The sequence below is a fragment of the Ruminococcus sp. N15.MGS-57 genome (assembly GCF_000980385.1).
GTDB lineage: Bacteria > Bacillota > Clostridia > Oscillospirales > Ruminococcaceae > Hominimerdicola > Hominimerdicola aceti.
Genome location: NZ_LARF01000018.1, coordinates 57672 through 115342, shown reverse-complemented (window position 1 = coordinate 115342; position 57671 = coordinate 57672). Strand labels below are relative to the sequence as shown.

Below are 57671 nucleotides of genomic sequence, written 5' to 3'. Positions count from 1 at the left end.
GTGCTTTTGATACAAGGGAAAACATAGAATGCGCCTTGTGGTGCAAAGCATTTAAGACCAAGCTTATTGAAAGAATCCACCACAAAGCGACGGCGGATATTATACTCGTTACGCATGGCATCTATATCCTTCTGACAACTGTGCATGGCAACGATAGCGGCATACTGGCTGACAGTAGGGGAGGACATGATAGCATACTGATGAAGCTTGAGCATTTGGGACACTATCTCTTTTGGTCCGCCAAGGAAGCCAAGCCGCCAGCCTGTCATTGCAAAGCTTTTGGAAAAGCCGTTTATGACGATAGTACGCTCACGCATACCCTCTATTTCTGCGATAGAGCAATGCTTTCCTGAATATGTAAGCTCGGAATATATCTCGTCTGAGGCTATCATGATATTGGTATCTTTAAGCACCTTTGCGATAGCTTCAAGATCTTCACGGCGCATTATCGCACCTGTTGGGTTATTAGGATAGGGCAGGACAAGGAGCTTGGTTTTGTCGGTTATTTTTTCACGAAGCTCGTCTGCTGTAAGTCGGAACTCGTTTTCTTCCTTTGTTTCTATGACCACTGGAACGCCGCCGCATAGGGAGACGATAGGACGATAACAGACAAAGGACGGTTCGACTATAAGGACTTCATCACCGGGTTGGATAAGGCATCTTATGGTAAGGTCGATAGCTTCAGAGCCGCCAACAGTGACGATTATTTCCTTATTAGGATCATAGCTTGTGTGGATAGTACGCTGAAAATACTTGGCTATCTCTTCACGGAGTGCTATAAGTCCGGCGTTTGCAGTATAGCAGGTCTTGCCTTTTTCCAAAGTTGAGATAGCTTCCTGACGTATGAGCCACGGAGTTTTGAAGTCAGGCTCGCCAACGCCAAGGGAGATAACGCCCTCTAGCTGCTGTGCGATATCGAAAAATTTTCTGATACCTGAGGGCTTCATTTCCTTTATGGCAGGGCAAAGCACTTTATTATAATCTATCATGGGGAGATCAAACCTCTTTCGTCTTTATCATCTGTGCTTATCATGATGCCGTTGTCTTTATAGACCTTTAACACGAAGTGTGTGGCGGTGGACTGGACAGCGTCGATAGTTGCAAGTCTTTGGGAAACAAACTGTGAGATATCCCTGATGTTTGCACCGTTCACGGCAACGATTATATCATAAGCACCTGACATAAGGCGGACGGACTCCACCTGCTCATAGCTTGCGATCTGGTTTGCTATCTCGTCAAAGCCTGACTGTGACTGCGGGGTGACTTTAAGTTCTATAAGAGCGAAAACTGAATTAGGGTCATAGGCACTTTCGTCAACGATCGCGGAATAGCCCTTTATTACACCGTCTGCTTCAAGCTTGGCGATATCCGCTGCAACCTGCTCTTCTGTTTTATCAAGAAGAACGGCAAGCTCGCTGTTTGTGATACGGGCGTTGTTTTTCAGTAATTTTATAAGCTGATCCATAAATAAGCCTCCTTTAGGTTTATAAATATACATTATATATTATAACATATTATCTGTATGAACGCAAGTATTGTGATGTAAGAAATGAGTAATTTATCTGTCAGAATAGACAAAGGGGAGGACGAGAAAGCTTGTGGCGTGGGGTCGTGGTATAGCTGAGATGTTGTGGGGGTGGACGGGCGAACGTTGCTCGCCACCACAGATAAATTGCGGTCATGAGAAATTGTAGGGGCTGGAGTCCTGGACAGCCCATTTATCTTGGGTATTTATTTTATGAGCTGTACAGTTATTTGGACTGTGCAGCTTTTTATGTGTGAGGGGTGTGAAAATTGGGGCGGCGGTATTGAAATTATTATTTTGTTGTGATATAATTGTACTAACTAGAACTGTGTAAATTCAGGAAGGATCTTTATGAGTATAAACAGCAATGAGGGCAATGATTTTTGCAACAGATATAATGAGGTGCTGAAAAGCGATAAGAAAAAAATGATCGCTGTGGCTGCAGCTTGCACTATCGTTATGGGAGCAGGCTTTGGCGGATATTTATACTACGGCGCTTATTATGCTTCGGGCTGGCACACCCATGACGGCTCGACTTATTATATTGTCAAGGAGACGGGCGAAAAGGCGCTTGGCTATCAGATAATAGACAACACCTGCTATCTTTTTGACGACAAAGGAAACGCTATGGCTGACGGCTGGCATAAGTATCGTGGGGACACTTACTATGTCAAGGATGGCGTTGTTCAGCGTGGAAAAATGAAAATAAAGGGAGAGGAATACTATTTCTCTGAGGAGTCTGGCATTTTCAGGACGGGCCTTTGCGAGATAAACGGCGGTGAATACTATTTTGACGATCACGGCTTCCCTGACACGGGTTTTGACAGCGACGGCGGTTATTACTATGACGAGAGTGGCAAGCGTGTGACAGGCTGGGCAAAGATAAACAATGTTCAGTATTATTTTCTCAAGAGCGGTGAGATGGCTAAGGGCTTTGTTGAGATAGAGGGCAAGATATACTATTTTGATGATGACGACGGTCACATGGCCACAGGCTGGCAGGACATTGACGGAAAAAAGTATTATTTTTCTGAGAGCGGTGCTGTTCACAAGGGTTGGATGGAGCTTGAAAAGAAGTATTATTATTCTGATGAAGCTACAGGGGCTTGTGCTCAGGGCTTTGCGGAGATAGACGGTGAGAGCTATTATTTCAATGATAGCTGTGAAATGGTCAAGGGCTGGATAACAATTGACAAGAACAGATATCATTTTGCTGATGACGGTAAAATGACTAAGGGCTGGTATGAAGAACCGCCTGAGAAGTATTATTTCAAGGGCGACGGCTCGGCAGGCAAGGGCTTTACCAAGATCAAGGACAAGTATTATTACTTTGATAAGAAAAATCGCCTCCTCTCCGGCTGGAACGAGATAGGCGGAAATGTTTATTACTTCGGCAGAGGCGGTGTTGTGGCTGACGGCTGGGAGGATATTGACGAAGATACTTACTATTTTGACAAAACGACCCATGTGGCGGCAACAGGTTGGACAAATACGGATCAGTACACTGATGATGAGAAAAAGAAAATAAAAGAGTTCAAATCCAATGTTTCAAAGCTTGTGAAGTTTGAGAAGGGCGATTACAAAAAGGACGAGAAGCCTGACGAAAAAGAGACCCAAAAGCTTGAGGAGCTTGCGGACAAATTCGGCGAAAAGACATTCAATGCTTATGACAGAAAGGTTTATGAAAAGTTCGGCGGGGCGGTGTTCTATCAGTATTATTTCTACTCTGATCACACTCTTTGCACTGGATTTCATAAAATAAACGGCTATTACTTCTACTTTGATGAGGAAACCGGCAAGAAGGCTACGGGCTGGAAGACCATTGACGGAAAGAGATATTATTTTGGTCTGACAGGTGCGGCGGCTGTTGGCGAATTTGAGGAGGACGGGGACAAGAAATACACCTTCTCAAACGAGGGCGTGCTTGCAGACGGAATCGTTAAGATAGACGCTGAATGGAAGTTCAAGAAAGAGGACGGCTCTTGGGCTAAGTCGGAGTTTGTTACTTCAAAGGGAAAAATTTACTACATTGGTGAGGACGAGGCTGCACTTACAGGCTGGCACACTATTGAAGACAAGCTGTATCATTTTGACAATGACGGCAAGCTTTCAAAGGGGCTGTTCAGTGATGATTCAGGGCTTTACTACATTGACAAAAACGGCGCTCAGAAAGACAAGTGGGTAACAGCCGGTGACAAGACCTATTATTTTGACGGCGATGGCAAGGCAGTTTCAGGCTGGAGAGAAATAGACGGAACGGAGTTTTATTTTGACAGCGATCATGTTTTGCAGAATGAATGGACGACTATTGCAGGAAAGAAATATTTCTTGCAGAATGGTGTTGCGTTGAGAGGTCCTGTGTACATTGACGACAAGTATTACAACTTCGGTGAGGACGGATATCTAAAGTCCGGCTGGGTAAGCTGGCGTGGGCAGAAGTTCTACAACAACAAGAACGGCACTGTTGTGACAGGTTGGAAAAAGATAGGCGGAAAGCGATATTATTTCAATGATTATGGAATGATGCTCATAAACACTACTGTTGACGGTTATAACATTGACAATGACGGAGTTGCGCATAAGGCAAAATAGCAATAAAAAGGACTGCTGTGGTTTAAGACAGCAGTCCTTTTGGTTTTGTATCAAATTTTTTCAAGCAGGCAGACCGCTGTGGCGGATATGCCTAGTTCCTCGCCTGTGAAGCCTAGTTTTTCTTCGGTGGTGGCTTTAACTGATATCTGTGAAATATCGCAGCCGCAGGCTTCTGCTATACGCTCCCGCATGGAGATGATATATGGGGCAAGCTTCGGCTTCTGTGCGCAGATGGTGGAGTCTATATTGCCTATTTTCCAGCCTTTTTCGGCCATAACGCTTATGACTTTTTCCATGAGCTTCATACTGTCTGCACCCTCATAGTCGGGGTCGTTATCGGGGAAAAGCTTGCCGATATCGCCCAGTGCCAATGCACCAAGTATGGAATCCATTATGGCATGGGCAAGGACGTCTGCATCGGAATGTCCTAAAAGTCCTTTTTCATATGGTATATCCACGCCGCCGAGAATGAGCTTTCTGCCCTCGGTCAGTCTGTGGACGTCATAGCCGTGTCCTATACGCATTTTTGTTCCTCCTGTCCTAAAAATCGTACTGTTATATTTCCTCGTAGTTACCTAAAAATTTGAAATATGAAAGCTCTGAATTAAGCTCGCTCATGAGCTTTGCCACGTCAGGAGAGGTTATTGCTCCCTCAAAATCAAGATAGAAAACAACGTCAAAATCGGTGTTTGCGATAGGGCGGCTCTCTATCATGGAAAGGTTAAGACCTGCCACGGAGAATTTGGTGAGAAGTCTGTAAAGTGCAGATGAGGTATGTGGCAGTGCCAAGGACACTGACACGATGTCAGCATTTTCCGAGCAGAGAGTCTCCTTTGAAATGAGAATAAATTTTGTGTAATTCTCGGCGGCGTTGGCTATATTATGCCTGAGTATCTCAAGATCGTTCTGCTGTGCGCAGGCTTCTGAGCAGATAGCCGCATACGGTTCATTGCTTTCTTTTATGTAGCACGCCGCAAGGGCAGTATTTGCGTATTTATGGCTTTTAAGTCCGTTCTGAGAAAGAAACTCAGAACACTGGCTGAGCGCCTGCTCGTGGGAATAGACTATTTTGATATCCTCAAAGCGTGTGCCTTTTTTTACGGCAAGGCAGTGGGAGATCTTTACCTTAGTTGCTGCGCATATCTTGAAGTCATGCTTTTTCATAAGCTCGTAGGTCTGACCAACTGAGCCTGCGGTGGAATTTGCTATGGGAAGTATGCCGAAATCCGCTGAGCCGTTTTCAACTGATGAAAAAACGTCCTCAAAATCTTCAAAGAACATTGGCTCAAAGTCGCTGAATATCTGCTTGCAGGCTATATGTGAATATGAGCCCACTGTACCTGGGACGGCGACGGTCTTATGACCTGTTAAGTCTAACTTTTTGTACCCTATCTTATCTGAGTCTGCAAAAAACTCCTGATACTGACGGCACTTTGAAATATCCATGATGTTTTGGAAGAACACTCTTGACGCACTTTCCAAGCCCTTTGGTGAGCTTTCTGTTACATGGTCAAGTATCTCGTTTTCACGCTTGCTCTGAAAAACAGGCATATTGTTTGCTATCTTATACTCAGCCACCTTGAAGCTTATCTGCATACGCTTATTGAAAAGCTCCTGAAGCTGGCTGTCTATATCGTTTATTTCATTTCTTAATTCCTGAAGATCCATTTTTACGCTCCTTAACAGACAGAATGATATTATTTTACCATATTTTCTGCCTTTATTCAAGAACTATTTTGTTAATTAAGGCTTTATCAAGCTGAGAAAACGGGATAACGGGCAGAGGGGTGATATCGGTCTGGGTGAGTATTTTTTCAAGCCAAACCATATGATAGCACTTGTTGAACTTAAAGGCACATCTATGGAACGTACCTATTATAGTATAGCCCATTTTTTCATGGAACTTTACGCTGTCAAAGGTGAGATACTCGTCTTCTTTTTCGGGATAGGCGACGCAGGCATAGAGGTTTGTTATATGCTGTGCCGCAAGGAGCTTTTCAAGGGCGGAGTAGAGTTTTGCACCTATGCCTTTGCGGTGAAGCCCTTTTTTTACATAAACTGTGACTTCGACCGACCAATCATAGGCGGCTCTGTTTTTGAAAACGCCTGCATAGGCATAGCCTGCTATTTTGCCGTTTTCTACTGCGGCTATGTAGGGATAATTTGCGGATATACTGCGGATCCGGTCGGAAAACTCCTCCACAGAGGGGACGTCATACTCGAATGTTATGGCGGTGTTTTCAACATAGGGACGGTATATTTCAAGAAGCTCGTGAGCGTCCTTCTCGGTAACTGTTCTTATTATCATGGCGTTCTCCTTATAGTACCATTAATACTGTGCCTGCAGTGATAAGCACCGCACCTATGGCTGATCTTACTGTGAAGTCCTCATGGAGAAATATCACTGCAAGGATAAGGGTGATGACAACGCTGAGCTTGTCTATGGGGGCGACCTTTGAAACGCTGCCCATTTGGATAGCCTTATAATAGCATAGCCACGAAGCACCTGTTGCAAGTCCTGAAAGGATAAGAAATACCCAGCTTTTTCTGCCTATAGAGCCTATGCCGCTTTGTGTGTGGGTGATGAACACCATGAGCCATGCCATAGCAAGCACAACGCAGGTACGCAGTGCGGTGGCAAGATTTGAGTTTACTCCTTCAATGCCGACCTTTGCAAGGACAGAGGTGAGCGCTGCGAAAACAGCGGAGAGAAGCGCAAACACGAACCACATAATACCACTTTCTTTCGTGAAAAATTGTTTGCTCATGCTTTATTATAGCACCTAAAGGTGCTTTTTGCAATAGAATGAGCGGCAGGACGTGATATTTTACATCAGACCTGCCACTAATGCTTAGTTATTTGCGACAAATATTTTTATTGTTCGTGATAGTGCTGTTACCTGCTGAGGGGTACTGAATGCAGAGGGTGAGAAACGCACTGTGCCTTGCTCTATTGTGCCGAGGGTGGTATGGGTGACGGCGGCACACTGAAGTCCTCCACGGAGGGCGAAGCCTTTTTCGCTGAGATAGGAGGCGATCTCAGCGGAAGGGATATCATCGATGTTAAATGAAAGTATGGGGACTTTCTTTTGGTCTGTTTCATAGAACTTTATTTTGTCTATGTCTGAAAGCTGTTCGTAGAGCTGTCTGCAGAGCTTTTCTTCGTGGGCTTTTATTACGGCAGGAGTCCTTTGGCGGACGAATTTAAGTCCTTCTCCAAGACCGATTATGCCCACTGTGTTAATGGTGCCGCTTTCAAGCTTTTCGGGGAGGAAAGGAGTCTGTTCAAGCAGGGCGGAGGTCGCACCTGTGCCACCCTCGATTATGGTAGACAGAGAATACTCGCCGTCTGAGATAAGAAGCCCTGTGCCCGTTGGTCCGTAGAGGGCTTTGTGACCTGCGGTGCAGAGAAAGTTGAAGCCGTCTGAGAGAGAAAGCTCCAAAAGCCCGCAGGCTTGTGCGCCGTCGGCTATAAAGCATATGCCGTGGGCTTTGCAGAGGGCGGCTAATTCACGGTATGGCATGAGCCTGCCTGTGACGTTTGAAGCCACTGTACAGCAGATACACTTAGTTTCGGGGGTTATAAGGCGGCGGAAGTTTTCTACTGTTTCGCTGTCTGTTTCCCCTATTCGGGCAATAGAATATTTCACGCCTCTTGTTTTTGAAAGGGCATAGACGGGTCTTGCTACTGCGTTATGCTCGTGGTCTGAGATTATCATATGGCCGCCGTACTGCATGACACCTTTTATCGCCATGTTAAGGGCATGGGTACAGTTGGCGGTGAAAGCCACGTTCTCGGTCTGTGCTCCAAACATTTCTGCCGCCTGCTGTCTGACGGTGAATATCTTTTCAGACACTCGCATGGAAAGCTTGTGACCGCTTCTGCCCGGGTTGCCACCATAGCGTTCTACTGCCTGAGCGACGGCTTTTGCTACGGCAGGGGGCTTGGGGTAGGTGGTGGCTGAGTTATCAAAGTTTATTATGCTTCGGGTGTTTATTTTTCTCACCTCTTTTGCTCGAATATCACGTTTCTGAATGGTATGCGCTCTTTTTCAAGTATGGCGGTTATTTCTTCCGGGGGTGCGGTGACGGCTATGGAGTAGCCGCAGCCTGTGCCAAGGTCCTTCGGGGTGCGCTGTATTTCGCAGTAGTATTTTAAACTGTTCAGCAAGTTTTTTGCTTTCATTGCATAGGTTATGGAAGTCATGGCTATAAGACTCTTTTTCATTTTTGTTGCTCCTTTATGCTGTACTTGTCCGTATACGCTTTTACGAATACACTTCAGTATATGCCGTTCACTGTTTGAGGGTGAACGTTGAAAGTTTTGTGAAAGGTAGGTGAAATTTGATAAAAGTTAATAGTCAGTTTAAATTTCGGGTGTACTATTTATAATATAAAAAAGAAAAGAGGTAAAAGCTTATGAACGGATTTATGTATAAGGTAGCGAGATTTTTTCAGGGCAGATATGGTATAGACAAGCTTTTTTACGGCATTTGCGGTGTGGCTGTGGTGCTTAGTGCGGCGAATTTGTTTGTAAGGTCGCTTATTTTACAGCTTATGGTATACGCTGTGCTGGTGCTGGCGGTGGTGAGGGCGATGTCGAGAAACTGCCAGAAGCGATACGAGGAGAACATGAAGTTTGAGAGGGCTTTCAGGGGAATTGGCAGGAAATTTTCATTCTGGAAGAGAAAGTTTGCTGACAGAAAGACCCATGTTTATATAAAGTGCGGTGTATGCAAAAAGACGTTAAGGCTTCCAAAGGTAAAGGGTGAACATACTGTGAAATGCCCTAACTGTGCAAATAAGTTCAAGGTGAAGATCTGACCTGTTGCGGAATTTGCGGAAATGTGCTATACTATATAATATAGTATGATACTGTAGGGGCGCGAGGACAATGAGAATGGGCTGTCGAGGACGCCAGCCCCTACGGAAGTGTGTCAGGTACGATTTTTTTGCGAAAAGGGAGCGGCAGGAATGCAAAAGGTAAATTATCAGAAAATGCTGGAGGGCATTATAAAAAAACACGAGGAAAAGGGCGAAGTGCCTACTTTGCTTTTGCATAGCTGTTGTGCGCCGTGTTCGTCTTATGTGCTTGAATATCTGTCGCAGTATTTTAAGATAACTGTGTTTTACTACAATCCGAACATTTATCCCCGTGAGGAGTACGATAAGCGTGTGGCGGAGCTTCAAAGGCTTATTGCACAAATGCCTATGAAAAATCCTGTTACGTTCGTGGAGCGTGGGTATGACGAGGGCGAGTTTTTTCAGGCTGTTAAGGGCTTTGAGGATATACCTGAGGGCGGAGAGCGGTGCTTTCGCTGTTACAGGCTGAGGCTTGAGAGGACGGCACGGCTTGCAAAGGAACTTGGTGCGGATTATTTCACCACAACGCTGTCTATTTCACCATACAAGAATGCTCAGAAGCTCAACGAGATATCGGAGGAGCTTGGGGAGATATATGATGTAAAGGCACTTCCTGCGGATTTCAAGAAGCGTGAGGGCTACAAGCGTTCCGTTCAGCTTTCAGCAGAATACGGGCTTTACAGGCAGGATTACTGCGGCTGTATCTTCTCAAAAAGAGAGCGTGAAAGGCTGGATACGATTACAACAAAATCTGAATAAATATAAAAATATTAACATTGCATAGAATGCTTGTACATATTATGATAACATATTTGGCTATATATAGCAAAAATAATATGCAAATTTGTGAAAAATGGCTAAAGATATGTGGTTAATTTGTGAAAAACGTTTATTGAAATACTTGTAAATGTGTGTTACAATATAGGCAAGATGTATGTTGAGGAGATATCGCTCAATATGTATCTAAAAATTATTAACAAAGATGGAGGAAAAACAAATGAAAATCTCTAAGATTCTCGCTGGTATGTCAGCTGCTGCTCTTGCTGCATCAATGATGTCACTCGCAGCATTTGCTGATGAAACAGCTACTGTTAAGGCAGACCTCACTGGAGGTACTGTTTCTCTCATTGATGAGAAGGACGATGACGGTGTTGTTACAAAGACAGGTGTTCTTACAGGAACAAACGTTAAGCTTTCAGATGTTTGCGGTATTGATGTTAATGTAACAGTTGGTGCAGACTCAGCTGCAAAGATCGAGGCTGGAGACTGGATAGGCGGTGGACTTGGTTACAACTCTGAGTCAACTGGTTGGGCTTCAAAAGAGTGGTCATTCCAGGAGGGTGCTAAGGACGTAACAGGCGTTAAGGCTGCTGACGGTTCTTATGATTTTGTTCTGAAGGGAACAGATCCTGTATTTGCTGATACAGATACATATGCTCAGGTATGGCTCCAGAACTGGTCTACAAAGGACTTCACATTCAATGCGTTCACACTTCTTGACAAGGACGGCAATCCTATCCTTGTTGTAGAGTCTGACAAGGCACAGGGCGGAAACACTGTTGACCTTAGCGAATACAAGAAGCAGACTGAGGTTACACTTAACGGTGAGGGTAAGTCTACATCTGACGGTAATAAGGTAAGAATCAACATTAAGCACCCATGGTGTGACGATGCACACAAGGCTGATTTCAACCTTGTTGATGATTGGAGCGTATTTGCAGGTGCTGACGCTATTGCTGTTACAGTTGATATCTCAAATGTAACTGACGCTTTCACAGCTTATCCATGCTTCACAAATGGTATTGAGAACGGTATTGGTTATTGGGAAGCTTCTGATAACAATCCTGCTGTTACAGTAAACGCTGACGGCACATACACATTTATCGTTAAGTTCCCTGCAGCTCTTGAAATGGACGCAAATAATATGTTCTTTGACATTGCTACAGACCTCGCTGGTACAGACGGCGAAGATCCTGCTGTTAAGATGGCTGTTAAGAACGTTGTAGTTCTCAACAAGAGTGACGCTGAGCCAACAGATCCTTCTGAGTCAACAGCTGATTCAACAGATTCTGACGAGTCAAAGGTTATTCTTACAGATTCTTCAGACTCTAAGACTAACTCTGCTGCTACATCTTCTAAGGCTGCTAACAACGCATCTAATACAAACCCAAGCACAGGTGCTGCTGCTCTTGCTGCTGTAGGTGTTGCACTTGCTGGTGCTGCTGTAGTTGCTACTAAGAAGAGAAAGTAATCTGTAATTCAGATAATTCTTACTTAGAATAATTAAAGACCTGTCTTTCGGGACGGGTCTTTTTTTGTTGCTTTTTTATCGAGGTAGTGGTATAATTGATCTATAAACTGCGGAGGTGTTTTTATGCGTATAGTTTTTGATGATATTAAAGAGAGCCTTGCACCGAATTTCAAGGGCGGCGAGAAAAGCTTTGCAAGCAGGGCTTTTTCTGACGGCAAGAACAAGATGATGAAAGGCAGGCTTGTGCCGGGGGCTTCTATCGGTCTGCACAGACATGAGGGCAACTGCGAGATGATATATGTTCTTGAGGGCAGCGGCAAAATGCTTTATGACGGCGGTGAGGAAAGACTGTCGGCAGGAGATTTCCATTACTGCCCCGACGGTCATGAGCATAGCTTTATCAATGACGGCGACAGCGACCTTGTGTTTATTGCAGTTGTGCCAGCTCAGTAGATTTTTGCAGCTTTGTATCTGTGAAATAGTGGGTCAAAATGGCTCTGTAGTCTGAGCCTTTTTCTGCCATGGCGTTTGCACCGTACTGGCTCATTCCTACGAGGTGTCCGAAGCCGTGAGAGGTGAAAGTGAATTTTGTATTGGCAAAGGTAAACTCGAAACATGGCGAGGAAATATCAAGGATATCGCAGAATGTGTTGGGCTGGATATCATAGCCACAGACGGTCAGGTTCGTTACATAGCCTATGCCGTCTGTTTTTGTTTTGAGCCAACTATCAGCATTGGCGAGGGGAGTAAAATTAATATCGGGGAAGCGGTCAAGAAGCTTGTCTTGAAATTCCTTGGCGGTGAGTGTCTGGGTGCATTCTGTGGCGGCAAGGTCTTTGTCAGCGGAGCTGTCTACTGACAGAAGATATGGGATATCCTCTCCCCATGCGTTTTTGGCGGATTGGGTATGACCATTTGAAGCAGCGTGAAAGGCGACGATTATCGGTTCGCCTTCATAGGTGAGGATATCGTTCTTGACGGAATTGACGGCAGATCTAACTTTTTTGTAGGCTTTTTCATAGTCGTTGCCGTAATATTCTTTGGCGGCTTTCAGGGTGAAAAAGCTTTGGTAGAGGGTGCTGTCATCGCTGATGAGTGCGCCTTTTAAGGCGGGAGTAGGCGACTGGGCTTCGGAGAGCTGTCGGCGGCATATGTAGGTATGGGCGAGGACGGCTTGCGCTTTCAGGGCTTCTTCGTCAAAGTCCGCAGGCATTTGTGCAAGCACTGAGCCTATCATATATTCTTCAAGGGTGAAGTCTTCGGTCTTGCCGCTTTCGGTGAAATATACGGCTATTTTTTCTTTTTCTGAAAATGCAGGTTTCGATTCGGACTCGTTTGGGCGAAGAAATACTATGGTCGGTATTATTGTAAGGATAACAGCAAATACTGCCATTATCTGTATCAGGTCTTTCATATGGTTTGTCCTTTCTTTTTTGGGGTACTATATTATATTCATGCAGTGGAGCAAATATTCATACAGGGTGAATTTTTGTACTGCAAATTTTTAAATGGCGGAGATATGCGGTTTTGATTTGACAGGTTATCTTAATACTTGACAAAAATCTGAAAAAGGTGTATAATATAACTTATATTTATAATATACTTGAAAGCGAGATGATCTATTCAATGATAAATAATGCAGCAAGGTCGCTTTTATGCGAACAGTTTATAGCAAACAATACTATTGACCCTAAGCTTTATGACAGATATGTGGTAAAAAGAGGACTTAGAAACTCTGACGGTACAGGTGTTATGGCTGGTCTTACTAATATCTGTAACGTACACGGATATGTGGTAAACGAGGGTGAGAAATCTCCTATTCAAGGTCAGCTTATCTTCCGTGGATACAACATCAATGATCTGGTGTCCAACGCTCAGAAGGAGAACCGTTTTGGTTATGAGGAGATAGTTTATCTTCTTCTTATGGGCGATCTGCCTAACAGGGAGGAGCTTACTGCGTTCAAGGGAATGATGGCTGAAAACAGACCTCTCCCTGACAACTTCTTTGAGGACATGATACTTAAAGCTCCGTCAAAGAACATCATGAATAAAATGGCGAGAGCAATTCTGGCTCTTTACTCTTATGACGATAACCCTGAGAATCGTTCTCCTGAGTATGAAATGGCTACGGCTATCTCTATAATCTCCAAATTGCCTAACATCATGGTTTCGGCTTATCAGGTAAAGAAACGCTGTTATGACGGTGAAAGCTTGTTCATGCACCCTCTGATACCTACACATTCTACTGCGGAGATGATACTGTCGGCACTGCGTCCGGACAGACAGTTCACTGAGGAAGAGGCTAAGATACTTGACCTTATGCTTATGCTCCACGCTGAGCATGGCGGAGGAAATAACTCGACTTTTGCCTGCCGTGTGCTTACATCTTCCGGAACGGATCCTTATTCTGCATACTCTGCGGCTATCGGTTCACTGAAAGGTCCACGTCATGGTGGCGCTAACCTTAAGGTGGCGGCAATGCACCAGTGCATAAAGGACAACGTTCAGAACTGGGAGGACGAGGGCGAGATCGCTGATTTCCTTACAAAGATACTCAACAAGGAAGCTTTTGACCACACAGGTCTTGTTTATGGCATGGGTCACGCTGTTTACACATTGTCTGACCCTAGAGCTGTCATACTCAGAGAGAATGCCAAGAAAATGGCCGAGAACACTGAGTTTGAGAGAGAATACAAGCTTCTTGAAGCGGTGGAAAGACTTACTCCTGAGCTGTTCAAGAAGATCAAGGGCAGTGACAAGGCGATGTGCGCTAACGTTGATATGTACTCGGGCTTTGTTTACAGCATGCTGGGTATTCCTGAGGATCTTTACACACCTATGTTCGCTGTTTCAAGAATGGCAGGCTGGTGCGCACACAGATTTGAAGAGCTTGTAACAGGAAAGAGGATAATCCGTCCTGCATACAAGGCTATCTCAGGTGAGAAGAAGTATATCCCATTGGACGAAAGATAAGCAAAATAATTTTTACCTGTTCCTAATGGACGGAAAAGGCTTGAAATATTTTTGCGTATATGATATAATAGAATCGGGTATATGCCCGGTTCTATTTTTTTGTTTGGTGTATCAGGAGGGATCGCTTGAAAAATCTTAAATTGGCTGCTGTTTGTCTTTCTTGTCTTACTATGACAGGCTGTTCGGCACTGAATTTTTCTGTTGAGGGACTTATAAACGCCCCGAAGCTTACCTCTGAGCAAAGCGAGATACATCAGGCGCTTATCGAGAGCGTGGGCAGCAATATAACTCTGAAATATCCTAAAAACGGTGAATATCGCTCGGCTTATGTTATCGCAAATATCGACGATGAGCCTACGGACGAGGCTATGGTCTTCTATGAGTACACTTCAAACGGATCTGAGGAGGACGGTTTGAGGGTGAACATTCTCGACAAGGACGAGAAGGGCAAGTGGTATTCTGTGAAAGAGCTTGCAGGCGCAGGCACGGACATAGATCAGGTCATTATCTCGCCTATGGGTAGCAATAACCAGACGGACGTTTTTGTGGGATATCAAAATCTTACTAATGATGAAAAGACTATGGAGATATACAGCTATACCGACGGAGATTTCAAGCGTGTGGCGCTTGATACTTATTCGGTGCTGGAGCCTTTGGATATAAACAATGATGGTTATATAGAGCTTATCACCATTCAGAGAAGCACCAATAATGATACAGGTGCGGTGACGGCAAAGGCTTCTATGCTCAACATGAAAAACAATGAGATAACCCGCGGCGAGAACGTTGATATGTGCGATAATGTGACTTCTTATGTGTCATCAAAGACGGGAATGCTTGACAGCGGCAGGCGTGCTATTTTTATTGACGGACTGACTGCTGACGGAAAATTGCAGACGGAGATAATATACTACAGATATTCGGGACTTCAAAATCCTATGCAGCTTAGAAGCGAAAAGCTCCTGCCTTTATGCACAAGACCAGCGGGATACTACAGTGAGGACATGGACGGCGACGGTGATGTGGAGATACCGTCAACTTCGCCTATGGTGGGTTATGAAAACGCTGTGGCAGACGAAATGCTCTATATGACTACATGGAGCGTTTACGAGGATTTTTATGATCTGAAAACAAAATACACAGGCTATTATGCCATATCTGACGGATATTTTGTAACGTTCCCAAAACGCTGGAACAGTTCTGTTACGGTGAAAAAGGACAGCGACACAAACGAGCTTGTTTTCTATAAATACACAGGAGATATAAACGAGAGCAACGAGGAGATAATGCGTATCGCTGTGTCTTCAAAGAATGATTCGGAGGATTATATCTCTGACGGATATGAGCTTATCGACAGCAAGGGTCAGCTTGATTATTTTGTGAAGCTTCCTCTTGACAGGCGTGAAAAGCTAATACCGACTATTGACGAAATTCAGAATAATTTTTACATAATAAACTGATCTTGGAGAGGAGTAAATGTAATGAAAAGAGTTTTGGTTTGCGAGGACGAAGATTCAATTAGAGAATTTGTGGTCATAAACCTTGTAAGAAGCGGTTACGAGGTAGTTGACGTAAACTGCGGTGAGGACGCTCTCAAAGCCTATGACGAAAAGGACGGCGGTTTTGACGTTGCTCTGCTTGATATTATGATGCCCGGCATCGACGGAATGCAGGTGTGCAAGAAGATAAGAGAGAAAAGCAACACTATCGGCATTATCATGCTTTCGGCAAAATCACAGGAAATGGATAAGATATCATGCCTTATGAGCGGTGCTGACGATTATATCACAAAGCCGTTCTCTATTTCTGAGCTTATTGCAAGAGTTGACGCTGTTTGCAGGCGTGTAAATCGTTCAGGCTCTAAGCCTGAGGAGGCTTCACAGATAGTTTCAGGTCCATTTACCCTTAATCTTAAGAGCAGAACTGTTTTCAAGAACGGTGAGCAGATAGACCTTACACAGGTGGAGTATCAGATAATGGAGTATTTCTTCAAAAATCAGAATACTGCACTTGACCGTTCAAGTATACTCAATCACATATGGGGAGAGAGCTATTACGGCGACGATAAGATAGTGGACGTGAATATCAGAAGAATAAGAATGAAGATAGAGGACGAGCCTTCTAATCCTAAGTATATCCTTACTATATGGGGCTTTGGCTACAAGTGGGCAGGCGGCTCTAACTGAGCTGTGAAAACATGATGAACGGAGTTTTTATCAGTTGAGCGGAAAAAAAAGAAAAAGCGGCAGACTAAGTATCACACAGCACTGGCTGAGGAACAACCTCGGGGTGGTCGTGGGAATACTTGTGGTGCTTGAAATACTGCTTATCGTGGTGGTGAGAAATTATTACTACAGCTCCACAAGGCAGTATCTTACATCTAAAATGAAGATAGTCACCACGGCGGTAGTGAACGCTTCAGGTGACGAGCAGACTAACTATAATTCTCAGATACGCTCCCTTGTGGAAAGCTATGACGAGAAAGACAAGATAGAGCTTATGGCTATCAAGACCGACGGTGAGGTCGATGTTACATCATCAGGCTTCTCTCCCTCGGAGAATGACAACATGACCGATTATGAGGACGCAAAGAAGTCCGACACGGGAATAGGCACACAGATATATGAGCTGTCAACAGGGGAAAAGGTCATGGCGATAACGTCGGTCATATCTCCGAAGGGAAGCGAATATGAAGCACTGAGAATGTTGTCTTCCATGAAAAATATCAACCATCAGATCTTTATTATGTCTATGATAATCACGGCCATCGTTGTGGCTGTCATAATGCTCATGTTTTTCTCGGGAATGTTTTTTATCAAATCTATTGTTTTGCCTATAAGAAGCATAAACAGCATAACAAGGCGGTATGCTACGGGAGATTTCAGCGAACGTCTTGAAAAGAAACGAAATGACGAGCTTGGCGAGCTTTGCGACTCTATCAACTACATGGCGCAGGAGCTTTCTAATACGGAACAGATGAAGAATGAGTTCATATCTTCTGTATCCCATGAGCTGAGAACTCCGCTTACCGCTATAAGGGGCTGGACGGAAACTGTTACCAGTATGTATGAGGACAAGGAAACCTTCAAGAAGGGTATGAGGGTCATCACAAGTGAGACGGAGAGGCTTTCGCAAATGGTTGAGGAGCTTCTTGACTTTTCGAGGATACAGGACAACAGACTCACGCTTATTATGGATACAATAGATATTCTTGCGGAGCTTGGGGAAACTGTGCTTATCTATCAGGAGAGAGCCAAGGCGCTTGGTATAACACTCAATTACTACGAGCCGAAAATGCTGCCGTTTGTTTACGGCGACAAGAACAGGCTTCGTCAGGTATTCATAAATATTGTGGACAACGCTATCAAATACTCCAACAAGGGCGACACTGTATCGGTGGAGGCTTATGAGGAGGACAATGAGGTATGTATTTCCATTTCCGACACCGGTATGGGAATATCAAAGGATGACCTGCCAAAGGTCAAGACGAAATTCTTTAAGGCAAACCACACAAGACGTGGTTCGGGAATAGGTCTTGCGGTGGCAGACGAGATCATTCAGCGGCATGGCGGTACGCTGGAGATAAACAGTGAGCAGGGAGTAGGTACAACAGTGATGATAACGCTCCCTTGTATCGAGCAGAAGAAAAAGCCTGACAACCAGGCAACTGTAGACGTGGAGCTTATTTCTTCTGAGCCTATCGAAAACAACGACAACGTGCAGTAGACGCACACACCGCCTTGAAAGGAAAGAAAATGAGCAGTAAAGCACAAAGCAAGGAAAAATTCAAGTCAAAGATCGGCGGACAGGCTGTTATCGAGGGCGTTATGATGCGTGGCATCCACAAGGCGGCTATGGCTTGCCGCCTGCCTGACGGCACCATAGACCTGGAGGAGTGGGCGATAAAAGGCGGAAAAGATACGCCTTGGTACAGGAAAACGCCTTTTGTGAGGGGTATTTTCAGCTTCCTTACTTCTCTTATAGACGGTTACAAGTGCCTTACAAGGTCGGCTGAGAAGCAGATGACGGAGGAAGATGAGGAGGAGCAGACCAAGTTTGAACAGTGGCTGGACGATAAGCTGGGGGACAAGCTCGGTCCTATCATCACGGCGATATCTATGGTGCTGGGTGTGGGTCTGGCGATATTGCTGTTTATGTATCTGCCGTCGCTGGTGTCTAAATTCATAAGCAAGTTCATTGACCTGTCGGCTTTTGGAAAGAATCTTATCGAGGGTATTTTGAAGATAGCTATTTTCATTGGCTACACGGCTTTGACTGCTCTTACTAAGGATATCAGGCGTACATATGAATATCACGGTGCTGAACACAAGACTATCGCTTGCTATGAGCATGAAGAAGAGCTGACGGTTGAGAATGTGAAGAAATACACACGTTTTCACCCACGCTGTGGAACGAGCTTTATTTTCCTTGTGCTGTTCATAAGCATTTTTGTAAACACAATATTCAGAGTATCATGGGCAAGCATTTTGCTGAGAGTTGTTATAAAGATAGCGCTTCTGCCTATCGTTACGGGTATTGCTTACGAGCTTATAAGGCTTGCGGGAAAATATGACAATATTTTCACTAAGATAATCTCTGCACCGGGTCTGTGGATACAGAGGATAACTACAAGCGAGCCTGATGAAAGTCAGATAGAATGTGCTATAGCGGCACTGAAAGCTTGTATACCTGAAAATAAGGAAGATGACAAATGGTAAAAAAGGAACTGTTTGATAAATGTGTGGGACTGCTTGAAGAAAGCGGTCTTGGTGAGAACGCTGCTTGCGAGGTCACATGGGTGTTTGAAGATGTGGCTGAGGGGGAGGATATCACTCCTGAGCAGGAAAAGCGTATAAGCGACATTGTCACACGTCGCTGTGAGGGCTATCCTTTGCAGTATCTCCTTGGACAGTGGGAGTTTTATGGTCTGCCTTTCAAGGTGGGCGAGGGCGTACTGATACCACGTCAGGACACGGAAACTATTGTTGACACGGCTTTGAAGATGTTTGCAGACAAGAAGGATATCACTGTTATAGACCTTTGTTCAGGCTCGGGGTGCATTGGTATCACCCTTGAAAGGAAGCTTGACTGCGGTCGGGCAGTGTGTGTGGAAAAGTCTGAAAAGGCGGCAGAGTATCTCCGTGAGAATATAAGTCTGAACGGCTCGGGGGCTGAGATAGTCATGGGCGACGTTACAGACGAAAAGCTTGTGGAGGATATGCCTGAGGCTGACCTTATAGTGTGCAATCCCCCTTATCTCACAACAGAGGACATGGACGCTTTACAGCGTGAGGTCACTTTTGAGCCTGCGGAAGCTCTTTTCGGCGGTGAGGACGGCTTGGACTTCTATCGTGAGATAGTTCGCAAATGGAAGAAAAAGCTTAAAAGCGGCGGCGTTATGCTCTTTGAGATCGGTATCGGTCAGGAGGACGAAGTAATGCGGCTGATGATACAGCACGGCTTTAAGAATGTGAGATGCAGGAAAGACTTGTGCGGTGTTTACCGCTGTGTTTCGGGCATTTATGAGAAATAGTACGAAAATTTGTACAGATAGATAAATTGCGGTTACTGTACAGACAAACGGACAGTTAGTGTGATATGATATAGATACGGATAAAACACCGATAAGATAGGGAGGTCATATAAAATGGCGATAGACAAGAAGAAAAAAGAAGCCGTTAAGACGGTAGTAAAAATAACAGACGCAGAGGAAAAGAAAAAGGCTCTTGACACAGCGATAGCATATATTGAAAAGCAGTTCGGCAAGGGTGCGATCATGAAGCTTGGCGAGGCTAAGGCTATGGATATCGAGGCTATACCGACAGGCTCAATGACCCTTGATATGGCGCTTGGCATAGGCGGAGTGCCGAGAGGAAGAATTATCGAGATATACGGACCTGAGTCATCAGGTAAGACAACGGTCGCACTTCATGTTATCGCAGAAACGCAGAAAATGGGCGGCGAGGTAGCTTTTATCGACGTTGAGCATGCTCTTGACCCTGTTTATGCAGGTCAGCTGGGCGTTGATATTGATAATATGCTTGTTTCTCAGCCTGACAGCGGTGAGCAGGCTTTGGAGATAGCCGAGGCTCTGGCTCGTTCCGGTGCTATCGACTGTATCGTTATCGACTCGGTTGCGGCAATGGTAACAAAGTCTGAGATAGACGGCGAAATGGGCGACACTCATGTTGGTCAGCTTGCAAGACTTATGTCTCAGGCTATGAGAAAGCTCACATCTGTTATCGCAAAGTCCAATACAACGGCTATATTTATCAATCAGGTCCGTGAGAAGATAGGTGTTATGTACGGAAACCCTGAAACTACTCCAGGCGGACGTGCTTTGAAGTTCTACGCTTCTGTAAGAATAGAGGTCAGACGTGGAGAGCAGATAAAGAACGGCTCTGAGGTCATTGGTAACAGAACAAAGTGCAAGGTGGTAAAGAACAAGGTAGCACCGCCGTTCAAGGAGTGCGAGTTTGATATCATGTACGGCAAGGGTATCTCCCGTGTGGGCGAGGTGCTTGACATGGCGGTCGATCTTGATGTGGTGAAGAAGGGCGGAGCTTGGTTCAGCTACAACGATATGAAGCTTGGTCAGGGACGTGACAACGCTAAGGAGTTCCTGCTGAACAATCCTGACATCATGGACGAGATAGAAGCCAAGATAAAGGAACATCAGGCGGAGCTTGTGCTTGCGGCGCAGAAAGATAAAAAGGCCAAGAAGCTTGAAGAAAAGGCTAACGCAGGTGCGGCGGCTCAGAGTGCAAATGAAGATATGGCTGCTGACAAGCCTGAGAAGAAGATACGCAAGGCGGCAAGCGACAAGTCTGTTGTGGCAAAGCCTGAGGAGGACTTCGAGGAGTTCGCTCCTGTTGACATAAGCGAGCTTGGTGACTGATAAATGCTTAAAATAACGGGCGTTTCAAAATACAAGGGCAGCACATACATGATAGAGTTTGAGGAGGGCGAAACGGCTTTTCTCAACTACGAGATAGTGTCTGCCCATGGTCTGAGAGCAGGGCTTGATATGCCTGAGTCTGCTTGGGAGAAGATAGTTTTTGACAACGAGTTCAGAAAGGCTAAGGAAAGGGCTTTGTATCTCCTTGATTACAGGGACTATTCCTATGTGGAGCTTTACAAGAAGCTTGAAAAGAATTACAGCGAGGAGATATGCGACGCTGTAATGGATAAGATGCTGGAGCTTGGGACGGTCAATGACAGGCGGTATGCTCAGGGGCTTGCGAGGACTTATGTGGAAGTGCGCAAATACGGATATTACCGTGCTTATCAGCAGATGAGACAGAAGGGGCTTACGAAGCCTATAATAGAGGAAGCTCTGGAGGAATACAGCGAGGGTACATACGAGCGGCTGTATGAGCTTGTGGAGCGAAAGTATCTCAGATATCTTGACGGAGAAAAGGGTGACATAAAGGTGAAAAATGCCCTTGTGCGTTTGGGGTATTCATACGACATAATAAAAGAGGTGCTTGCTGATATAAAACAGGAGTACGGCGACGAATAAAGGAGCAAAGAATGAAAAAGATCATTTTTGCGGTGGCTATACTGAGTGCGGCGGTCATGACAGGCTGTTCGCTGAGCTTTGACGGCACAGACAGCTCTCAGCCTGCGGAAAATGTTCAGGGCAGTGAGAACGCTGTGACAACGCAGGGAACTGATACGGAAAGCGAAGAAGCCGCTGACCCGCTTGAAGAGGCAAAGGACGTTGCGGCAATGTATCTTAAAGCCGCAAACGCTGAGTTTGACCAATCAATGGTAAAGCTTATGACAGACGATTATGCCGCTGACTATGAATATATGAAAAAGAACATGGGCGGCGACAATGAATACGGTGAGGACGAGCAGATAAGCGGAGTAAGATATAGCTTTGACAAGGATAAGTGCGGCTTTATCGACAAGGTGAACATCTCGGAGGAGTATTCAAAGGCGGCGGAGCTTTATGTGACCATAGCTTATGACAGCTCTGAGGGAGAGGTCACGTCATCGCAGTATATTCTTATGGTGCTTGACAAGGACAATGATTGGAAAGTTTGCTTTGCAGGCTCTAAGGCGCAGGCTTACGCAGACGGAATTATAACTGACGAAAACTCGGAAAAGGCAGAGGCTAACGCTCAGGCGGTATATGAGGCGGCAGAAAAGGCAGTCACGGAGCTTTCAAAAGACAAGAGCTACAAGTTTGAGTACATGAACTACATTTCCACAGAGACGGATAAGTTCATAGAAAAGATAAAGGAACAGCTTCCTGATGAGCTTAAGGATACATATTTCACTGTTTTTATTGATGAAGGAAAGCTTGATTATGTTGTTTGGTCGCAGGAAGCAGGGGCTGAGATAACTGTTACTTACCCTGAGAAGAAAAACTGACGGCGCAAAAGTGCTTGACAAAATATATGGCGTGGTGTATGATATAGGTAACCACGAGATTGATTGTGTTCACAGTGACATACAAAAGAAATCCTCGAAAGTTGCAGCTTTCGGGGATTTCTTTTGGGATCATGCCGGACTTACTTTCTGTATGCTTTTGGCTTTGTGGAAATTTCATAAATATTTTGATTTTTGTCATACAATAGTGACTAAAAGGGCTTGACAAAACTGTGCAAAAGTGAGATAATAAGATAGATTATTGTGATACTTTATGCCGTCCGTTGGCGGTGTAGGATTGGAGATTTTTTCATGGCAACTAGAGTGGGAATGGTTTCTCTCGGATGTCCTAAAAATCAGGTGGACGCTGAGCATATGCTCTATGATCTGCGCAAAGAGGGTTTTCAGATAGTTTCTGATGCAGCCCTTTCTGATGTGGTCATTATAAATACCTGTGGATTTATCGAGTCGGCTAAACAGGAGGCTATAGACACTATACTTGAGTTCTGTACTCTCAAGCAGGAGGGCAGGATAAAGGCGGTAATAGCTACGGGCTGTCTTGCTGAAAGATACCGTGACGAAATGAAAAAGGAGATCCCTGAGCTTGACGCTGTTGTGGGAATAGGCTCTAACGGAAAAATTTGCGATATCATAAGAGAGATACTGCTGGATAAGCAGGCAGTCTGTTCTTATGGCGCAAAAACTGAGCTTTCCATGGAGGGCGGAAGAATTATTTCTACTGAGCCTTTCTATGCGTATATAAAGATAGCCGAGGGTTGCAGCAACAACTGCACTTACTGCGCTATCCCGTCTATAAGAGGAAAATACAGAAGCAGACGCATGGAGGATATCGTCAAGGAAGCCAGATGGCTGGCTGAGAACGGCGTTACGGAGCTTGTAGTTGTGGCGCAGGATACAACACGCTATGGCGAGGATATATACGGCAAGTCTATGCTTCCTGAATTGCTCACGGCTCTTTGCGAGATAGACGGCTTCAAGTGGATAAGAACGCTTTATTGCTATCCTGAGAGGATAACGGACGAATTGCTGGACGTTATCGCTAAAGAGGACAAGCTTGTAAAGTATCTTGATATGCCTATACAGCACTGCGACAAGACCATACTTAAAAGAATGAACCGCCATGGGGACAGAGAGACCCTTACGGCGCTTATAAAGAAGATAAGAGAAAAGATACCGAACGTTACGCTGAGAACAACTCTTATTACAGGCTTCCCAGGGGAAACTGAGGAACAGTTCGAGGAGCTTTGTGAGTTTGTAAAGGAAATTCGCTTTGAAAGGCTTGGCTGTTTTGCTTACTCGCCTGAGGAGGGTACGCCTGCGGAGAAGTTTGAAGATCAGGTGCCTTTAAAGGACAGAGAGCGCAGAGCGGAGATAATAATGGAAGAACAGATGATTATTTCCGACAGCCTTAATGAGGCTGCTCTCGACAGCGAAGTCGAGGTGGTTTGCGAGGGCTTTGACAGATATGCCGAGTGTTACTACGGCAGAAGTCAGGCGGACGCACCTGAGATAGACGGAAAGATATTCTTCCTGAGCGAGGATAAAGTTAGGGTCGGCGAGTATGTCAAGGTAAAAATTGACGATACTATGGATTATGACCTTATCGGCTCAAAAATGTAGATGAAAGGAACTTGATATGAACCTGCCAAATAAACTTACAGTGCTTAGAGTAATATTGATACCGTTTTTTCTGCTGTTCGTGCTGCTTTTCAAGATACCGCATCACATGGTGTTTGCGCTTATCGTGTTCGTAGCTGCGTCTATCACAGACTGGTTTGACGGCAAGATAGCAAGAAAGCACAATCTTGTTACAACATTCGGAAAGTTTCTTGACCCACTTGCAGACAAGCTTCTTGTTATGACGGCGCTTATCTGCTTCACATTTGAACGTTGGATAGACCCTGTTGCGGTGGTACTGATACTTGCAAGAGAGTTTATGGTAACTGGTCTTAGACTTGTTGTGGCTAGCGAGGGCGTTGTGGTCGCTGCAGGAATATGGGGCAAGCTGAAAACTGCTTTCACCATGGTTGCTCTTATCGCTATAATGGTTTTGCAGATCGTCATGCCTGCGGAAAAAGGCAGCCCTGACCTTAACTGGGGAACACCTGTGTTTATCGTAAACGAGATACTCATATGGATTGCTGTTGTGCTGACAGTCATTTCTGGCGCAGTTTATCTCAAGGGATACTGGAAGTATATAGATTCGGGCAAATAATGTGGCCTGCCGACGTGTTGCGGCATATGATAACTTAATATATAAATGCGTATCAGCAAGAGTAGCTGTGAGGTAATTTTCAGAGAGGAGCCGTTTGGTGCAAGGCTTCAAGGACTTTCAGTGAAGTGCGGCTGACAGCAGGGAGCGAACAACGGCGAAAGCTTAGTATTCCTCTCCGTAGGGTCTGCGTTAAAGATATTAAGCTGTACAAAATTTTGTACAGGAAATCGGAGTGGGACCGTAGATCATAATCTGCCTCCGGAGTGGTGAAACGCCATTCCGGAGGTTTTTTCTTAGAAAGGGAGAGATAGATATGACGATTTTGGAAAATATAAAGCATGATATTCAGACTATAAAGGACAGAGATCCTGCGGCAACTAGCACGCTGGAGATCCTCACATATTCGGGGCTTCACGCTGTGGCTTTTTACAGGGTGTCGCACTGGTTCTATGTTCACAAGCACAAGGTCATCGCAAGATGTATTTCGCAGTTTGCAAGAATGTTGACAGGTATCGAGATACACCCAGGTGCTAAGATAGGCAAGGGTCTGCTTATCGACCACGGCTCGGGTGTTGTTATAGGTGAGACCGCTGAGATAGGCGATTACTGCCTGCTGTATCAGGGCTGTACCCTTGGCGGAACAGGTAAAGACCACGGTAAAAGACACCCGACTCTTGGAAACAATGTTATGGTAGGGTGCGGTGCAAAGGTGCTTGGACCATTCACTGTGGGGGACAATGCAAAGATAGCCGCAAATGCGGTAGTTCTTGAGCCTGTGCCTGCAAACTCAACGGCTGTGGGCGTGCCTGCAAGGATAGTTAAGCAGAACGGCAAGCGCACCTGTGACCTCGATCAGGTGCATATCCCTGATCCTGTGGCTCAGGAGCTTTGCCAGACAAGAATACAGATAGCTAAGCTGGAAAAGAGAGTGGCTGAGCTTGAAAAGATTGGAAAGAAAGAGCAGTAAAATATAAGGAAAGAGGTAAAGATAAATGAACATTTATAACACGCTTACTCACAAGATCGAAAAATTTGTACCAAACGAGCCGGGCAAGGTGTCAATGTATACCTGCGGTCCTACAGTTTATCACTATGCCCATATCGGCAATCTGAGAAGCTATATAATGGAGGACGTTTTGGAAAAGTATCTCCGCTATGACGGTTATGACGTAAAGAGAGTAATGAACATCACTGACGTTGGTCATCTTACTTCTGACGGCGATACAGGCGATGATAAAATGCTCAAGGGCGCAAAGCGTGAGCATAAGACTGTTATGGAGATCGCAAAATTCTACACTGACGCTTTCTTTGAGGACTGCAAGAAGCTAAATATCAAAAGACCTGACGTTGTTGAGCCTGCAACGGGCTGTATTAGTGATTTTATCAAGGTGATATCTGCTCTTATGGACAAGGGCTATGCTTATGAGGCAGGTGGAAACATCTATTTTGATACTTCAAAGCTGAAGGAGTATTATGTTTTCCACAACTTTAATGAGGAAGATCTTGAGGTCGGCGTTCGTGAGGGCGTTGAGGAGGACACAAACAAGCGCAACAAGGCTGACTTTGTACTGTGGTTCACAAAGTCTAAGTTCGACGATCAGGAGCTTAAGTGGGATTCCCCTTGGGGTGTGGGCTACCCTGGCTGGCATATCGAGTGTTCATGTATCTCAATGAAACATCTTGGCGAAAGACTTGACATTCACTGCGGCGGTATCGACAACGCTTTCCCACACCACACAAACGAGATAGCACAGTCTGAGGCTTATCTTGGTCACAAGTGGTGCAACTACTGGTTCCATATCCTGCACCTTAACACAAACAGCGGAAAGATGTCAAAGTCAAAGGGCGAGTTCCTTACTGTTTCACTGCTGGAGTCAAAGGGCTATGACCCACTGGTATACAGATTTTTCTGCTTGCAGTCACACTACAGAAAGTCACTTGTTTTCACATACGAAAACCTTGACAATGCAAAGACAGCATACAACAAGCTCACTGCAAGGATAGCACAGCTTATGGCTGACAAGAAGCCTGACGAGGTGGTGGAGCTTGCTGATTTTGAGAAGTTCAAGGGTAGCTTCAAGGCGGCGCTTGATGACGATATAAACACTTCAAATGCTATCACTGTTCTGTATGACGTTCTTAAAGCTGACACTAACAATGAAACAAAGCTTGCCCTTATCGAGGATTTTGACAAGGTGCTTTCACTTGGTCTGATAGAAGCTGCAAAGAAGCTCAGTGCTGACGGTGAAGAGGATATCCCTGAGGAGGTCAAGGTGCTTGTTGAGGAGCGTAAGGCTGCAAGAAAGGCAAAGGACTTTGCTAAGGCTGACGAGCTGAGAGATAAGATAGGCGAGCTTGGCTATATCGTTGAGGAAACAAGACAGGGAACAAAGATAAAGAAAAAGTAAAGGAGCGTTAAATGAGCAAAAATAAACAGGATCTGGGTCCATACCGCAGAAAACAGTTTCAGACGTATTTTCAGTTTTCACTTATAGCAATTTGCTTTGTTATAATCTTTGTTCTCTTTTACGCCTGCACTGGCAGCAGCAAGAACGATATAGACTATACTGATGCAAAGGTGATACAGATGGACGAACCTGCCGATGACAGCCCTGTGGTGGTATTTGAAACAAACAAGGGAACTTTCAAGGCTGTGCTTTTCCCTGATGAAGCACCGAACTATTGCAAGTTTTTCACTGGACTTGTGGAAAAGGGCTATTATGACGGCACTTATGTGAGCATGGTGCAGGACGGTGTGTATTTTATAGGCGGAACAAAGCAGGCTGACGGTCAGACAACTTCTGACACTGACACCACCACTATCGAGGCGGAGTATTCAAAAAACCTGTGGCCTTTAAAAGGTGCGCTTTGTGCATACACGCAGGAGCAAGGTCACTTGTTCAGCAAGAAGAAGGTTTCAAACAGCTATCTTCTTTTTGTTGATAACTATGACCTTACCGATGAGGAGCAGGCGGAGCTTGACAGCAAGCTTGCAGATAGCAACAATATCCCTGAGGATATCACCGATGCTTTTGAGAAATATGGCGGTGTGCTGAATTTCTCTCAGCAGTATACTGTTTTCGGTCAGGTATATGATGGCTTGGATATTTATGACGAGATATGCGGTACTGATGTGGCTGACTCTGAGACGCTGAAGCCTAGGGAGGACATACAATTCACAAAGGTGTATATGTCTACCTACGGAGAGAATAAAAACAGCAATGCTTTTGCAGGCAGTGCGGATAGTTCTGAGGTTTCTGAGAGTGCGGTCGACAGTGCAGACACAAGCTCGGAGATGTAAATTAATCATATCAATTAAAGCGAACGGGTGGATGCCTGTTCGCTTTTTATATTCACTGAAAATTCATTATTTATTTGTTTATTTCACTATAAATTTGTATTAAGCTCTGCTATACTACTCTTTAGAACATAAAGATTTTAACATTGCTTTCGTATGAATTAAGGCTTAAAATCAGAAGATTTTATACTTGATATAAGAATATGAAACACAAATGCTATTATATTAGACATGACGGCTTATATTGTAAATTACATTAATAACGTTAGCCGAGCCACAGTTCTTGACTTTATGAGCTTATTGTGGTAAACTTAAAACCAAGTCCATGTGTGAAAAAAATTCCGGCAGTGCCTGGATTTTATGTGCGTTGAGCCGAGGGTTGAGCTTTCAAGGGTGTTGGACGATATTAACGAATTTTTTTAGTAACAGAATAGGCAGGAAAGTCCTGTCTTTAAAATAGGAGGAAAATTTATGAGCGAATACAAGATCTACTCATTGCATATGGGTAAGGCAAAATGTGCTGTTGATTTGGGCGATGGCTCTGAGCGTGGAGAGTATGTAAATCAGGATTATATTCTCAACAAAATGGGCAGACCACACAGAAGCATAAGCCTTATGTACTGCTACTATCCGCTGGATAAGGAGTTCCCTGGAAGAATTTCTGAGGTAATGAAGGACGAAGATGTTTCTTTTGCATGGGATTATCCATATGATGATTATTTCACATACAAGGGCGGTCTTGAGGGCAACACAGAGGGCGAGCCTTTTACCTTCATGAGAGATGTAAGACGTCATGGACAGGACGTTACACTCACACTCACAGTTGACCCACACGTTTCAGACGAACAGCTTATCGCTATCGCAAATGACCTTAGACCTTTCGGCAGACTTCTTCTTAGAATAAACCATGAAGCTACAGGCAACTGGTTCTCATTCAACAAGAGATGCACTTATCAGGAAGTTGCTGATTTCTACTGCCGTTTCAATAAGATACTTAAGGAATATGCACCAAACGTTTCTACTATTCTTTGTATCGGTGGCATTGAAGATCTTAACAAGAAAGAGATCGAAAAGGAAGCAGAGTTTTCACAGGCTGTCAAGGAGACAGACATCTGGTCTGTTGACAAGTACATGGCTCTTCACTGGGGTTGGCCTTATGACGTTGCTGAAAGAGGCGGCACAAGCCACAGCAGAAGCAAGGTCAAGGACATATACAATATGACAAAGCGTTCTTTTGAGAGATTCAAGGAGATAAACGGAGGCGTTACAAAGCCAATGGTAATGAGCGAGTTCAACGCTGACGGTGATGTTACAGGTCCATACGATCAGGCAGCAATGGTAAAGGAATTCTGCGATATGCTCAAGGCTGACGGCGAGAGCTGGTTCTCAGGCTTCACATTCTATCAGTTCAGAGACAGAGGACGTCTTGGTCTTGAAATTCAGGACCCTAACTATGCTGACTGCGGTATCGAGCAGCCTGTTATGAAGACATACAAGGAAATAATCCACGATGATTTCTTCAAGCCTGCAATGACAAGAGGCGACGAGGTTACACTGCCATGCACGCTTCGTTGGGGCGGTTCTGAGGACGCTGAGGGTCTTGAGATCCCTCTTCACTTTGAAAAGAATCCACACTTCTGCGAGGTTACATTTGATGATGATTCAAACATCATGATGGAGATAAACGGCAAGTGGTTCTATAAGTCACCTGAGGCAAAGACGATCGACCTTATGGCAGCTTTCTTTGAGAAGCCGCTGGAGGGGGAGGCTGATCTGACTCTCAGACTTTTTGCTCCTCCTGCAAGCGGTGAGAATGATCTGTCTATTGAGGACGGACTTATGAACAGCTACACAGAGATCAAGAAGCTTCCTGATATCCGTATCAGATTCGAGCCAGTTGAGCTTTAATTTCAGACATAATTTAAGGGACGGTTTTGCCGTCCCTTTTTGTGTGATATTTCGGCTTATACAAACGAGTGTAGGTAAACGGGCGAACAGTGTTCGCCCCTACAATAAAAAGCCATTTACTGTACGAGTTTTTGTACAGCAAACGGCTTTTTTGGGTTATTTATCACACGGTGCTTGTCTTGACATTATCTGCATTGCGGCTTTAAGACCGTCAACAGCGGCGGACATTATGCCTCCTGCATAGCCTGCACCCTCGCCGCAGGGATAGAGATTTTCCACTGAGAGAGATACCATATCTGCGTTTCGTGTAATGCGAACAGGGGAGCTTGTACGGGTTTCAGGTGCGGTGAGCATTGCACCTTTATCGCCGAAGCATTTCATTTTTCGTGAGAAATTCTGCAAGCCGCCCTCCAGCATATCAGTCACGAATTTAGGGAATACATCACGAAGCTCTGTCACCTTACAGCCAAGTGCGTAGGTGGGTGAAACTGTGCCTGCTATTTCAGGCTTGCCATCAAGAAATCCGCCAACTGTCGTGCCTGCGCCTTTATATGAGCCTGTGAGAGTATAAGCTTTTTGCTCTATAGACCGTGCGAAAGCCACTCCATCAAGTGGGCGGTGACCAAAGTCGTCAGGGGTAACGGCCACAACAACTGCGGCATTTGCGTTTTCACCGTCACGGGCAAACTCGCTCATGCCATTTGTGACAGTGCCTCCGCTTTCGGAAGCTGACGGCACAACTGTACCGCCTGGACACATACAAAAAGTGTAAACACCTCTGCCGTTTTTATCACGCCATGAAAGCTGATATTCACCCTTTGGAAGCAGTGGATTGCCTGCATGGTCACCGTATAAGCTTTCGTCAACAGCCGCCTGCTTATGTTCTATTCTTGCGCCAACAGAGAACGGCTTAGGCTCTAAAAAGATGTTTTTGCATTGCAAAAGCTCAAAAGTATCCCTTGCGGAATGACCAATAGCAAGTATAAGGGCAGACACTTTTTCGTCCTTGTCACCGGCTGATATAGTCTGCACTTTGCCATTAGCGATAGCCAGATCAGTGAGGGCAGTGTCAAATCTTACCTCGCCCCCAAGCTCTATTATCCTTTTTCGGATAGCCGTGACGATATTTCGCAGATTGTCAGTGCCGATATGCGGCTTAGCTTTTGTGAGGATCTCTTTCGGCGCACCGAAATCCACGAAGCGTTCAAGAACATATCTGCAAAGAGGGTCTTTTATTCGTGTGGTGAGCTTGCCGTCAGAAAATGTGCCTGCACCACCTTCACCGAATTGCACGTTGCAATTGGTGTCAAGCTCGCCTGTGAGCCAGAATTTCTGTACTGATGCGGTACGTTTTTCCATTGAGCTGCCACGCTCTAAAATAATCGGTCTATATCCCTGCTCGGCAAGGGCAAGTCCTGCGAACATTCCTGCTGGTCCAAAACCTGCAATGACAACTTTGCCCTCTGCTTTTTCTGTGGATATGACAGGCTTGTAAACACTGCGCTCAACATATGTCAGGGAAGTGTTCTTCTCACAAAGCTTCTTTTCAAGGTCGGCACTGTCAAGTGTCACGAAAACTGAGTGGACAAAGTGAATGTCGTTGCGCTTTCGTGCATCAAGAGAGCTTTTGTGTATCTCGCAGTCTATGGTGTGCTTTGAGGCACTGCCTAGCTTTTTCAGAGCGGTGGAGATAACTTCCTGCTCTGTTGCGTTAAGGGGGGAACTTATTTGATTTACTATTATTGGCATATATTCTCCTGCGTTTTTACCGAAAAATCGGGACGAATAGATCGTCCCGATAAAATTTTATTAGTCTGAAACAACTATCTGTATCTCGTTTTTGCCGAAACCCCAAACGTTGTTGTAGGTCGGTGAATAGATTATAGCCTCTCGAGCATAAGAACCAGAGTCAATTATGTCGCTGAGATTGACCTCAGCGTATAAGTCGCTGTCTTTAAGATTGTTTATCACATCTTCAGGACCGTAGACCTTGACGTTTGTGAGCTTTTTTGTTTCTATCTCAGTGGACTTGCCTGACGGCTTGCCCGTTGCGATGATATGGTCTGATGTTATGGTGAACTCCTTCGAGGTGTATCCCTCTGAGTCAAAGGATACACGAACGTTTTCATCGCCATTCATATTGATCTCACCTGAGTTAAGAGGGATCTTGAAGCTGAACACTTTTGCAAGGTTTATCTCTGAAAGTTTTATGGAGCCGATAGTGAGCGTTTCTGTATCTGAGTCGTCAAGATTTGGCGATACCACAGAAATCTCTTCCTCGGAAAGCTTCAGTGGCAGTGAGCTGACATCAAAATTATCCGTACAATTAGAGATATCTACCTTTAGCTTTGCTGTCTTTTTCTTGTAGATAACAAAATTCACATCGACAGACTTTGTATCCTTGACTTCTATTTTAGATGGATCAACAACGTTGTCGTCATCGTCATAGAATACTATATCCTGTGTGTTGATAGTCGTGTCCTCGGATATTTTCTTTGATTTTGAGATCTGTGCCACTGCTTTGCTTATGTTGTCAAGGTCATTTTTCGGACCTTCAACTGTTATCTCGCTTGGCGATGTGGTAGTTTCTTTAAGGATATAGCCCTCCTCAGCGCTTATGAGCGGGGCTTCTGCGGTGAGTGGGATAGTCTTTGTGGTAAGTCTGTCAAACTCCACAGAAACAGTGTCAGGGTTGACAGAAACTACAGTTACCTTGTCGGTGGAATGTGATGACTTGACATCTATGTCAAGGTCGTAGGTACCCTCTTTTGTTACGTCATCAAGATTGACAGTTGCCACAAGATCTGCGGCAGTATAGCTGCCTATCTCATAGTTCATGCCCTTTATCTCAACGTCTACGGAGATATCCTTATAGTTGAGTGCGGAAAGTCCTTTTTCTTTCGCCTGCGTTCCGTCAAGCGAGAACACAACAGGAACGTTTGTTATAGTCTTATTTATTGTAGGATACTGAGTGATAGAAAGGGCGAACCATATTATTACAGCAATGATTATGGAAAGTATTCTCAGACCAAAGTCTGCACCATGGCGATTTTCTTTTTTAGCCTTTTTTACTTTTTCCATTTTGAAATCACCCTTCCTGCAAAAGAATTTTCTCTAATGGAATTAGCGTCCTTTTCAGGCAAAAGACGATTGTCCAGAAGTCTTTTCAGAGAGTCCTTTGAATATCCTCTGGTAAGCTCTCCGTTTTCGGCAACTGAGATGTTGCCTGTTTCCTCAGATACCACGACGACTATTGCGTCAGAGTTTTCGCTCATTCCGATAGCTGCACGGTGTCTTGAACCGAGTTGTTTGTTTATAAGTTCGTCTTTCTGCGGCCTTGGCAAGAAACAGCCTGCCGCAAGTATTATTCCGTCTCTGATTATTACAGCACCATCATGAAGCGGTGTATTCGGGAAGAATATGTTTCCGAATATCGCTGTTGACGGTATGCAGTTGAGTATCGTTCCTGTAGCTATCTGTTCACCAAGCTTTGTCTTTCTCTCACAGATTATAAGCGCACCTGTTTTGGTGGAAGAAAGACTTGCGGCAGAATCACATATAGCGTCAATAGCTTTTTTCCAATGTTCGGTGTTGTCGTCAGAGTCACTTGAGCTAAAGAAATTAAAGCCACCCAGACTTGTTCGTCCAACCTTTTCAAGAACACGTCTGAGTTCAGGCTGAAACATTATGATAAGAGCAAGGAAGCCCCACTGGAAGCAGATCCTCAGCAAAAATCTGATAGTTTGCAAATTAAAGAATACTGCAAGCAGGTAGCAACCTATAAGTATAAGGATACCTTTTGTGAGCTGCTGCGCCCTTGTTTCGCGAATAAGCTTTATGCCGTGGAATATCAGAAAGGAGAGGATAGCAATATCGACAATGTCATTAAGACCTATTGATGTAAAAACGCCCCAAATAGCGTTTATAACATAAGCGATACTGTCAAGCATAGTTCACACCCTTTCGATAATTTCTGTAAATGTAATGAAAAAAACAAAACAAATACAGATGATTTTATATATATTAATAGTATATCATATTTTTTCGGAAAGTACAAGGGTTGAACAAGATTTTTTTTTATAAAAAGCGGACCTTTTTCAGTCCGCTTCTGTATCAGCTCTCTTTTGGCAGATAAAATCTTCCTGAGAGTTTTTGTGTTTTTACTTCGTTTATGAAGGCTTTCGGATCGGCTTCTTTTACAGCATGTATGACCTTTTTGGTCTGTGCCGCTGATACTACTGAATAGACGATCTGTCTTTCGCAGTGTTCATAAGACCCCTCGCCGTCAAGTATGGTCGCGCCATGCTGACTCACTGCATAAATAGCGTCTGCTATCTCTTTGGGCTTGTTTGTTACGATAAGCAAGGTGCTTTGCTGGAATTTTTTGTAGAGCATATGCAAAACGGTTGTTGAAGCATATTGAAAGATGATAGAGTACAGTGCTTTGTCCCAGCCGAACATAAAGCCTGCAACGCACAATATGACCGCATTGAAGCCAAGTATAACATTGAAGGTGTCCATATTGCTTTTCTCTGAAAGATAAATGGATATAAAGTCAGTTCCACCTGATGTTGCGCCACGATTAAGGCAGAGGCTAATGGCAACGCCGTTTATCATTCCTCCAAAGATGCTTATGAGAAGTACGTCCTGGGTGATTATGTGATTGGGGATAAGGTCGGTGAAAAAGCTGTTGAGCAGTATCATCACGCAGGAAAAAGCTGTGAACTTTTTGCCGATAAATCTGAAACCGATATACACGGGGATTATGTTCAGCGTTATGTTTATGATGCTGAACGGAAGCATTATGCCTGCAAGCTGTTTCACTGCACGCTGTATGAGTATGGACATTCCTGTCATTCCGCCTGGGTAAAGACCGCCTGTGTTTACAAAGGTCTTTGTGTTTAGCGCCATCAGAAAGGCGGCGACAGTCACGGCAATAATTGTGAAAATGTCTTTTCTGATATTTTTTTTCATGGCTTTGCCACTCCTTTCATATGTCAGCAATTATTCTCCTTTAAGCTCGGCAAATTTTTTCTGCATGGTAGGGTTATTTTTGGTAAGGCTCTTGATAGTGAGAGCGTCAGCCTTTTTGTTAGCAAGGCGCAGATTGTTTTCTGATGAAATAAGATTTTCTTTTATCTTTGTGAGATGTGCTATAGACTTGTCTATTTCTGTGATAGCTTCGCCAAAACGTCTGCTTGCAAGTTCATAGTTTCGGGCAAAGCCCTCCTTGAAAGTGTTGATGTTTTGCTCAAACATTGTGATGTCGATATTCTCGTTGCGCACCTTTTCAAGCTCTTCCTTATAGGAAAGGGTATTCATGGCGGCATTTCTCAGTATGGTGATTATCGGTATAAAGCACTGAGGTCGGACTACATACATTTTATCATAAGCATATGAAACATCTGTGATGCCTGCGTTATAAAGCTCGCTGTCGCTTTCCAAAAGTGAAACAAGTACAGCGTATTCGCATTTTTTCTCACGCCTGTCCTTGTCAAGCTCTTTGAAGAAATGCTCGTTCTTTTTCTTGGTGGAGGTGGTGTCCTGCTCGTTTTTCATTTCAAACATTATGGATATTATCTCCACACCGTTTTCATCACATTCACGGTAGATAAAGTCGCCCTTGCTTCCTGAGCTTGCGTCGTTATCCTTGTCAAAATAAGCGTTTCTGAATGCGGTAGCTCTTATCTTGTTGAACTCGTTCATGCAGTGCTGTTCAAGGCTCTCGCCTACCATTTTTGTAGACAGACGGCTTTTTAGGTCTTTGTAGTATGCGATAGCTTCGTCCTTACTTTTTATCTGTGCATTAAGCTCTGCAATAGTGGAATTTTTCTCACTTTCCACTTTTGAAAGTGCAGTGGTAAGCTCCAAAGCCTTTTCAGTATCCTTATTTTTGATATCTGTTTCAAGACGTGTTATCTCCGCTTTATATTCATTTTCTGACTTTTGCATTTGCAGAGTATGCTCAGAATTGAGCTGCTGTATCTGCATATCACGCTGAGATATCTCCTGCCTGAGCTTGTCCTTTTCGCTGTTGAATTGCGATCTTGCTTTCTCCACAGCCATTGATATGGCAAGTTCTTTTTCTGTGGTCATAGATTTGGTCTGAGCGGTAAGCTGTGCGATAAGCTTTTCGTTTTGACTTATCTGCTCCTTTAGCTGCTCAAGCGTTTTTTCATACTCGGCTCTTGTGCTCTCCTGCGCCTTTGTGACAGCAAGTGTCTTTTCGCTCTCGCCGTTAGCCGCAGCCGCTTTCAGCTTTTGTATCTCCATATCCTTATCATTGACAGCCTTTGTATACTTGCTGTCAAAATCAAGCTTAGCAAGCTTCAAAGCCTTGTCTTTTTCATCAGCCACACGCTTGTCAAGCTCTTTATCAAACTCTGCAGTTTTTACCTGTGCCACGATAGCCGCATAGCCCTGTTCATCAACTTTGAATACCTCTCCGCAGTGGGGACATTTTATTTCAGACATTTTATGTACCTCCGATTTCTTATTTTTTCTTTAATATGATTATACCATATTTTATTCCCTTATACAAGAAATGAAGAAGATTTTTTTACGACAAAAACGCAGGAACGTATTACCACGCTCCTGCGTTTGCGGCTTATCAGCCAAGTATTTTCTTTATATCTTCCTCTGGTGTGCTGATAGGAGTAAGCTGGAACTTATCCACCAAAACGTCAAGCACGCCCTTTGAAACGAATGCAGGGAGGGTCGGTCCGAGGTAGATGTTCTTTATGCCCAATGAAAGCAGGGTGAGAAGTATGCACACCGCCTTTTGCTCATACCATGAAAGCACAAGTGTCAGCGGCAGATCGTTCACGCCACAGTCGAACGCCTCGGCAAGTGCAATGGCTATCTTTATGGCTGAGTATGCGTCATTGCACTGTCCGCAGTCAAGTATCCTTGGTATGCCGTCGATAGTGCCAAGATCCATATCGTTTATGCGGTATTTTCCGCAGGCAAGAGTGAGGATAAGGCTGTCAGGCGGTGTGAGCCTTGCGAAGTCGGAATAGTAACTCCTGCTCGGTGACGCACCGTCACAGCCGCCTATGAGGAAGAAGTGCTTTATCCTGCCCTCTTTCACAAGGCTTATTATCTTTTCGGCATTTGACAGCACTGCGTTGTGTGCAAAGCCTGTCGTTACTGTGTGACCGCCGTTCATGCCTGTCATTTCCTTGTCCTCATCATAGCCGCCGCACTCAATGGCTTTTTCTATAACAGGCGTAAAATCCTTGTCGTCGCCAATGTGCACAAGCTCAGGATATGACACGATAGAGGTGGTGAAAACTCTGTCGCAGTAGCTTTGACGGACAGGCATTATGCAGTTTGTTGTGAAAAGTATCGGTGCAGGGATATTGTGAAATTCCGTCTGCTGATTTTGCCAGCCTGTGCCGAAATTGCCCTTTAGCTGCGGATAGGCTTTGAGCTTTGGATAACTATGGGCAGGGAGCATTTCACTGTGAGTGTAAATATTCACTCCTTTATCTTTGGTCTGCTCAAGGAGAAGTTTCATATCGTGCAGGTCATGACCGCTCACGACGATAAAAGGCCCTTTTTCAATGGTCAGTGGAACTTCTGTAGGGACAGGGTCGCCGTATGCGTCAGTGTTTGCAGCGTCGAGAAGTGCCATACATTTCAGGTTCACATTGCCTGTTTCAAGCACCAGCCCCAACAGCTTTTCAGGGTCGTTCTCGCTGCCTATGGCACGCAGAGCCTTGTAGAAAAAGCTTGTCACCTCGCTGTCAGTTTTGCCAAGTGCCTGTGCGTGATAAGCATACGCCGCCATACCCTTTATTCCGAAGAGGATAAGTGATTTCAGCGAGCGGATATCCTCATGATCGTTCCACAATTTTTTCATGTCGTAGTCATCAAACTTCTGAGAGTTGATGCGGTTTCGCTCAATGTGTATCTCCTCTGTGAGCTGTTTTATGGTGACATTATTGAAGTTCACGTTCGTGATAGTGGTAAAAAGCCCTTTGAGTATGAGCATATCTGTTTTTTTAGTTGACGAGCCATTTTCTGCGGCGTTTGCAAGGGTGATAAGTGCACCGATAAGCTCGTCTTGATAAACTGCTGTGTCGGCTTTTTTGCCGCATACGCCTACTTTTCCGTCACAGCCTGTGTTGTGTGCTGTCTGCTGACACTGGAAACAAAACATATCTTTCACTGGTAAGACCTCCGTATATTTGTGATAGGTCTATTATGTACCGATATGTGAAATTTATTCCTGAGTTTTATGAGAAAAACAGCCTTACAGCCAGTGCAGAGAACACAAATCCCATAAGGTCTGAAAGGCACGCCGCCGCAAATACCGAGGGATAAGTCTTTTGTTTTATGGCTGAAAAATATACTGCTATTGTGTAGAATGTCGTTTCCGTTGAACCCATTAAAACGCTTGCCACACGTCCGCTGTAGCTGTCAGGGGAAACGTTTGAAAGAATGGTTTCAAGGCAGGCGAGTGCGCCGCTCCCTGAAATGGGTCTGACTATGGCAAGGGGTATGCACTCTTCTGGAAAGCCTAGAAAAGTGGTCACAGGTCGGAGCAGTTTTGCTATAATATCAGCCGCACCTGATGATGTGAACATTCCCACTGCTGTCATAAGCAGAATGAGCATTGGTATCAGCCCCACGGCGATTTTGAGGTTTTCAGTCGCACCCTCGCAGAACACATTCACTATATCCACCTTTTTCACAAGCCCATAGCAAAGTATAAAAACCATAAGTGCAGGCACGAAAATGTCACCGAAATTCATGGCGTTCGTCCTTTCTGAGGTTGAGGGCATAGACCATAAGACAGCCCGCGGTCACGGAGATAAGGGAGGAGAAAATGATAGCAGGCGTTACGTCAAAGGGGGATAATGCACCGTGTTCAAGGCGCATTGCCGCAATGGTGGAGGGGATAAGCTGAATGGAAGCCGTGTTAAGCACCACAATCATAGAAATGCACTTCTTTCGTGCTGCGGGCGGAAGCTTCTGCATGGCTTTCACTGTGGCTATGCCTGAGGGTGTGGCGGCATTGCCTAATCCTAAAAGGTTTGCGGTCAGGTTCATTGTCACGGCATTCATGACCTTGGGGCAGTGTGCGGCATCTCTGAATAGTAACCTTGTGACAGGGGATAGCATACGGGCAATGACCGCTGTTATGCCAGCCTTTTCACATATCTTCATAAGTCCGCCCCAAAGACACATCGAGCCACTCAAGTATATGACAAGCTCCACCGCTTTGTTACAGCCTTCAAGAGAAGCCACTGATACTGCTGTCATGTCGCCTTTAAGAAAACCGCATAACAAGGCGGATAGGGACAATATCACAATTATTACGCTTAATATAATTAACACTCCTTTCGACTAGTATTCATATCAAGTTAATATATAAAAAACTTTGACAATAAGTGTGAAATTTTGGTGATAACGCTTGACAAATGTAATTATGTTTGTTATAATATGTTTATCATAAGATTTATGTTAAATGAAATACTATTTTTGTGTTTCAAATTAATTTAAAGGGGATTGATTTTATGAAATCTACAGGAATTGTAAGAAAAGTTGACGAGCTTGGAAGAATAGTTCTACCTATCGAGCTCAGAAGAACCTACGACCTTGCTGTTAAGGACGCTATCGAGATCTATACAGATGATGACAAGATCATTCTGAAGAAGTTCCAGAGAACTTGTATCTTCTGCGGAAGCGGTGAAGAGTGCGTTGAATACAAGGGCAAGACAATTTGTGCAGCTTGTATGGCAGAACTCAAGGGCGAGAACAAGTAATTACATATTTGTAGTAATATTATGAAACAGACAGGACGGACATGAAAGTGTTTGTCCTGTTTTTATTTTATGTGATAGAAAAAGCGTGTATGCAAAAAACATACACGCTTTTTTATATTATAAGCTTTTTGAAATCATCTTCGCTTCCGTTGAACACAGTCATGTGGAGATATTCGCCGCTTTCATAGAATGAGAATTTTACACGGTTGGTATAAGTCCAGAACGTCCAATCCATATCCTCGTCAGGCTTTGAAAACAGGCTCTCATACCATATCTTGTCCTTGTTAAATCTGCTGTCTGAAGCAACGATGTTTTTGTACGTCCGTTCTGTGCAGTATATGACAGGTCTTACGCCGTATTGCTTTTCTATCCTGTCGCAGAAGTCTGCAAGGTTATCTGCGGCTTCGTAATAGTCAGGTGGCAGAAGTCTGTAAAGTCCTCTCAGTCTTACCTCCACTGCAGGGATAAGCCTGCCGCTTAGATCCTCGCCCACAGCATTTATGAAATGCTCTGCCTGCTTAGTGCCGTCAGTATCAAGCTCAAGCACATGATATGCTCCCACTGATATATCAGTGTCCTTTGAACCGTTCCAGTTGTCACGGAACGCACCGTCCTCAAAGGTAGTGCCTTTGGTGGCTCTTATATATGCGGTCTGGATATTCTGCTTAGCAAAACTCTTCCAGCGTATCTCGCCCATTGACTCTGTTACAACAGGTCCTCTTATTGGATAGTCACGCTTTTTCGGCTCATTGAACCACAGTCTGCCTGTATACAAAAGCACCGCAAGGTTTATCACAAGCACAACTGCACACAGTATTATCAGCCGTTTTACGAGCTTTTTCAGAAATCTGTGACGCGGCTTTTCTTCCTCGTAGACCCCGTAATTTGTGTAGTTTGAAAGGTCACGATCGTCATACTCGCTGTCTATTTTGTTTATAGCTTCCTTGTCAAGCTTGAATTTCTTGCTGCGTTTCATTAGCAGTATCCTCTCGGTTAAATTCCTCAGAATTTGCGATAAGCTCCGCAAAGGTATATGTGTCAAGCTTGTTCCTTACCATTTCAGATATCTCGTTAAAAGCTTTCTGATAACAGCAGATACCGTCTGCACCTCTGTTGCAGGTGCAGTCTGGGGAAAGACATCTTGAAAAATAATATGTACCCTCTATGGCTTCAAGAACGTCTTTCAAGGTAAGCTGTGCAGGGTCTTTATTTATGATATAGCCCCCCTGCGTGCCTTTATATGACTTCACTATATCAGCCGCAACAAGCTTTCTCAGTATCTTCAGCGCAAATCGAAGTGTAACGCAGGCATCATTGGAAATGGTCTTTGCGTCCATTTTGTCTTTTTCGCGGCATAGAACGGATACTATTCTTACTGCGTAATCCGCCTCAAGTGTTATAAACATTTATTTTCTCCGAAACTTAGTCAAGATAATCTCTTACCTTGTTGCTCCTGTTAGGGTGACGGAGCTTTCTGAGAGCCTTTGCCTCTATCTGACGTATTCTCTCACGGGTAACGTTGAACTGCTGACCTACTTCTTCAAGAGTTCTTGAACGTCCGTCCTCAAGACCGAAACGCAGTCTGAGCACCTTCTCTTCTCTCTCTGTAAGAGTGGAAAGCACCTGATTTATCTGCTCTTTAAGAAGCACAAGTGAAGCGGCTTCTGCCGGAGCCGGAGCGTCATCATCAGGGATAAAGTCGCCAAGATGTGAGTCCTCCTCCTCACCGATAGGTGTTTCAAGAGAAACAGGGTCCTGAGCGATACGCATTATCTCTCTTACTCTTTCAACGCTCATATCAAGCTCTTTTGCTATTTCCTCAGGTGACGGATCATGACCGTTCTTGTGGAGAAGCTGTGAGGATACTTTCTTTACCTTTGTGATAGTTTCTACCATGTGTACAGGTATTCTGATAGTTCTTGCCTGATCGGCGATCGCTCTTGTTATAGCCTGTCTTATCCACCATGTGGCATATGTGGAGAATTTGAAGCCCTTTGTATAGTCGAATTTTTCAACGGCTTTGATAAGACCCATGTTGCCTTCCTGGATAAGGTCAAGGAAGCTCATTCCTCTGCCCACATATTTCTTTGCGATAGAAACAACAAGTCTGAGGTTTGCTTCTGCAAGTCTTTTTCTTGCTTTTTTAGCGTCCTTTTCATTACCGCTAGACATCTTTTCTGCAAGCTGTATCTCCTCCTCGGAGGTAAGAAGCGGCACTCTGCCTATTTCCTTAAGGTAGATCTTAACCGGGTCGTCGATAGCGATCCCGTCGGTTGAAAGGGAAATATCAACGCCGTCCTGATCCAGATCGTCTTCTGGGTTTACCATGTCAAGGCTGTCGTCGGTGATGATATCATCAATTATCTCGATATTATTTGCGGCACAGCTATCATAGAAGCTGTCCATTTGCTCGACGTCATAGTCGAGCTTTTCAAGAGCGTCAGTTATCTCTTTTGTAGTGAGCTTGCCTGTAGTTTTGCCGTGTTCCATAAGGTTATCAAGTATCTGTTTCTTGTCTGTCATTTCAAACACTCCAATCTCAATTTTTACATCGGTTGATCTTTGCTAATTCTTTTTGCGCATTTCCTCAAACTTTTTGAAGAAGTCATCGTCGGATATATCCTCCTGTTTCTCCTTCGGTTTGTAGTTTAAAAGCACATTTATATAATCCTCAGCGACCTTGGCGTCAATGCCCAGTTCGCTGTATTTTTCCAGTATCTCCGTTATCTTACCCACTTCCTCGGGTGAAAATTCACCATTAAAAGATGATACAGAGCAATCCTGCAAATCGGTTATCTTGCTCGTCAGGCTTTCGTAAACACGCCTATTGAAGCTGGTAACGAATTTGTCGGGCGGAAGCCTTTTGAGAACATCTCCGCAGGCGTCATGATTATTGTAGAGATAATATATGATACCCGCTTCAGCGGCGGATTCTCGTCTGTGTTCATTGGCTTCGGGGTTTATGGTGTCACGCTTGTCAGCGAAGGTTATAGTGCGAGTCCATTCCTTTTTGCTATACTGATAGCGACGGTTTTTAAGTATAGCATTAAGTTCTGCATTGACAGTTGTGATGCTCACATTCTGTTCAGCCGCCACCTTTTTTGCGTATATCTCACGCTCAGTAGGGGAGCTTATATCCGCAAGGACTTTATAGGCTTTTTTGAGATAATCTATCCTGCCTATATCAGTGTCCATATCAATGCCGTCTTTGCATTTTTCTAGCTCAAACTCTATTGCACCGTCTGATTTTTTCAGCAAATGGCGAAAGTGGTCTGCTCCGAATTTGTTTATGTACTCATCAGGGTCTTTTGCACCGTTCATTTTTATAACGGTGGTTTTAAGACCGGTCTCACCGAGAATTTTTATTGCTCTCGTTGTGGCTTTCTGACCTGCGCCATCTGCGTCATAGCATATGACAACGTTGTCTGCGTAGTTGGATATTATCTTCGCCTGTTCAGGGGTGAGCGCAGTTCCGCAGGAAGCTACGGCGTTCTCAAAGCCTGCCTGATTAAGGGAAATAACGTCAAGGTTACCCTCACACAGAAGAATGGTCTTATCTTTCACTGCGGCGTTTTTGGCGAAGTTCATGGAGAAAAGAAATCTGTTTTTTGAATACACAAGGGTATCTTTTGAGTTAAGGTATTTTCTCTTATCGTCAGGTGTGAGCGCTCTTCCGCCAAAGCCCACTATATGACCTGCAAGGTCGATAAAAGGGAACATTGCACGATTTACGAAGAAATCGAACGTATTTCGGGTATTCTTCTGTGAACGTGAGATAAGCGAGCCTTGCTCCAATTCTTCCTCGGTAAAGCCCTCAGAGAGCATATAGCTTTTCAAGGCAGACCAACTGTTTGGAGCAAAGCCCATTCCATATTTCTTTATGGTTTCAATACTGAGCTTACGTTTGTTTATAAGATAGTCAAGACATTCCTTGCCCTGTGGTGTCTTTAGCTGATGATAGAAAAACCTTGCGGCTGTTTTATTCATTTCATAGAAGCGCTTTCTGGTATCGGTGCGCTTGCTGTCATAGCCGTTATCCTCCGGAAGCGGCACTCCGCCACGTTCTGCAAGGAGCTTGACAGCTTCCCAATAGTCCAGATTATTGTACTTCATTGTAAAAGTGATAACATCTCCGCCTGCTCCGCAGCCAAAGCAGTGAAAATACTCTTTGTCAGGGTGAATATGGCAGGACGGGGTTTTTTCGTTGTGAAAAGGGCAGAGGCAAACATAATCTCTGCCTGTTCTTTTGAGGGTGACGTAGCTGCTCATGACCTCTGCGATAGGGTTGGCAGCTTTAAGTCTTTCTATAAAATCTATAGGCAGTGGCAAATTTCTTCCTCCTTGGGTATGCGCTAATACTTTGTCCACCCCAATGGGATAAACAGATTTTTAAAGGTCTCAATGGCAAAGCCGTCTGTCATGCCTGATATGTAATCGCAGATAGCACGGTCAATTCCGAACTGATAGGCGAGATTCATATAAAAGGCAGGCAGCTTTTCGATATGATGAACATAGTAGTCATAGAGCTTTGCTATCATGTCTTTAGCCTTGACTTCTTCTGATTTGCACTTTGGATTTGTGTACACAAAGTCAAACATAAATCTATGCAGTGCAGTGTAGGCGTCACTCACTTCGTCGTCCATATGCAGGCTTTCGGCTCCGCCCTTGATAAGCGAGGTCACAAGAGTGGTTATCCTCTCAGACTTGGATCCGCCAAGAATCTTTGTGATGTTTTTCGGGATATCCTCCTCGGTCATAATGCCTGCACGAACGGAATCGTCGATATCGTGATTTATATAGGCGATAACGTCTGCAAATCGCACAACATAGCCCTCTTTCGTGTCGGCTATCATGTTAGTGTGCTTTAATATTCCGTCACGGACTTCTTCTGTGAGGTCAAGACCCTTGCCGTCTTTTTCCAAAATATCCACTACACGCAGGCTTTGCTCATAATGGTGAAAGCCGTCAGGGCTAAGCTCGTTGAGAGCCCTTTCTCCTGCATGACCAAAAGGCGTATGACCAAGGTCATGACCCAGTGCGATAGCTTCGGTGAGATCTTCGTTGAGCCGCAAAGCTCGTGAGATAGTCCGTGCGATCTGACTTACCTCAAGTGTATGAGTAAGTCGTGTTCTATAATGGTCGCCTGCAGGGGACAGATAGACCTGAGTTTTATGCTTCAGCCGTCTGAAAGAGTTGCAGTGAAGTATCCTGTCACGGTCACGCTGGAAACACGTCCTCAGCGGACAAGGTTCGCAAGGCTCTTTACGCCCTTTTGAATCAACAGACAAGCAGGCGTTTTCGCTCAGAAGTTGTTTTTCAAACAACTCGGTTTGTTCTCTCGGCAGCACAAAAATTCCCCCTTACAGTATATAAAACATACTAACTCTATATAATATATACTATAATAGTTCAAAAAAGCCTTTATTTTTACATAAAGGCTGAATGTTTTTGTATAATCGCACAAATCTCATGCAAAATCAGCGAGAAGATTTGTTTCTTCTGACAATTCAAGCTTGCCGCAGGATATATCCGTAAGCTGTTTTTTCAGCTTGTCTGATAATTCAGACTTCACAAGAAACGCAAGATCTACAGAATCGGCAAAGTCCTCTTTTTCCATTATCACGCCATATTCGGGCAGTGCATAGCTGACCTTGCCATAAAGTGTATAGTCGCAGGAAAAGGATATTCTTGAACACTCACACATTTTCATTTTTCTTGCAGCGTTCACCGCCATTGAACAACCTTGAGAATAGGCTCTTGTAAGACCGCTTGCCCCCAAAAGTATTCCACCGAAATATCGTGTCATCACCACACAAACGTCTGTAAGCCCAGATTTGTTTATTACATCAAGCACAGGCACTCCGCCTGTACCCTGTGGCTCACCGTCGTCGCTGTATCGTGAAACGTTACCCTCTCTCAATACATAGGCATAAACGTTGTGCCTAGCCTTGCGGTTTTCGGCTTTTATCCTGTTTATAAATGCGACAGCCTCATCAGCGGTGCTGACAGGTGCGATATGCCCGATAAATTCGGACTTTTTCTCCGTAAAGCTCGCCTGAGCTTCCTCATAGATTGTTGTATATCCCATTTGGTTTCCTCATATAAAAGAAAAAAGGAACGGAATTATCCGTTCCCTTTGAAAATTAGTCAAGATTAAATCTCTTCTTGAATCTGTCAACACGTCCGCCTGTATCTACGAGCTTCTGCTTACCTGTGTAGAATGGGTGGCACTTAGAACAAATTTCAACCTTGATATCCTTCTTTGTAGAACGAGTATGGATAACATTACCGCATGCGCAAGTAATTGTTGTTTCCTCATACTTTGGGTGAATTCCTTCTCTCATTTGACTTCCTCCTTCCAAACTAAAATTATGACTCATAGAAGCCCATCATTTCAGTTTAGACAGTAGTTCTATGTAGTATTTATCAATATGCTGAACAAATCAGCTTTATTATTATACCATTATATACGTCACTTGTCAAGCACTTAACACTTTTTTTACAATTATCCTGCCCATTTCGACAAAACAAAAAGGCAACCCATTGGCTGCCCTTTGCTTGTGTAAAAATTTTGGAGAGGATGAAACGAGCTAAGAGTTTGATCTTAGTGTTTACATTCTTTTTCTTTCTCTGTTCTACATTACATATTATAGCCTTTAGGGGCTGTAACTTCAAGAACAGACAAGTTACATTTCACTACAATACTGTTACAAATTATTTCAATTTGTAACTTTAAAATAACCTTAAATTTTTCTCAATGCAGGCTTATTATTCGTGGTCAACTCCGTATGCTGCACGGTATTCCAGCATTTTGTCAAGATACTCTTTGCCCTCAACAACACCGTCCTGAATAGCCTTGATGATATCGTTGATGTTTACGATAGAGTATACCTTTACGCCAAAGTCTTTATAAGCCTGTTCAACAGCTGAAAGGTCAGTATCCAGTGCCTTTTCCATTCTGTCAACTGTTATCACCATGCCTGTTACGTTTACGTCTGCGGCACTTTTGAGCTTTGGCATTGACTCTCTGAGAGCCTTGCCAGATGTCATAACATCGTCGATGATTATTACCTTTTCTCCGTCTGCAAGCTTCTTTCCAACGAACATTCCGCCCTCGCCGTGATCCTTAGCTTCCTTTCTGTCAAAGCAGTAAGAAACGTTAATGCCATACTTTGTTGCAAGCGCGATAACGGCTGAAACAGCAAGAGGAATACCCTTATATGCAGGTCCGAAAAGTGTTTCAACAGGTATTTTGTTGTCAGCTATGCAATCAGCGTAAAAGCCGCCCAGTTTTGCAAGCTGTTCACCTGTTTTATAGTTTCCGCAGTTGATGAAATACGGAGCTTTTCTGCCACTTTTAAGAGTGAAGTCGCCAAATGTGAGAACTCCGCTGTCTACCATAAATTTTATAAATTCTTCCTTGTAGGTCATATTGAACTTCCTTTCAATTATGTTACTTTGATTATACCACATTTTTCACGGCTTTGCAAGGTTTTTTTGTCTGCCGAACATAAGTCCGTGAGAGCCTGTGGCAAGGCAGAAAACGCCGTGTTCTCGCATATCTCCGCATATTGAGTGTATAACGCCGTATTGCTGTCTATCGGTGTTTATACGTGCGAAGCTTTCGCCAAGATCATCAGAAATATAAAAGCCGTATTCACCACTGATATTTCCTGTGACATACATTGCAGGAGTTTCCTTAAGCCCTTTTCCAAAGCCTATGCAGTTAATCCTGTCCTCAGGGAGAATATCACTTATACCCACGCTGTCACTCTTTATCTCAAAGCGGTAAAGTCCTTTTATGCCGTTTGCAAGCCAGAATACTCCGCTTTTATCTGGCTGTCTTGAAAGCTGATAGTGAGCGTATCGTGGACACTTTATGTCCGTTTTTATGGACACTTCTCTGAAAGTCGCACCTTTGTCACGGTTGATGTAAAGCCCCAGATTTTCTCGTTCTGCTATGGCGAAGAAAAGATCGCTGTTGTAATAGTCCGAGAAAATTTTTACGTTGTGTTCATCTGCTGAGTTTCCACTGCTGTCCGTAAAAATGGACTTTTGCCATGTTTTGCCCTCATCGTCGGTATAGCAGACAGCCTTGTTAGAAAAGCCTCTGCCGCCTGCAACAGCCCACATTATGCGTTTGCCGTCGGCAGATATCGCTGTCCAACCTGAGTCTACATTAGGCTTTTCGATGTTGTCAAGTTTTTTGTCTATAAACTCAGAAAGCCCACGGGGCATGGGAAGTCTTTCCCATGTTGAACCGCAATCTTTGGATAAGATCAGACCACCTTTTGTTTTGCCCGTCCAGTTGCCACGGGGAGTTGCGACGATGTATTCGGGGTCGCTGAGGGTGAGATCAGCATTAAGGCAGGTGATGTAGCGGTCGCCATTTTCGTTTGCAAAGGAATTTTCGCACTCACTGTCATAATCTTCAAAGGCAAAGCCTCCAAGGTCGCCAATGATATCTATAATGCGATTCCTGCCATGGGGAGTGGTGTATACATTAAGGTGAACAGTTTCCTCGATGCCCTCGCAGAATGGTTTGACAAGCACATCTCCGCTTGCAAGACCTGTTATCATGAACAGACCTGTTCCTGTGTTGAACAAGGCTGTGTCGCTGTCAAAAGGTGAAAGCTTTATGTCGCTTATCCAGTGGACACAGTTTCCGCCGCCGTTGTATCGTGGTTTCATGTATGGGATATTCCAATCGAAGCGGTTGTAGTTAAGACCATTCATTATTATCTTCCAGTTTTCACCGCTGTCGGTGCTTGTATAGATTATATCTCCGCCATTTTTTCGGCAGACAGTTGATAGCAAAAGCATTTTGCCGTTGGAACATATTCCGCTGTAGCCGCATGGGATATGGTCCTCGGGGGTGATGTCTTTGTCAAAAACAGTCACTCCATTTTCGATGCGGTATCTGTATACCTTGCCGCCTGAAAGCGAGCCTGTGTCGCAAGCATAAGCACCCATGCCACCGTAGAATACTTCTCCGCTTGAAGCAAAAGTGATGTATATATATCTGCTGTCGCTGGTGATACGCTGTGGCACGAAGCCATAATAGGAGGAGTTTTCATATTTCACAGGGGGGGCGGTGAGGGGAACGAAGCTTTTCAAGCCGTCTGTGGAGCAATACAGAGTGTGACCTCTTGTTACACCGTCAGGGGAGTTTGCTTCACCTGAACAGCCTGCTATAAAAAGTTTGCCCTCACTGTCTGTCCATATAAGCGAGATGTTTTTCTCGCCAAACAGGTCTACGCTTTGCCAGCTATCGCCCATATCCTCAGAATAGATAATTCCTGCGGTCTGAGAGCCGAAATACACCCTGCCGTTTTTGTAAATAAGTCTGTCACCTGTGGCTCTGCCAACTTCATTTCCGTGAACGCTGCATGGCAGTGCCTTTTGTATTATATTTTCTCCCTTGTCATCAGATATGCAGATATAATTTGAACGTTTATCTCCGCATGTGAAAAACAGCTTATTGGGGTCATTTTCATCAAGGGCTATTGCAAGGGGATAGGTCTGTGCAGGGTCGTCTGCGGTAACTTTGTCTGCCAGATACGCCCAAGTTTGTTTATCAAAGTCATAGCGGTAGATACCGCCTATGTCAGTGCGGATATACAGCGTTCTGCTGTCGGTGGGGTGAAAAGTGATACCTGTCACAAAGCCGCCTCCGCCTATTTTCAGATTGCCATATTCGTATTTGACAGGTGAAAGAATTTTCATATATTTCTCCGTTACCATTCGATAGTAGAAACGTCAACAGGATCTTTGTTTATCTCAACTTTGTCTACCTTGCTGTTTTTGACGGTTATAACTCTGTCAGCCATTGGTGCGATAGCGGAGTTGTGTGTGATGACTATAACTGTCACACCGTCATTTCGGCAGGTATCCTGCAAAAGTCTGAGGATATTTTTGCCTGTGTTGTAATCAAGAGCGCCCGTTGGTTCGTCGCAAAGAAGAAGCTTAGGATTTTTCGCCAATGCTCGTGCGATAGAAACACGCTGCTGCTCGCCGCCTGAAAGCTGGGAGGGGAAGTTGTTCATTCTGTCCTCAAGTCCCACTTTTTTCAGCACTTCTTCAGGCTGTGAGGCATGTGCGCATATCTGTGTGGCAAGCTCTACATTTTCCTTAGCAGTAAGATTATTCACAAGATTATAGAATTGAAAAACAAAGCCTATGTCATATCTGCGGTATGTTGTGAGCTGCTTTTTATTAAAAGTGGCAATGTCCTTGCCGTCAACAAGGATCTTGCCCTCGTCGCAGGTATCCATGCCGCCGAGCATATTAAGTATAGTAGTTTTTCCAGCACCGCTTGCGCCTACTATAACAGCAAATTCGCCCTTTTCTATCTCAAATGAAACACCGTCTGCGGCATTTATGGTTATCTCGCCCATTATGTATCTTTTATAAACGTTCTCGAATTTTACAAAGCTCATAGTCTGCACCCCCATATTGTCTTTACGTTATTGTATCACAATAATATGAACATTTCAAGGGCTTTTGCTACTTGAAATGGTGGAAGTGATATGTTATAATTGTATCTGAAATAGGCGTGGGCCTCACATTTTGACAAGGAGAGATATAAATGGAATTTCAGAAGCTTATTGAAAGCAGAAGAAGCATAAGAAAATATGACGGCAGTAAAAAGGTAACAAAAGAGCAGATAGAAACGCTCATAGCTGCCGCAACAGAAGCACCATCGTGGAAAAACTCTGAAACTGCAAGGTATTACTGTGTTCTCAGCGACGAGATGACAAAGAGGGTAAGAGAGGAGTGCTTGCCTGGATTTAACAGAGAAAGGTCCGAAAATGCAGCGCTTCTTGTAACGACTTTTGTACACACAAGAGCAGGTTTTGACAAAGAGGGTGATCCTGATAATGAAGTCGGCAATGGCTGGGGCTTTTACGATCTTGGTCTGCACAATGAGATACTTCTTCTCAAAGCGGCTGAGCTTGGCTTAGGCTCGCTTGTAATGGGCATCAGGGACGGAGAAAAGCTCCGTGAGGTGCTTGAAATACCTGAAAGCGAGATCGTAGTATCGGTTATAGCCGTTGGCTATCCAGCAGAAGCCCCTGCCAGACCTAAAAGGAGAGCTGTTGAGGATATTGCAAAGTTCTTTTAATATGGGAGTTATGCAGTTTTTTAGCTTGTATTTGTGATATTGACCTTCCTGCGCTTTAGTTTGGTCGTCAGACCTTTCTTACAGCATGGGGAGGTCTTTTTTTGCATAAAAATAAGGCGTTAGAACAAAATCTAACGCCTTACTGATATTCTTTTGAACACGAAGTCTTATCGTTGTCCCATTACAAAACTTGTGAATTGGCTTAAAACCTTACTTCATAGCCTCTTCAACTGCAACTGCGCAAGCAACTGTAGCACCAACCATTGGGTTGTTGCCCATACCGATAAGACCCATCATCTCAACGTGTGCAGGAACTGAAGAAGAACCAGCAAACTGAGCGTCGCTGTGCATTCTTCCCATTGTATCTGTCATACCATAAGAAGCAGGACCAGCAGCCATGTTATCTGGGTGCAGAGTTCTACCTGTTCCTCCGCCTGAAGCTACTGAGAAGTATTTCTTGCCCTTCTCAAGTCTTTCCTTCTTGTATGTACCTGCAACTGGGTGCTGGAATCTTGTTGGGTTTGTTGAGTTACCTGTGATAGAAACGTCTACGTTCTCTTTCCACATGATAGCAACGCCCTCGGTAACATCGTTAGCACCGTAGCAGTTTACCTTAGCTCTCAGACCGTCAGAGTATGCCTTGCGGAATACTTCCTTAACTTCGCCTGTGTAGTAATCCATTTCTGTTTCAACATATGTGAAGCCGTTGATTCTAGCGATGATCTGTGCAGCGTCCTTGCCAAGACCGTTAAGAATAACTCTCAGAGGCTTTGTTCTAACCTTGTTAGCCTTCTCAGCGATACCGATAGCACCCTCAGCGGCAGCGAATGATTCGTGGCCTGCGAGGAATGCGAAGCACTCTGTGTCCTCTTCAAGAAGCATCTTGCCGAGGTTACCGTGACCAAGACCAACCTTTCTCTGGTCAGCTACAGAACCAGGGATACAGAAAGCCTGAAGTCCCTCGCCAATAGCAGCAGCAACGTCAGCAGCTCTTGTGCAGCCCTTCTTGATAGCGATAGCGCAGCCTACTGTGTAAGCCCACTTAGCGTTCTCAAAGCAGATAGGCTGAATGCCCTCAACGAGCTTATAAATGTCAAGACCCTTAGCCTTGCATACGTCAGCACACTCTTCGATAGTGTTGATACCGTACTGATTGATAACAGCAAGGATCTGCTTTTCTCTTCTCTCATATGATTCAAATAAAGCCATTGTAACAAATCCTCCTTATTCTTTTCTTGGGTCAACGATCTTAACAGCGTCAGCTACTCTACCGTACTGACCCTGTGCTTTTTCAAAAGCAGTGTTAGCATCGTCGCCAGCCTTGATGAAGTCCATCATCTTGCCGAAGTTTACAAACTTGTAGCCGATGATCTCGTCATCTTCGTTAAGTGCAAGACCTGTAACATAGCCGTCTGTCATTTCAAGGTATCTAGGACCCTTTGCAAGTGTACCATACATAGTACCTACCTGTGAACGAAGTCCCTTACCAAGGTCCTCAAGACCAGCGCCTACTACAAGACCGCCCTCAGAGAATGCACTCTGTGAACGACCGTAAACGATCTGGAGGAAAAGCTCTCTCATAGCTGTGTTGATAGCGTCGCAAACGAGGTCTGTGTTAAGAGCCTCGAGAACTGTTCTGCCTGGAAGGATCTCTGATGCCATAGCAGCAGAGTGTGTCATACCTGAGCAGCCGATAGTTTCAACGAGACATTCCTGGATAACGCCCTCTTTTACGTTAAGTGTCAGCTTGCAGCAGCCCTGCTGTGGAGCACACCAGCCGATACCGTGTGTAAAGCCTGAGATATCCTTGATTTCCTTAGCTTTTACCCACTTTGCTTCTTCTGGAATTGGAGCTGCACCGTGAGCAACGCCCTGAGCGATAGGGCACATTGTTTCAACTTCGTGAGAATAAACCATTATTTACATAACTCCTCTCAAATGATTTTGGTGTAAATGTTGTATATTACATACACTCATATTATAACGCATATTTCGCCATTTTGCAATAGTATTTTATGATTTTTAATATTTTTTTCTCATTCTGTGGTAATTATAACGCTGCTGAGAGGTGCGAGTCTGAGTGGCAGCTTATAGTTTGTGGTATAAAGACCGCTGTTTATGCAGTTTGATCCACTATAAATATCACGGTCAGAGTTGAGAAGCTCTTTGTAGGCTCCGTTTTGCTCGACCTTCAGGCTATAGTTCTGATAGCTTCCGGAAAAATTGAACACCATATAAAGCGTCTTGCCGGAAGGGTCGCTTCTGCGGTAGGCATAAATGCACTGATTTTTGTTGTCTGCGTCTATCCAGCGGAAAGATGTGGAATTATAGTCGGACTTATACAGTGCAGGCTGTTCAAGATAAAGCTTGTGGAGTGCTTTCACATACTCGTGTAATGAATCGTGTATAGGATATGTGAGCAAATTCCAGCCAAGCTCTTTTTCATCACGCCATTCAAGATATTCGCCAAGCTCGTTGCCCATGAAGTTGAGTTTCTTGCCAGGGTGAGTGAACTGGAAAGTATACAGTGCTCTTATGGTAGCAAACTGCTCCTGCTGACTGCCGAACACCTTATCCACCATGGTTTTCTTGCCGTGAACTACCTCGTCGTGGGAATAAGGAAGAATGAAAAGGTCATTATAGAAATAACTCATGGAGAAAGTCATTTTATTGTGATGATTTCTGCGTTCAAAAGGCGGAGTCTTTATATAATTGATGGTATCGTTCATGAAGCCCAGATCCCATTTATAGTCAAAGCCAAGACCGCCGAACTCTACAGGGGCAGTGACCTTTGTGTAGTTTGTGGAATCTTCTGCGAAAAGCATAACGTCAGGGTGCATTTTCTGAATGGTGTAATTAGTGTTCTTCAAGAACCATATACCGCTGTCGTTCACAGCGTCATCAGTGTGGCCGTGACGATAGATAAGGTTTGCAACTGCGTCATATCTCAATCCGTCAACATGATATTTTTCTATCCAGAAATTAACTGAGGATTTTACAAAGCTAAGCACATGAGGCTTTGTGTAGTCAAACAGGGCAGTACTCCACTCGGAGTATCTGTCATACTCATTGTCGCTTTCAAAGAGGAAGCTTCCGTCATATATGTGCAGGGCATAGAAATCACGGACAAAATGTACGGGTACAAAGTCCAGAATAATGCCGATATTTTCCGCATGACAAGCGTCTATGAACTTCATAAGCCCTCTAGGGTCGCCGTAACGGCTGGTTGCGGAGAAATATCCCGACACCTGATAGCCCCATGAGCCGTCATAAGGATATTCCGTCAGTGGCAGAAGCTCGATATGGGTATAGCCCATTTCCTTTACATAAGGTATGAGCAGGTCTATCATTTCTTCATAGGTGTAAAAGCGGTCGGTTTCTTCTTTTCCCTCTTTTATGCGCCACGAGCCGAAATGCACCTCATATATGTTCATAGGCTTTTCATAGCATTTGTCACGCTTTGAGAGCCATTCTTGGTCATTCCAGTTATAGCTGTCGATATCATACACCACAGACGCATTTTTCGGTCTTACCTCGCTGTACACCGCAAATGGGTCTGAGCGGTAGTGCTTTTCAAGAGTAGGCGTTGTGATAACATACTGATAAATGTCACCCTCTTTTGCAGGGTGTTCAACGCTCCATACCCCACGTTCATCGCATTCCATAGGGATAATATCTCCATTCAGGCAAAGCTCTACCTTTCTTGCATGGGGCGCATAGGTGGAAAATCTTATGCCGTTCTCTATTTTTACTGCCCCCAGGGCTTCATACGCTCTACAGCTTTGACCATTTATAAATTCTGTGATGATATTGTCTTTCATGCCGTTTCCCCCTGTGAAAAATATGATAATGATAAAATATTTATAAAAAGTTATTGAAATTTCATAAATTTATGATATAATAAAAGTTAGCGCAAATTGTCTGCTTTTTTGACATTAATTCAGTTTAGTCTGATTTTTCCTCAAAAAAGGCCTTTTGTCGTTATGAATCTGAAAGGAATGTAGTTAAATGTCAAGCTCTGCGATAACCAAAAGTGCTTTGTGTGATTCACTGAAAAAACTCTGCGAGCAAAAACCCTTTGATAAAATATCCATATCCGATATAACAGGAGAGTGCGGTCTTAACCGCCAGTCTTTTTATTACCATTTTCAGGATAAATATGAGCTTCTGAGCTATATCTATCTTCACGAGCTTTTCGCTGACATCACAAAAGGCGTAAACTACGACAACTGGTATGAGCGTCTTGAAGGATTTCTCGTAAATATGCTCAAAGACAAGCGCTTTTACTCAAACACGCTAAAAAGCAACGAAAAGATATTCGAGCATTATCTTTTCAGAAGTATGCACAAGCTGTTCATCAGATTTTTCTATCACGCTGTTGCTATAACCAGAAAGCGTTCCGATAAGGCGAAGTTCTTTGCCGATTTTTATTCTCATGGCTATTGCGGAATAATAATAGATTGGGCAACGGGCGGAATGAGAGAAACTCCACATGACGTAATGCTGAAAATGCGTGAGCTTGCATACGAAAATGTTACCATTGGTGAGGGATTCAGACAGAACCTTTGACAAAAGTCACACAATCACTTTGTTATTTTATCATATTTTATGTAATAAGTGAATAGACAAACCTAAACATACGACAAAAAAAGCGACAGATCCAGATTTCTGTCGCTTTTATTTTTTTCCTACTTTGAAGCTTTTGATTTTCTTCTGTCAATAATAACGAATGCTATGAATATCAGCAAGCCTGCCCCTGAGAGAACTATACCCTCGTGGAGCAAAGGTGCGGTAAAGGTTATCTTTATGCTGTGTCTGCCCTTTGGTATCTTGAAGCCAAGGAATGCAGTGTCGGTCTTTTCACACTGCACTTCTTTGCCGTCGATCTCGGCGGTGAAGCCGTCGGTATACGGAATGGAAATGGTGAAATAGCCGTCATTTTTAACGTCTATAGTGCCGTTTATCACATTTCCGTGAGAGGTCTTCTTGTCTATCATGAACGGGTCAACGTCACGCACAAGGCTGTCTTTGTCGATGACATAACAGCGAACGTTGGTTATCTCATACTTGCCGTCAGAGAAATTCACTTTAACGCTGTCTGCACTATAGTCCTGACCTGTGGTTATGACATATTCAAAACGTCTGTTATTATTGTAATACTTCCAATCAGGTGCAGTGAGCTTGTTTTTATTGCCGTTTATGGACACCCAAGCGTCCTTTCTGCCACCCTTTATATCGTTGTTCACATTGAAAGATACAAACATTATCTCGTTGTTTGTGAGCGTTTCGGGAAGCGTTATCTCCTGAGTGAAAGGCTTTTTAGCGTCAATGGTGTATTTTCCCCATTCACGCTTTATCTGGTCGCACTCTGTAAAGTTGATGGAGCGTACCTTTTTGATATCAGATGAAAATGACTTTTCCGTCTTATCCTCAACTATTATATTATTGAAAAGAGCTTCCACTGAGTAAGGATAATTCAGGGAATTATATTCTTTTCTGCCGATAAGAGCATTGGTAGCATATCCGAAAGGCAGAACGTCATTGTTTTCATAAAGTGAAAGGCTTCCGCTCTCTTTTATCTTCTTGTAGCCTGACACTGCCTTTACCGGGTCGTCAGTGATAAGATATCTGTTTGAAAAATACATATCAGCAATAAGGCTTCGTGTCTGAGTGGTCAGGGAAGTGTTGCGGTATGAATTTTCGTTGTATATCTCGCTGTAATAAAATTTGTTGTAATCTTTATTGTGCAGTGAGGAATATATTGACATGGTGTAATAATCTGCATTATATATCATGTTCACTGTGTTCACTTCGTCAACGCAGTTTGAAGTTCTCGATATCTCCTCTTGCGAGCCGACATAATCTGCAAGTGTATTCATATCACTGCTGTTATCATATTCAAGCTCTCTTAAAGGCACAAGCTCGTCTGCAAAGTTTGCATATACTGTGGATACCACGAGGCAAAGGGACATTCCTATATTAAGTATGAATTCTTTTTTGCAACGTCTGTATACAAACAGGCTCGACATAAGCACAACAAAGTCAGCGATAATATAAAACTCCACTTTTTTGGTGGTTTTGAACCAGAAAACTCCTGCCAATGCAACTAAAAGGGTTATCACTGCAAGTGGTTTAAGCTTTAGCTTTCCTCTTATTATATCAAAATAGGTGTGTCCGAAAAGGAGCATACCAAGAGGAAGGAAAGGTATAAGAACTTTCGGGTCAACATACAGTGTGCCGTTTAACATATAGACTATTATAGGGCAGGTGGCTATTACCATCATAACGATCCCGAGAAATCTTCTATAGCGTTGTTTTGAGAACACCGCCGATATTATGCTAAGCACTGTGAAAAGGCAAAGTCCCATTGAGTAGTGATAATAGAGCAGGAATTTCAAGTTTACACCTGGTATGAACGACTTGAGATCAACATGGCTGTTGCCTGCCTCTCTGCCGGAGAGCATACAGTGCAGTGTCGGCAGGATAAGTACGCACGCCATTATCACTGCCAGGATAAGCCTGAAAGCGAATGCTGTTCCGTCTTTGCAGAACTTCTTGAAAGTTGGCTTTTCATTTATTTTCAGCCAGCGATAAACGCCATACACTGCCATTGCCGCAAGACCCGACACTGCAAAGAAATAGCTTGTCATGAGCATCAAAAATGCCCAAAGCGTCACCATGTATTTTCTCTTGCCCTCAAAATAATCCTCGATAGCCATAAAACCTAAAAGCAGGAACGGCATATAAT

At 44.2% G+C, this 57671-nt stretch carries 54 protein-coding genes (2 of these 54 cut by a window edge); 23 read left to right on the top strand and 31 right to left on the bottom strand.

From position 1 onward, the window contains the following. Positions 1 to 989 carry the 5' portion of an aminotransferase class I/II-fold pyridoxal phosphate-dependent enzyme gene (locus WS40_RS05475; RefSeq protein WP_022287946.1) on the bottom strand. It extends 196 nt beyond the left edge of the window, so the window shows 989 of its 1185 coding nt (coding positions 1-989); it begins with the start codon at positions 987 to 989; its stop codon lies beyond the left edge, outside the window. Then, positions 986 to 1465, bottom strand: coding sequence for an Lrp/AsnC family transcriptional regulator (locus tag WS40_RS05470; protein ID WP_022287945.1), 480 nt, complete (start codon positions 1463 to 1465; stop codon positions 986 to 988). Before WS40_RS05470 ends, WS40_RS05475 begins: the two co-directional genes overlap by 4 nt. A gap of 411 nt (positions 1466 to 1876) precedes the next feature. On the opposite strand from WS40_RS05470, the gene WS40_RS05465 reads away from it, so the two are divergent. After that, positions 1877 to 4117 carry a cell wall-binding protein gene (locus tag WS40_RS05465; protein ID WP_325208439.1) on the top strand — a complete coding sequence of 747 codons (2241 nt, stop codon included), beginning with the start codon at positions 1877 to 1879 and terminating at the stop codon, positions 4115 to 4117. Positions 4118 to 4167: 50 nt separating this feature from the next. On the opposite strand, the gene ispF is transcribed toward WS40_RS05465, so the two are convergent. The 6 genes from ispF to WS40_RS05435 all read right to left on the bottom strand — a co-directional run bounded on the left by ispF (position 4168) and on the right by WS40_RS05435 (position 8345). After that, positions 4168 to 4641, bottom strand: coding sequence for a 2-C-methyl-D-erythritol 2,4-cyclodiphosphate synthase (gene ispF / locus WS40_RS05460; RefSeq protein ID WP_046440822.1), 474 nt, complete (start codon positions 4639 to 4641; stop codon positions 4168 to 4170). 31 nt (positions 4642 to 4672) lie between these two features. After that, the gene (locus WS40_RS05455; RefSeq protein ID WP_041337211.1) at positions 4673 to 5785 is read right to left on the bottom strand and encodes a bifunctional chorismate mutase/prephenate dehydratase; all 1113 of its coding nucleotides are present in this window, start codon (positions 5783 to 5785) and stop codon (positions 4673 to 4675) included. A gap of 52 nt (positions 5786 to 5837) precedes the next feature. Then, a complete protein-coding gene (locus tag WS40_RS05450) occupies positions 5838 to 6425 on the bottom strand; it encodes a GNAT family N-acetyltransferase (protein WP_046440819.1) in 588 nt (195 codons plus the stop codon). 10 nt (positions 6426 to 6435) lie between these two features. Next, positions 6436 to 6849 (bottom strand): EamA family transporter, encoded by a 414-nt coding sequence (locus WS40_RS05445; protein WP_046440818.1) that lies wholly within the window; start codon positions 6847 to 6849, stop codon positions 6436 to 6438. A gap of 120 nt (positions 6850 to 6969) precedes the next feature. Continuing rightward, positions 6970 to 8124 (bottom strand): aminotransferase class V-fold PLP-dependent enzyme, encoded by a 1155-nt coding sequence (locus tag WS40_RS05440; protein ID WP_325208438.1) that lies wholly within the window; start codon positions 8122 to 8124, stop codon positions 6970 to 6972. After that, on the bottom strand, positions 8121 to 8345 hold the full coding sequence (locus tag WS40_RS05435; protein WP_022287071.1) for a DUF3343 domain-containing protein: 225 nt from the start codon (positions 8343 to 8345) through the stop codon (positions 8121 to 8123). The genes WS40_RS05440 and WS40_RS05435 overlap by 4 nt, the downstream gene beginning before the upstream one ends. 191 nt (positions 8346 to 8536) lie before the next feature. On the opposite strand from WS40_RS05435, the gene WS40_RS05430 reads away from it, so the two are divergent. The 4 genes from WS40_RS05430 (at position 8537) to WS40_RS05415 (ending at position 11684) form a co-directional block, all read left to right on the top strand. Continuing rightward, on the top strand, positions 8537 to 8941 hold the full coding sequence (locus tag WS40_RS05430; protein WP_046440816.1) for a hypothetical protein: 405 nt from the start codon (positions 8537 to 8539) through the stop codon (positions 8939 to 8941). A 150-nt stretch (positions 8942 to 9091) separates the two neighbouring features. Continuing rightward, entirely contained in the window at positions 9092 to 9739 is a 648-nt protein-coding gene (locus WS40_RS05425) for an epoxyqueuosine reductase QueH (RefSeq protein WP_046440814.1), read from the top strand. Between the two features lie 238 nt (positions 9740 to 9977). Further along, the gene (locus tag WS40_RS05420; RefSeq protein ID WP_046440812.1) at positions 9978 to 11231 is read left to right on the top strand and encodes an NPXTG-anchored protein; all 1254 of its coding nucleotides are present in this window, start codon (positions 9978 to 9980) and stop codon (positions 11229 to 11231) included. Positions 11232 to 11354: 123 nt separating this feature from the next. Further along, positions 11355 to 11684, top strand: coding sequence for a cupin domain-containing protein (locus WS40_RS05415; RefSeq protein ID WP_046440810.1), 330 nt, complete (start codon positions 11355 to 11357; stop codon positions 11682 to 11684). Here WS40_RS05415 and spoIID read toward each other — a convergent pair. Beyond that, positions 11659 to 12645, bottom strand: a complete 987-nt coding sequence (spoIID, locus tag WS40_RS05410) for a stage II sporulation protein D (RefSeq protein ID WP_046440808.1) — start codon at positions 12643 to 12645, stop codon at positions 11659 to 11661. The genes WS40_RS05415 and spoIID overlap by 26 nt on opposite strands. A 212-nt stretch (positions 12646 to 12857) precedes the next feature. On the opposite strand from spoIID, the gene WS40_RS05405 reads away from it, so the two are divergent. From WS40_RS05405 to WS40_RS05330, 15 genes are all read left to right on the top strand, one after another. Beyond that, positions 12858 to 14204: a citrate/2-methylcitrate synthase gene (locus tag WS40_RS05405; RefSeq protein WP_046440893.1), complete on the top strand. Its 1347-nt coding sequence runs from the start codon at positions 12858 to 12860 to the stop codon at positions 14202 to 14204. Between the two features lie 125 nt (positions 14205 to 14329). Continuing rightward, positions 14330 to 15664, top strand: a complete 1335-nt coding sequence (locus tag WS40_RS05400; protein WP_243271437.1) for a hypothetical protein — start codon at positions 14330 to 14332, stop codon at positions 15662 to 15664. Positions 15665 to 15685: 21 nt separating this feature from the next. Next, a complete protein-coding gene (locus WS40_RS05395) occupies positions 15686 to 16390 on the top strand; it encodes a response regulator transcription factor (RefSeq protein ID WP_022287063.1) in 705 nt (234 codons plus the stop codon). Between the two features lie 34 nt (positions 16391 to 16424). Beyond that, complete coding sequence (locus WS40_RS05390) at positions 16425 to 17930, top strand: HAMP domain-containing sensor histidine kinase (RefSeq protein WP_046440803.1); 1506 nt, start codon at positions 16425 to 16427, stop codon at positions 17928 to 17930. 29 nt (positions 17931 to 17959) lie between these two features. Then, positions 17960 to 18922: a DUF1385 domain-containing protein gene (locus WS40_RS05385; RefSeq protein WP_046440801.1), complete on the top strand. Its 963-nt coding sequence runs from the start codon at positions 17960 to 17962 to the stop codon at positions 18920 to 18922. Continuing rightward, positions 18916 to 19737 (top strand): peptide chain release factor N(5)-glutamine methyltransferase, encoded by an 822-nt coding sequence (gene prmC / locus WS40_RS05380; protein WP_046440799.1) that lies wholly within the window; start codon positions 18916 to 18918, stop codon positions 19735 to 19737. The genes WS40_RS05385 and prmC overlap by 7 nt, the downstream gene beginning before the upstream one ends. A 114-nt stretch (positions 19738 to 19851) precedes the next feature. Continuing rightward, a complete protein-coding gene (gene recA / locus WS40_RS05375) occupies positions 19852 to 21102 on the top strand; it encodes a recombinase RecA (RefSeq protein WP_046440798.1) in 1251 nt (416 codons plus the stop codon). 3 nt (positions 21103 to 21105) lie between these two features. Then, the gene (locus tag WS40_RS05370; RefSeq protein WP_046440795.1) at positions 21106 to 21726 is read left to right on the top strand and encodes a regulatory protein RecX; all 621 of its coding nucleotides are present in this window, start codon (positions 21106 to 21108) and stop codon (positions 21724 to 21726) included. 11 nt (positions 21727 to 21737) lie between these two features. After that, complete coding sequence (locus tag WS40_RS05365) at positions 21738 to 22586, top strand: hypothetical protein (RefSeq protein ID WP_046440793.1); 849 nt, start codon at positions 21738 to 21740, stop codon at positions 22584 to 22586. A gap of 309 nt (positions 22587 to 22895) precedes the next feature. Next, complete coding sequence (gene rimO / locus WS40_RS05355) at positions 22896 to 24224, top strand: 30S ribosomal protein S12 methylthiotransferase RimO (RefSeq protein WP_046440789.1); 1329 nt, start codon at positions 22896 to 22898, stop codon at positions 24222 to 24224. Positions 24225 to 24240: 16 nt separating this feature from the next. Then, positions 24241 to 24819 carry a CDP-diacylglycerol--glycerol-3-phosphate 3-phosphatidyltransferase gene (gene pgsA, locus WS40_RS05350; protein ID WP_046440787.1) on the top strand — a complete coding sequence of 193 codons (579 nt, stop codon included), beginning with the start codon at positions 24241 to 24243 and terminating at the stop codon, positions 24817 to 24819. A 244-nt stretch (positions 24820 to 25063) separates the two neighbouring features. Continuing rightward, a complete protein-coding gene (gene cysE / locus WS40_RS05345; RefSeq protein ID WP_412246190.1) occupies positions 25064 to 25786 on the top strand; it encodes a serine O-acetyltransferase in 723 nt (240 codons plus the stop codon). Positions 25787 to 25811: 25 nt separating this feature from the next. Continuing rightward, positions 25812 to 27227: a cysteine--tRNA ligase gene (gene cysS, locus WS40_RS05340; RefSeq protein WP_046440785.1), complete on the top strand. Its 1416-nt coding sequence runs from the start codon at positions 25812 to 25814 to the stop codon at positions 27225 to 27227. Between the two features lie 11 nt (positions 27228 to 27238). Next, entirely contained in the window at positions 27239 to 28120 is an 882-nt protein-coding gene (locus WS40_RS05335; RefSeq protein WP_046440783.1) for a peptidylprolyl isomerase, read from the top strand. 468 nt (positions 28121 to 28588) lie between these two features. Continuing rightward, positions 28589 to 30025 (top strand): hypothetical protein, encoded by a 1437-nt coding sequence (locus WS40_RS05330; protein ID WP_046440781.1) that lies wholly within the window; start codon positions 28589 to 28591, stop codon positions 30023 to 30025. 156 nt (positions 30026 to 30181) lie between these two features. Here the strand turns inward: WS40_RS05330 and WS40_RS05325 are convergent, their stop codons facing one another. The 8 genes from WS40_RS05325 to WS40_RS11455 form a co-directional block, all read right to left on the bottom strand. Then, complete coding sequence (locus WS40_RS05325; protein WP_046440779.1) at positions 30182 to 31774, bottom strand: NAD(P)/FAD-dependent oxidoreductase; 1593 nt, start codon at positions 31772 to 31774, stop codon at positions 30182 to 30184. Between the two features lie 60 nt (positions 31775 to 31834). Further along, positions 31835 to 33106: a CdaR family protein gene (locus WS40_RS05320; protein WP_046440777.1), complete on the bottom strand. Its 1272-nt coding sequence runs from the start codon at positions 33104 to 33106 to the stop codon at positions 31835 to 31837. Then, positions 33094 to 33975, bottom strand: a complete 882-nt coding sequence (gene cdaA, locus WS40_RS05315; protein WP_041337229.1) for a diadenylate cyclase CdaA — start codon at positions 33973 to 33975, stop codon at positions 33094 to 33096. The genes WS40_RS05320 and cdaA overlap by 13 nt, the downstream gene beginning before the upstream one ends. A 163-nt stretch (positions 33976 to 34138) precedes the next feature. Further along, positions 34139 to 34999 carry a YitT family protein gene (locus tag WS40_RS05310; protein ID WP_046440775.1) on the bottom strand — a complete coding sequence of 287 codons (861 nt, stop codon included), beginning with the start codon at positions 34997 to 34999 and terminating at the stop codon, positions 34139 to 34141. Positions 35000 to 35029: 30 nt separating this feature from the next. Beyond that, on the bottom strand, positions 35030 to 36499 hold the full coding sequence (locus tag WS40_RS05305) for a DUF2130 domain-containing protein (RefSeq protein WP_022288271.1): 1470 nt from the start codon (positions 36497 to 36499) through the stop codon (positions 35030 to 35032). A 136-nt stretch (positions 36500 to 36635) separates the two neighbouring features. Beyond that, positions 36636 to 38198, bottom strand: coding sequence for a hydroxylamine reductase (gene hcp, locus WS40_RS05300; protein WP_046440773.1), 1563 nt, complete (start codon positions 38196 to 38198; stop codon positions 36636 to 36638). Positions 38199 to 38265: 67 nt separating this feature from the next. After that, the gene (locus WS40_RS05295) at positions 38266 to 38784 is read right to left on the bottom strand and encodes a spore maturation protein (RefSeq protein ID WP_046440771.1); all 519 of its coding nucleotides are present in this window, start codon (positions 38782 to 38784) and stop codon (positions 38266 to 38268) included. Beyond that, on the bottom strand, positions 38771 to 39295 hold the full coding sequence (locus tag WS40_RS11455; protein ID WP_325208437.1) for a nucleoside recognition domain-containing protein: 525 nt from the start codon (positions 39293 to 39295) through the stop codon (positions 38771 to 38773). Before WS40_RS11455 ends, WS40_RS05295 begins: the two co-directional genes overlap by 14 nt. A 254-nt stretch (positions 39296 to 39549) precedes the next feature. On the opposite strand from WS40_RS11455, the gene WS40_RS05285 reads away from it, so the two are divergent. Then, positions 39550 to 39798 (top strand): AbrB/MazE/SpoVT family DNA-binding domain-containing protein, encoded by a 249-nt coding sequence (locus WS40_RS05285; protein ID WP_046440767.1) that lies wholly within the window; start codon positions 39550 to 39552, stop codon positions 39796 to 39798. Between the two features lie 112 nt (positions 39799 to 39910). On the opposite strand, the gene WS40_RS05280 is transcribed toward WS40_RS05285, so the two are convergent. From WS40_RS05280 to WS40_RS05235, 10 genes are all read right to left on the bottom strand, one after another. Then, positions 39911 to 40774 (bottom strand): glycoside hydrolase family 25 protein, encoded by an 864-nt coding sequence (locus WS40_RS05280; RefSeq protein ID WP_046440765.1) that lies wholly within the window; start codon positions 40772 to 40774, stop codon positions 39911 to 39913. After that, positions 40746 to 41204 (bottom strand): RrF2 family transcriptional regulator, encoded by a 459-nt coding sequence (locus WS40_RS05275; protein ID WP_022288277.1) that lies wholly within the window; start codon positions 41202 to 41204, stop codon positions 40746 to 40748. Before WS40_RS05275 ends, WS40_RS05280 begins: the two co-directional genes overlap by 29 nt. Before the next feature lie 16 nt (positions 41205 to 41220). Next, entirely contained in the window at positions 41221 to 42321 is a 1101-nt protein-coding gene (rpoD, locus tag WS40_RS05270) for an RNA polymerase sigma factor RpoD (protein WP_022288278.1), read from the bottom strand. Between the two features lie 42 nt (positions 42322 to 42363). Then, on the bottom strand, positions 42364 to 44127 hold the full coding sequence (dnaG, locus tag WS40_RS05265) for a DNA primase (protein ID WP_046440762.1): 1764 nt from the start codon (positions 44125 to 44127) through the stop codon (positions 42364 to 42366). A gap of 23 nt (positions 44128 to 44150) precedes the next feature. Further along, positions 44151 to 45146: a deoxyguanosinetriphosphate triphosphohydrolase gene (locus tag WS40_RS05260; RefSeq protein WP_046440760.1), complete on the bottom strand. Its 996-nt coding sequence runs from the start codon at positions 45144 to 45146 to the stop codon at positions 44151 to 44153. A gap of 119 nt (positions 45147 to 45265) precedes the next feature. Continuing rightward, complete coding sequence (locus WS40_RS05255) at positions 45266 to 45886, bottom strand: YigZ family protein (RefSeq protein WP_046440758.1); 621 nt, start codon at positions 45884 to 45886, stop codon at positions 45266 to 45268. 55 nt (positions 45887 to 45941) lie between these two features. After that, complete coding sequence (rpmE, locus tag WS40_RS05250) at positions 45942 to 46142, bottom strand: 50S ribosomal protein L31 (protein ID WP_022288282.1); 201 nt, start codon at positions 46140 to 46142, stop codon at positions 45942 to 45944. 424 nt (positions 46143 to 46566) lie between these two features. Next, the gene (gene pyrE, locus WS40_RS05245) at positions 46567 to 47229 is read right to left on the bottom strand and encodes an orotate phosphoribosyltransferase (protein WP_046440755.1); all 663 of its coding nucleotides are present in this window, start codon (positions 47227 to 47229) and stop codon (positions 46567 to 46569) included. Positions 47230 to 47274: 45 nt separating this feature from the next. Next, the gene (locus WS40_RS05240; RefSeq protein WP_046440753.1) at positions 47275 to 49524 is read right to left on the bottom strand and encodes a hypothetical protein; all 2250 of its coding nucleotides are present in this window, start codon (positions 49522 to 49524) and stop codon (positions 47275 to 47277) included. A gap of 11 nt (positions 49525 to 49535) precedes the next feature. Next, positions 49536 to 50237: an ABC transporter ATP-binding protein gene (locus WS40_RS05235; RefSeq protein WP_046440751.1), complete on the bottom strand. Its 702-nt coding sequence runs from the start codon at positions 50235 to 50237 to the stop codon at positions 49536 to 49538. Between the two features lie 149 nt (positions 50238 to 50386). Here WS40_RS05235 and WS40_RS05230 point away from each other — a divergent pair, with 149 nt between their 5' ends. Beyond that, a complete protein-coding gene (locus tag WS40_RS05230; protein ID WP_022288286.1) occupies positions 50387 to 50923 on the top strand; it encodes a nitroreductase family protein in 537 nt (178 codons plus the stop codon). Between the two features lie 210 nt (positions 50924 to 51133). Here the strand turns inward: WS40_RS05230 and WS40_RS05225 are convergent, their stop codons facing one another. From WS40_RS05225 to glgB, 3 genes are all read right to left on the bottom strand, one after another. Further along, a complete protein-coding gene (locus WS40_RS05225) occupies positions 51134 to 52132 on the bottom strand; it encodes a GGGtGRT protein (RefSeq protein ID WP_046440750.1) in 999 nt (332 codons plus the stop codon). Positions 52133 to 52147: 15 nt separating this feature from the next. Then, a complete protein-coding gene (locus tag WS40_RS05220; protein WP_022288288.1) occupies positions 52148 to 52840 on the bottom strand; it encodes an iron-sulfur cluster assembly scaffold protein in 693 nt (230 codons plus the stop codon). A 119-nt stretch (positions 52841 to 52959) separates the two neighbouring features. Further along, on the bottom strand, positions 52960 to 54744 hold the full coding sequence (glgB, locus tag WS40_RS05215) for a 1,4-alpha-glucan branching protein GlgB (RefSeq protein WP_046440749.1): 1785 nt from the start codon (positions 54742 to 54744) through the stop codon (positions 52960 to 52962). Between the two features lie 187 nt (positions 54745 to 54931). On the opposite strand from glgB, the gene WS40_RS05210 reads away from it, so the two are divergent. Continuing rightward, positions 54932 to 55492 (top strand): TetR/AcrR family transcriptional regulator C-terminal domain-containing protein, encoded by a 561-nt coding sequence (locus tag WS40_RS05210; protein ID WP_022288290.1) that lies wholly within the window; start codon positions 54932 to 54934, stop codon positions 55490 to 55492. 119 nt (positions 55493 to 55611) lie between these two features. Here the strand turns inward: WS40_RS05210 and WS40_RS05205 are convergent, their stop codons facing one another. Continuing rightward, positions 55612 to 57671, bottom strand: partial view of a YfhO family protein gene (locus WS40_RS05205; protein WP_046440748.1) — the 3' portion only. Its footprint extends 460 nt past the window's final position; 2060 of the gene's 2520 nt are visible here — the last part of the coding sequence; the start codon falls outside the window, past its right edge; the stop codon is at positions 55612 to 55614.

Excerpts from the sequence above, each read along its gene's own strand:
- WS40_RS05470 (WP_022287945.1), bottom strand. The coding sequence starts at position 1,465 with ATGGATCAGCTTATAAAATTACTGAAAAACAACGCCCGTATCACAAAC.
- WS40_RS05465 (WP_325208439.1), top strand. The coding sequence starts at position 1,877 with ATGAGTATAAACAGCAATGAGGGCAATGATTTTTGCAACAGATATAAT.
- ispF (WP_046440822.1), bottom strand. The coding sequence starts at position 4,641 with ATGCGTATAGGACACGGCTATGACGTCCACAGACTGACCGAGGGCAGA.
- WS40_RS05455 (WP_041337211.1), bottom strand. The coding sequence starts at position 5,785 with ATGGATCTTCAGGAATTAAGAAATGAAATAAACGATATAGACAGCCAG.
- WS40_RS05450 (WP_046440819.1), bottom strand. The coding sequence starts at position 6,425 with ATGATAATAAGAACAGTTACCGAGAAGGACGCTCACGAGCTTCTTGAA.
- WS40_RS05445 (WP_046440818.1), bottom strand. The coding sequence starts at position 6,849 with ATGTGGTTCGTGTTTGCGCTTCTCTCCGCTGTTTTCGCAGCGCTCACC.
- WS40_RS05435 (WP_022287071.1), bottom strand. The coding sequence starts at position 8,345 with ATGAAAAAGAGTCTTATAGCCATGACTTCCATAACCTATGCAATGAAA.
- WS40_RS05430 (WP_046440816.1), top strand. The coding sequence starts at position 8,537 with ATGAACGGATTTATGTATAAGGTAGCGAGATTTTTTCAGGGCAGATAT.
- WS40_RS05425 (WP_046440814.1), top strand. The coding sequence starts at position 9,092 with ATGCAAAAGGTAAATTATCAGAAAATGCTGGAGGGCATTATAAAAAAA.
- WS40_RS05420 (WP_046440812.1), top strand. The coding sequence starts at position 9,978 with ATGAAAATCTCTAAGATTCTCGCTGGTATGTCAGCTGCTGCTCTTGCT.
- WS40_RS05415 (WP_046440810.1), top strand. The coding sequence starts at position 11,355 with ATGCGTATAGTTTTTGATGATATTAAAGAGAGCCTTGCACCGAATTTC.
- spoIID (WP_046440808.1), bottom strand. The coding sequence starts at position 12,645 with ATGAAAGACCTGATACAGATAATGGCAGTATTTGCTGTTATCCTTACA.
- WS40_RS05405 (WP_046440893.1), top strand. The coding sequence starts at position 12,858 with ATGATAAATAATGCAGCAAGGTCGCTTTTATGCGAACAGTTTATAGCA.
- WS40_RS05395 (WP_022287063.1), top strand. The coding sequence starts at position 15,686 with ATGAAAAGAGTTTTGGTTTGCGAGGACGAAGATTCAATTAGAGAATTT.
- WS40_RS05385 (WP_046440801.1), top strand. The coding sequence starts at position 17,960 with ATGAGCAGTAAAGCACAAAGCAAGGAAAAATTCAAGTCAAAGATCGGC.
- prmC (WP_046440799.1), top strand. The coding sequence starts at position 18,916 with ATGGTAAAAAAGGAACTGTTTGATAAATGTGTGGGACTGCTTGAAGAA.
- recA (WP_046440798.1), top strand. The coding sequence starts at position 19,852 with ATGGCGATAGACAAGAAGAAAAAAGAAGCCGTTAAGACGGTAGTAAAA.
- WS40_RS05370 (WP_046440795.1), top strand. The coding sequence starts at position 21,106 with ATGCTTAAAATAACGGGCGTTTCAAAATACAAGGGCAGCACATACATG.
- WS40_RS05365 (WP_046440793.1), top strand. The coding sequence starts at position 21,738 with ATGAAAAAGATCATTTTTGCGGTGGCTATACTGAGTGCGGCGGTCATG.
- rimO (WP_046440789.1), top strand. The coding sequence starts at position 22,896 with ATGGCAACTAGAGTGGGAATGGTTTCTCTCGGATGTCCTAAAAATCAG.
- pgsA (WP_046440787.1), top strand. The coding sequence starts at position 24,241 with ATGAACCTGCCAAATAAACTTACAGTGCTTAGAGTAATATTGATACCG.
- cysS (WP_046440785.1), top strand. The coding sequence starts at position 25,812 with ATGAACATTTATAACACGCTTACTCACAAGATCGAAAAATTTGTACCA.
- WS40_RS05335 (WP_046440783.1), top strand. The coding sequence starts at position 27,239 with ATGAGCAAAAATAAACAGGATCTGGGTCCATACCGCAGAAAACAGTTT.
- WS40_RS05330 (WP_046440781.1), top strand. The coding sequence starts at position 28,589 with ATGAGCGAATACAAGATCTACTCATTGCATATGGGTAAGGCAAAATGT.
- WS40_RS05325 (WP_046440779.1), bottom strand. The coding sequence starts at position 31,774 with ATGCCAATAATAGTAAATCAAATAAGTTCCCCCCTTAACGCAACAGAG.
- WS40_RS05320 (WP_046440777.1), bottom strand. The coding sequence starts at position 33,106 with ATGGAAAAAGTAAAAAAGGCTAAAAAAGAAAATCGCCATGGTGCAGAC.
- cdaA (WP_041337229.1), bottom strand. The coding sequence starts at position 33,975 with ATGCTTGACAGTATCGCTTATGTTATAAACGCTATTTGGGGCGTTTTT.
- WS40_RS05310 (WP_046440775.1), bottom strand. The coding sequence starts at position 34,999 with ATGAAAAAAAATATCAGAAAAGACATTTTCACAATTATTGCCGTGACT.
- WS40_RS05305 (WP_022288271.1), bottom strand. The coding sequence starts at position 36,499 with ATGTCTGAAATAAAATGTCCCCACTGCGGAGAGGTATTCAAAGTTGAT.
- WS40_RS05295 (WP_046440771.1), bottom strand. The coding sequence starts at position 38,784 with ATGAATTTCGGTGACATTTTCGTGCCTGCACTTATGGTTTTTATACTT.
- WS40_RS11455 (WP_325208437.1), bottom strand. The coding sequence starts at position 39,295 with ATGACAGCAGTATCAGTGGCTTCTCTTGAAGGCTGTAACAAAGCGGTG.
- WS40_RS05285 (WP_046440767.1), top strand. The coding sequence starts at position 39,550 with ATGAAATCTACAGGAATTGTAAGAAAAGTTGACGAGCTTGGAAGAATA.
- WS40_RS05280 (WP_046440765.1), bottom strand. The coding sequence starts at position 40,774 with ATGAAACGCAGCAAGAAATTCAAGCTTGACAAGGAAGCTATAAACAAA.
- WS40_RS05275 (WP_022288277.1), bottom strand. The coding sequence starts at position 41,204 with ATGTTTATAACACTTGAGGCGGATTACGCAGTAAGAATAGTATCCGTT.
- rpoD (WP_022288278.1), bottom strand. The coding sequence starts at position 42,321 with ATGACAGACAAGAAACAGATACTTGATAACCTTATGGAACACGGCAAA.
- WS40_RS05255 (WP_046440758.1), bottom strand. The coding sequence starts at position 45,886 with ATGGGATATACAACAATCTATGAGGAAGCTCAGGCGAGCTTTACGGAG.
- rpmE (WP_022288282.1), bottom strand. The coding sequence starts at position 46,142 with ATGAGAGAAGGAATTCACCCAAAGTATGAGGAAACAACAATTACTTGC.
- pyrE (WP_046440755.1), bottom strand. The coding sequence starts at position 47,229 with ATGACCTACAAGGAAGAATTTATAAAATTTATGGTAGACAGCGGAGTT.
- WS40_RS05240 (WP_046440753.1), bottom strand. The coding sequence starts at position 49,524 with ATGAAAATTCTTTCACCTGTCAAATACGAATATGGCAATCTGAAAATA.
- WS40_RS05235 (WP_046440751.1), bottom strand. The coding sequence starts at position 50,237 with ATGAGCTTTGTAAAATTCGAGAACGTTTATAAAAGATACATAATGGGC.
- WS40_RS05230 (WP_022288286.1), top strand. The coding sequence starts at position 50,387 with ATGGAATTTCAGAAGCTTATTGAAAGCAGAAGAAGCATAAGAAAATAT.
- WS40_RS05225 (WP_046440750.1), bottom strand. The coding sequence starts at position 52,132 with ATGGCTTTATTTGAATCATATGAGAGAAGAGAAAAGCAGATCCTTGCT.
- WS40_RS05220 (WP_022288288.1), bottom strand. The coding sequence starts at position 52,840 with ATGGTTTATTCTCACGAAGTTGAAACAATGTGCCCTATCGCTCAGGGC.
- glgB (WP_046440749.1), bottom strand. The coding sequence starts at position 54,744 with ATGAAAGACAATATCATCACAGAATTTATAAATGGTCAAAGCTGTAGA.
- WS40_RS05210 (WP_022288290.1), top strand. The coding sequence starts at position 54,932 with ATGTCAAGCTCTGCGATAACCAAAAGTGCTTTGTGTGATTCACTGAAA.